This window comes from Kingella oralis, from assembly GCF_014054985.1.
Lineage (GTDB): Bacteria > Pseudomonadota > Gammaproteobacteria > Burkholderiales > Neisseriaceae > Kingella_B > Kingella_B oralis.
In genome coordinates this window covers 1667702-1724174 of sequence record NZ_CP059569.1, presented here as the reverse complement: position 1 = coordinate 1724174, position 56473 = coordinate 1667702, and the positions used below count along the sequence as shown (strand labels likewise).

The 56473-nt window shown below is 55.6% G+C and carries 54 protein-coding genes, 1 tRNA gene and 1 pseudogene (2 of these 56 cut by a window edge); 32 read left to right on the top strand and 24 right to left on the bottom strand.

Features of this window, described 5'->3' with window-relative positions:
• A protein-coding gene (locus H3L93_RS09240; protein WP_003793779.1) for a tyrosine-type recombinase/integrase crosses the window boundary here: on the top strand, positions 1-17 show its final stretch. It extends 868 nt beyond the left edge of the window; only the last 17 of its 885 coding nucleotides appear in the window; the start codon falls outside the window, past its left edge; the stop codon is at positions 15-17.
• Between the two features lie 32 nt (positions 18-49).
• Positions 50-481 carry an SUKH-3 domain-containing protein gene (locus tag H3L93_RS09235; RefSeq protein ID WP_003793782.1) on the top strand — a complete coding sequence of 144 codons (432 nt, stop codon included), beginning with the start codon at positions 50-52 and terminating at the stop codon, positions 479-481.
• A gap of 279 nt (positions 482-760) precedes the next feature.
• On the opposite strand, the gene H3L93_RS13380 is transcribed toward H3L93_RS09235, so the two are convergent.
• From H3L93_RS13380 to H3L93_RS09220, 3 genes are all read right to left on the bottom strand, one after another.
• On the bottom strand, positions 761-3067 hold the full coding sequence (locus tag H3L93_RS13380; protein WP_003793786.1) for a bifunctional acetate--CoA ligase family protein/GNAT family N-acetyltransferase: 2307 nt from the start codon (positions 3065-3067) through the stop codon (positions 761-763).
• Positions 3068-3551: 484 nt separating this feature from the next.
• Positions 3552-4037 (bottom strand): GyrI-like domain-containing protein, encoded by a 486-nt coding sequence (locus H3L93_RS09225; RefSeq protein WP_155802934.1) that lies wholly within the window; start codon positions 4035-4037, stop codon positions 3552-3554.
• Positions 4013-4396 (bottom strand): diacylglycerol kinase, encoded by a 384-nt coding sequence (locus H3L93_RS09220; RefSeq protein WP_003793791.1) that lies wholly within the window; start codon positions 4394-4396, stop codon positions 4013-4015. The genes H3L93_RS09225 and H3L93_RS09220 overlap by 25 nt, the downstream gene beginning before the upstream one ends.
• Positions 4397-4581: 185 nt before the next feature.
• Here H3L93_RS09220 and H3L93_RS09215 point away from each other — a divergent pair, with 185 nt between their 5' ends.
• The 3 genes from H3L93_RS09215 to H3L93_RS09205 all read left to right on the top strand — a co-directional run bounded on the left by H3L93_RS09215 (position 4582) and on the right by H3L93_RS09205 (position 7015).
• The gene (locus H3L93_RS09215; protein WP_155802936.1) at positions 4582-5457 is read left to right on the top strand and encodes an amino acid ABC transporter substrate-binding protein; all 876 of its coding nucleotides are present in this window, start codon (positions 4582-4584) and stop codon (positions 5455-5457) included.
• On the top strand, positions 5447-6163 hold the full coding sequence (locus tag H3L93_RS09210) for an amino acid ABC transporter permease (RefSeq protein WP_040558293.1): 717 nt from the start codon (positions 5447-5449) through the stop codon (positions 6161-6163). Before H3L93_RS09215 ends, H3L93_RS09210 begins: the two co-directional genes overlap by 11 nt.
• 102 nt (positions 6164-6265) lie before the next feature.
• Positions 6266-7015, top strand: a complete 750-nt coding sequence (locus tag H3L93_RS09205; protein ID WP_003793800.1) for an amino acid ABC transporter ATP-binding protein — start codon at positions 6266-6268, stop codon at positions 7013-7015.
• An 84-nt stretch (positions 7016-7099) separates the two neighbouring features.
• Here the strand turns inward: H3L93_RS09205 and rsmI are convergent, their stop codons facing one another.
• A complete protein-coding gene (rsmI, locus tag H3L93_RS09200) occupies positions 7100-7960 on the bottom strand; it encodes a 16S rRNA (cytidine(1402)-2'-O)-methyltransferase (protein ID WP_003793802.1) in 861 nt (286 codons plus the stop codon).
• Positions 7961-8155: 195 nt separating this feature from the next.
• On the opposite strand from rsmI, the gene H3L93_RS09195 reads away from it, so the two are divergent.
• Positions 8156-8377: a DUF1653 domain-containing protein gene (locus tag H3L93_RS09195; RefSeq protein WP_003793803.1), complete on the top strand. Its 222-nt coding sequence runs from the start codon at positions 8156-8158 to the stop codon at positions 8375-8377.
• 156 nt (positions 8378-8533) lie between these two features.
• Here the strand turns inward: H3L93_RS09195 and H3L93_RS09190 are convergent, their stop codons facing one another.
• Together H3L93_RS09190 and cdd are read right to left on the bottom strand one after the other, a co-directional pair.
• Positions 8534-9634: a TerC/Alx family metal homeostasis membrane protein gene (locus tag H3L93_RS09190; RefSeq protein WP_003793805.1), complete on the bottom strand. Its 1101-nt coding sequence runs from the start codon at positions 9632-9634 to the stop codon at positions 8534-8536.
• Positions 9635-10018: 384 nt separating this feature from the next.
• Positions 10019-10816, bottom strand: a complete 798-nt coding sequence (cdd, locus tag H3L93_RS09185) for a cytidine deaminase (protein ID WP_003793807.1) — start codon at positions 10814-10816, stop codon at positions 10019-10021.
• A gap of 99 nt (positions 10817-10915) precedes the next feature.
• Here cdd and H3L93_RS09180 point away from each other — a divergent pair, with 99 nt between their 5' ends.
• A complete protein-coding gene (locus tag H3L93_RS09180) occupies positions 10916-12187 on the top strand; it encodes a NupC/NupG family nucleoside CNT transporter (RefSeq protein WP_003793808.1) in 1272 nt (423 codons plus the stop codon).
• A gap of 77 nt (positions 12188-12264) precedes the next feature.
• On the opposite strand, the gene H3L93_RS09175 is transcribed toward H3L93_RS09180, so the two are convergent.
• A complete protein-coding gene (locus tag H3L93_RS09175; RefSeq protein WP_003793810.1) occupies positions 12265-12435 on the bottom strand; it encodes a hypothetical protein in 171 nt (56 codons plus the stop codon).
• 68 nt (positions 12436-12503) lie between these two features.
• On the opposite strand from H3L93_RS09175, the gene deoC reads away from it, so the two are divergent.
• From deoC to H3L93_RS09140, 7 genes are all read left to right on the top strand, one after another.
• Positions 12504-13223 carry a deoxyribose-phosphate aldolase gene (deoC, locus tag H3L93_RS09170; protein WP_003793813.1) on the top strand — a complete coding sequence of 240 codons (720 nt, stop codon included), beginning with the start codon at positions 12504-12506 and terminating at the stop codon, positions 13221-13223.
• Positions 13217-14524, top strand: a complete 1308-nt coding sequence (deoA, locus tag H3L93_RS09165; RefSeq protein ID WP_003793816.1) for a thymidine phosphorylase — start codon at positions 13217-13219, stop codon at positions 14522-14524. The genes deoC and deoA overlap by 7 nt, the downstream gene beginning before the upstream one ends.
• A gap of 184 nt (positions 14525-14708) precedes the next feature.
• Positions 14709-16574 carry a histidine kinase gene (locus tag H3L93_RS09160; RefSeq protein WP_081446074.1) on the top strand — a complete coding sequence of 622 codons (1866 nt, stop codon included), beginning with the start codon at positions 14709-14711 and terminating at the stop codon, positions 16572-16574.
• Complete coding sequence (locus H3L93_RS09155; RefSeq protein WP_003793822.1) at positions 16571-17245, top strand: response regulator; 675 nt, start codon at positions 16571-16573, stop codon at positions 17243-17245. The genes H3L93_RS09160 and H3L93_RS09155 overlap by 4 nt, the downstream gene beginning before the upstream one ends.
• A 191-nt stretch (positions 17246-17436) precedes the next feature.
• Entirely contained in the window at positions 17437-18891 is a 1455-nt protein-coding gene (locus tag H3L93_RS09150) for an MBOAT family O-acyltransferase (RefSeq protein ID WP_003793826.1), read from the top strand.
• Between the two features lie 9 nt (positions 18892-18900).
• On the top strand, positions 18901-19938 hold the full coding sequence (locus H3L93_RS09145) for an SGNH/GDSL hydrolase family protein (RefSeq protein WP_003793828.1): 1038 nt from the start codon (positions 18901-18903) through the stop codon (positions 19936-19938).
• Positions 19939-19950: 12 nt separating this feature from the next.
• A complete protein-coding gene (locus H3L93_RS09140; RefSeq protein WP_003793829.1) occupies positions 19951-21108 on the top strand; it encodes an SGNH/GDSL hydrolase family protein in 1158 nt (385 codons plus the stop codon).
• A 153-nt stretch (positions 21109-21261) separates the two neighbouring features.
• On the opposite strand, the gene H3L93_RS09135 is transcribed toward H3L93_RS09140, so the two are convergent.
• Together H3L93_RS09135 and H3L93_RS13375 are read right to left on the bottom strand one after the other, a co-directional pair.
• Positions 21262-21984 (bottom strand): endonuclease/exonuclease/phosphatase family protein, encoded by a 723-nt coding sequence (locus H3L93_RS09135; RefSeq protein WP_003793831.1) that lies wholly within the window; start codon positions 21982-21984, stop codon positions 21262-21264.
• A gap of 2 nt (positions 21985-21986) precedes the next feature.
• Positions 21987-22109: a hypothetical protein gene (locus H3L93_RS13375; protein ID WP_281364991.1), complete on the bottom strand. Its 123-nt coding sequence runs from the start codon at positions 22107-22109 to the stop codon at positions 21987-21989.
• 140 nt (positions 22110-22249) lie between these two features.
• Between H3L93_RS13375 and efp the strand changes: the two genes are divergently transcribed.
• Positions 22250-22810 (top strand): elongation factor P, encoded by a 561-nt coding sequence (gene efp, locus H3L93_RS09130; RefSeq protein ID WP_003793834.1) that lies wholly within the window; start codon positions 22250-22252, stop codon positions 22808-22810.
• Positions 22811-23053: 243 nt separating this feature from the next.
• Here the strand turns inward: efp and fur are convergent, their stop codons facing one another.
• Positions 23054-23479 (bottom strand): ferric iron uptake transcriptional regulator, encoded by a 426-nt coding sequence (gene fur, locus H3L93_RS09125; protein WP_003793837.1) that lies wholly within the window; start codon positions 23477-23479, stop codon positions 23054-23056.
• A 157-nt stretch (positions 23480-23636) separates the two neighbouring features.
• Between fur and H3L93_RS09120 the strand changes: the two genes are divergently transcribed.
• From H3L93_RS09120 to pssA, 3 genes are all read left to right on the top strand, one after another.
• The gene (locus tag H3L93_RS09120; protein ID WP_003793842.1) at positions 23637-24020 is read left to right on the top strand and encodes an outer membrane protein assembly factor BamE; all 384 of its coding nucleotides are present in this window, start codon (positions 23637-23639) and stop codon (positions 24018-24020) included.
• 10 nt (positions 24021-24030) lie between these two features.
• Complete coding sequence (gene dapB / locus H3L93_RS09115) at positions 24031-24840, top strand: 4-hydroxy-tetrahydrodipicolinate reductase (RefSeq protein WP_003793843.1); 810 nt, start codon at positions 24031-24033, stop codon at positions 24838-24840.
• A gap of 160 nt (positions 24841-25000) precedes the next feature.
• Positions 25001-25813, top strand: coding sequence for a CDP-diacylglycerol--serine O-phosphatidyltransferase (gene pssA, locus H3L93_RS09110; RefSeq protein WP_003793847.1), 813 nt, complete (start codon positions 25001-25003; stop codon positions 25811-25813).
• A gap of 161 nt (positions 25814-25974) precedes the next feature.
• Here pssA and H3L93_RS09105 read toward each other — a convergent pair whose 3' ends face one another.
• Together H3L93_RS09105 and H3L93_RS09100 are read right to left on the bottom strand one after the other, a co-directional pair.
• Positions 25975-26382: a PIN domain-containing protein gene (locus tag H3L93_RS09105; RefSeq protein WP_003793849.1), complete on the bottom strand. Its 408-nt coding sequence runs from the start codon at positions 26380-26382 to the stop codon at positions 25975-25977.
• Positions 26379-26621: an antitoxin gene (locus tag H3L93_RS09100; protein WP_003793850.1), complete on the bottom strand. Its 243-nt coding sequence runs from the start codon at positions 26619-26621 to the stop codon at positions 26379-26381. The genes H3L93_RS09105 and H3L93_RS09100 overlap by 4 nt, the downstream gene beginning before the upstream one ends.
• Positions 26622-26809: 188 nt before the next feature.
• Between H3L93_RS09100 and H3L93_RS09095 the strand changes: the two genes are divergently transcribed.
• The 6 genes from H3L93_RS09095 to H3L93_RS09070 all read left to right on the top strand — a co-directional run bounded on the left by H3L93_RS09095 (position 26810) and on the right by H3L93_RS09070 (position 31899).
• The gene (locus H3L93_RS09095) at positions 26810-28033 is read left to right on the top strand and encodes an aspartate kinase (RefSeq protein ID WP_003793854.1); all 1224 of its coding nucleotides are present in this window, start codon (positions 26810-26812) and stop codon (positions 28031-28033) included.
• 112 nt (positions 28034-28145) lie between these two features.
• Positions 28146-28898: a prolipoprotein diacylglyceryl transferase family protein gene (locus H3L93_RS09090; RefSeq protein ID WP_003793855.1), complete on the top strand. Its 753-nt coding sequence runs from the start codon at positions 28146-28148 to the stop codon at positions 28896-28898.
• Positions 28899-28966: 68 nt separating this feature from the next.
• Complete coding sequence (locus H3L93_RS09085; protein WP_003793857.1) at positions 28967-29308, top strand: hypothetical protein; 342 nt, start codon at positions 28967-28969, stop codon at positions 29306-29308.
• A 111-nt stretch (positions 29309-29419) separates the two neighbouring features.
• Positions 29420-29755, top strand: coding sequence for a hypothetical protein (locus H3L93_RS09080; RefSeq protein WP_003793861.1), 336 nt, complete (start codon positions 29420-29422; stop codon positions 29753-29755).
• Between the two features lie 106 nt (positions 29756-29861).
• Entirely contained in the window at positions 29862-30164 is a 303-nt protein-coding gene (locus tag H3L93_RS09075) for a hypothetical protein (RefSeq protein ID WP_003793863.1), read from the top strand.
• Between the two features lie 271 nt (positions 30165-30435).
• Positions 30436-31899: a radical SAM protein gene (locus H3L93_RS09070; protein ID WP_050755536.1), complete on the top strand. Its 1464-nt coding sequence runs from the start codon at positions 30436-30438 to the stop codon at positions 31897-31899.
• 101 nt (positions 31900-32000) lie between these two features.
• Here the strand turns inward: H3L93_RS09070 and H3L93_RS09065 are convergent, their stop codons facing one another.
• The 6 genes from H3L93_RS09065 to H3L93_RS09040 form a co-directional block, all read right to left on the bottom strand.
• Complete coding sequence (locus H3L93_RS09065; protein ID WP_003793870.1) at positions 32001-32201, bottom strand: hypothetical protein; 201 nt, start codon at positions 32199-32201, stop codon at positions 32001-32003.
• A gap of 76 nt (positions 32202-32277) precedes the next feature.
• Complete coding sequence (gene parE, locus H3L93_RS09060) at positions 32278-34266, bottom strand: DNA topoisomerase IV subunit B (protein ID WP_003793872.1); 1989 nt, start codon at positions 34264-34266, stop codon at positions 32278-32280.
• A gap of 676 nt (positions 34267-34942) precedes the next feature.
• Complete coding sequence (locus tag H3L93_RS09055) at positions 34943-35731, bottom strand: segregation and condensation protein A (RefSeq protein ID WP_003793876.1); 789 nt, start codon at positions 35729-35731, stop codon at positions 34943-34945.
• Positions 35732-35819: 88 nt separating this feature from the next.
• Positions 35820-39374: an exodeoxyribonuclease V subunit gamma gene (recC, locus tag H3L93_RS09050; protein WP_003793878.1), complete on the bottom strand. Its 3555-nt coding sequence runs from the start codon at positions 39372-39374 to the stop codon at positions 35820-35822.
• A complete protein-coding gene (locus H3L93_RS09045) occupies positions 39343-39516 on the bottom strand; it encodes a hypothetical protein (protein WP_155802938.1) in 174 nt (57 codons plus the stop codon). Before H3L93_RS09045 ends, recC begins: the two co-directional genes overlap by 32 nt.
• 264 nt (positions 39517-39780) lie before the next feature.
• Complete coding sequence (locus H3L93_RS09040; RefSeq protein ID WP_003793882.1) at positions 39781-41304, bottom strand: fumarate hydratase; 1524 nt, start codon at positions 41302-41304, stop codon at positions 39781-39783.
• A gap of 508 nt (positions 41305-41812) precedes the next feature.
• Here H3L93_RS09040 and H3L93_RS09035 point away from each other — a divergent pair.
• From H3L93_RS09035 to H3L93_RS09005, 7 genes and pseudogenes are all read left to right on the top strand, one after another.
• Positions 41813-42439, top strand: coding sequence for a 4Fe-4S dicluster domain-containing protein (locus tag H3L93_RS09035; protein WP_003793885.1), 627 nt, complete (start codon positions 41813-41815; stop codon positions 42437-42439).
• A gap of 16 nt (positions 42440-42455) precedes the next feature.
• Entirely contained in the window at positions 42456-44078 is a 1623-nt protein-coding gene (locus H3L93_RS09030; protein WP_040558101.1) for an FAD-binding protein, read from the top strand.
• A 174-nt stretch (positions 44079-44252) separates the two neighbouring features.
• Positions 44253-45506, top strand: a complete 1254-nt coding sequence (locus H3L93_RS09025) for a complex I 51 kDa subunit family protein (protein WP_003793888.1) — start codon at positions 44253-44255, stop codon at positions 45504-45506.
• Positions 45507-45824: 318 nt separating this feature from the next.
• Complete coding sequence (locus tag H3L93_RS09020) at positions 45825-47303, top strand: DASS family sodium-coupled anion symporter (RefSeq protein ID WP_003793892.1); 1479 nt, start codon at positions 45825-45827, stop codon at positions 47301-47303.
• 175 nt (positions 47304-47478) lie between these two features.
• Positions 47479-47637, top strand: a pseudogene (locus H3L93_RS09015) (IS1595 family transposase); the annotation flags it as partial.
• A 227-nt stretch (positions 47638-47864) separates the two neighbouring features.
• Positions 47865-48941: a UDP-N-acetylmuramate dehydrogenase gene (murB, locus tag H3L93_RS09010; RefSeq protein WP_081446075.1), complete on the top strand. Its 1077-nt coding sequence runs from the start codon at positions 47865-47867 to the stop codon at positions 48939-48941.
• A gap of 157 nt (positions 48942-49098) precedes the next feature.
• Positions 49099-49758, top strand: coding sequence for a TetR/AcrR family transcriptional regulator (locus H3L93_RS09005; protein ID WP_003793902.1), 660 nt, complete (start codon positions 49099-49101; stop codon positions 49756-49758).
• Between the two features lie 297 nt (positions 49759-50055).
• Here the strand turns inward: H3L93_RS09005 and H3L93_RS08995 are convergent, their stop codons facing one another.
• The 6 genes from H3L93_RS08995 to H3L93_RS08970 form a co-directional block, all read right to left on the bottom strand.
• Positions 50056-50574: an SH3 domain-containing protein gene (locus H3L93_RS08995; protein WP_003793905.1), complete on the bottom strand. Its 519-nt coding sequence runs from the start codon at positions 50572-50574 to the stop codon at positions 50056-50058.
• 93 nt (positions 50575-50667) lie between these two features.
• Positions 50668-52596, bottom strand: a complete 1929-nt coding sequence (dxs, locus tag H3L93_RS08990; RefSeq protein ID WP_155802940.1) for a 1-deoxy-D-xylulose-5-phosphate synthase — start codon at positions 52594-52596, stop codon at positions 50668-50670.
• A 12-nt stretch (positions 52597-52608) separates the two neighbouring features.
• On the bottom strand, positions 52609-53073 hold the full coding sequence (locus H3L93_RS08985; RefSeq protein WP_003793908.1) for a DUF4149 domain-containing protein: 465 nt from the start codon (positions 53071-53073) through the stop codon (positions 52609-52611).
• A gap of 120 nt (positions 53074-53193) precedes the next feature.
• On the bottom strand, positions 53194-54393 hold the full coding sequence (gene ccsB / locus H3L93_RS08980) for a c-type cytochrome biogenesis protein CcsB (protein ID WP_003793913.1): 1200 nt from the start codon (positions 54391-54393) through the stop codon (positions 53194-53196).
• A 194-nt stretch (positions 54394-54587) separates the two neighbouring features.
• On the bottom strand, positions 54588-54986 hold the full coding sequence (locus tag H3L93_RS08975; RefSeq protein WP_003793916.1) for a hypothetical protein: 399 nt from the start codon (positions 54984-54986) through the stop codon (positions 54588-54590).
• Positions 54987-55054: 68 nt separating this feature from the next.
• On the bottom strand, positions 55055-56194 hold the full coding sequence (locus H3L93_RS08970; protein WP_003793918.1) for a M14 family metallopeptidase: 1140 nt from the start codon (positions 56192-56194) through the stop codon (positions 55055-55057).
• Between the two features lie 220 nt (positions 56195-56414).
• On the opposite strand from H3L93_RS08970, the gene H3L93_RS08965 reads away from it, so the two are divergent.
• A tRNA-Pro gene (locus H3L93_RS08965) sits at positions 56415-56473 on the top strand; it runs 19 nt beyond the window's last position.

The window sequence follows — 56473 nt, the reverse complement described above, 5'->3', positions numbered from 1 at the left end:
GGCGGGGGAAGAAATAGGCAGCCTGAAAACCGATTAAGCGAAAGAAAATATGTCCAGATTCAACGCCAAAACCCTGCAAGTCTTGCGCCAAGCGGGCTGGCATCCCAACCGCCGCACCGATATTGCCGCCATCGCCGCCCGAGCCGCCGCCTGCGGTTATGAAATCGGCGAAAACGTCCGCGCTTTTGTGCGGGAATTTGACGGCTTATCCGTGGGTTATCCCAATGGGAATTTTTTGTTTGAATTTCGCGCCCGCTCCGAATACTGCTCCCGCGAATGGTTTTTGGAAATCGCCAATATGGTTGGCGAAAACGGGCTGGTGGTCGGCTCCACGCCTGCCGTTTTTTTGATTATTGGCGAGAGCGGGCGGATGTACGGCTATTGCGACGACATCGGCGAAACTTATCTTGTCGGCGCTTGCATGGATGAGGGCGTGGAATTTGTCTGCCGCCGCGGCAATCCGTTCAAGCATCCGTTGTAACCCGTTTTCAGGCTGCCTTGGGGTGGGTTGCCGCCGCCATCGGCAGCCTGAAAACGCTTGGGGGCGATTGCGGCGTGGGTTTGTTTTGCGGGGCGGTTGGCGTTGGTTGCGGTTTGCCGCTGTGCATTGGTTTAACCTGTCTGCGATAAAAGGCAGCCTGAAAACGGTATCTTCGTTTTCAGGCTGTCTTGTTATCTGCGCTTGGCGAAGCGGTTGGGGAAATGGTCGGGCGAAACCTTGTCTGCAATCTTGTTCGCAGTTTGCAGTTCGCAAGATGGTTCACAACAGATGCAGCTTGGCTTCCACCAGCCCGTTGTCGTGCGGATGTTTGTTCAGCGTGAAGCCGAGTTTGAGGGCGAGTTTTTGCATGGGGTGGTTGTCGGCGAGGATTTCGGCGCGCATCAGGGTGTGCCCTTGGGCTTTGGCGTGGGCGATAAGGTGGGTCATCAGTTGGTGGCCGATGCCTTGCCCTTGCAGGCTGTCGTCGATGATGATGCCAAATTCGCAGCTTGTTGGGATGGGGTCGGCGATGTAGTTGGCGTGTGCGAGTGGCTTGGGGTTGGGGCTGTTGGTGTGGAGAATTAGGGCGTGGTCGCGGTGGTAATCGGGGCTGGCGAGTTGGGCGAGCAGGGTGGGGGGTACTTCGCTGGCTTTGCTCATAAAGCGGGTGTAGCGGCTGTGTTCGCTTTGGGCTTGGATAAGCTGTTGGATAAGGGTGGCATCTTCGCTGCGCACGCTGCGTAGGATGGCGGTTTCACCGTTGCGTAGGGTGAGCATTTGTTGGATGGGGGGGATGGGGGCGAGGATGTTGGGGCTGCCTGAAAAGCTGTTGGGGTCTTGTAGGTTGAGTTTGATGCTGTGGTGGTGGCTGGGGCTGGCGAGGTGGAGGGTGAGGTCGTGGATTTCGGGTAGGCGGGCGAGGATTTCGCTGGTGTTGAGTAGCCAGTCTTGCCATTGCTCGGGGGGGAGTTGTAGTTGGTTGAGGGCGGCTTGGAGGGCGGTGGGTTGGATGGGGGGCAGTAGGCTGGTGCTGTGGTGGGCGGTGGTGATGGTGAGGGTTTGCCCGATGGGTTCTTGCCGCGCCCAGGTGAGTTGTAGCACGGGGGTGTCGTGGCTGTGAGTGAGGTTGAGGGCGGCGAGTAGGGCGTTGCTGCCCATGCGGGTGGCGGGTAGGATGGCAACGGGGATGAGGGGGCGGATGTGTTTGTGCAGTTCGTCGGCGGCGTGGGCGGCGTGGGTGTAGTTGTGCGGGGGTTGGATTTGGTGGCGTTGTTGGTTGTGGCGATGATAGAGGTTGAGCTGGGCGAGGGCTTGGATGGCGCTTTCGGGCTGCTTGAAGTGTAGGATTTTGCGTTGGTTGAATAGGGCGCGCACTTGGGGGGTGTCTGCGCTGCCGAGCCATACCAGCAGCAGGGGTTTGCGGCTGTTTTTTTGTAGGGTGGAGACCATTTGGGCAACTTGTTGGCTTTCGGCGGTGTTTTGCCCTGTGTAGATGATGAAGATGGCGTCGATGTGCTCGTCTTGCAGGTATTGGGATGCGGCAGCCTGAAAGGTGGCGGGCAGGGCATCGGTGAGCAGGTATAGGGGGTTGTGGTGGCTGGGTTTATAGGGCAGGTATTTGGTGATGCTGCGGATGGTGTGGGCTTGGGGTTCGGTGAGTTGGAGGTCGGTTTTGCGGCGCAGGGTTTTGAGGGTGAGGGTGCTGATTTGGGGGCTGTTGCTGATGATGGCGATGCGTTTGCCGCGGCTGATGATGCCTGTGTGGATGAGTTTGGCGGCGCTGAAAAATTGTTCTAGGGTGTGGGCGATGAGGATGTGTTGGCGTTCCAGCGCTTGCAGCAGCATGGCTTCGGCTTGGGGATTGGCGTCGTGTAGCGTGATGAGTACGACCACAGGCTTGCGGCGAGCGGCGGCGGTGAGCGCGCTGATGAGTTCGCGCAGGTTGTCGTTGAGCGTGCTGATGTGCACGAGCAAGGCGGTGCTGCTGGTTTCGGCGGCGATGTGGTCGATGATTTGCCCTGTGCTCACGGGGTAGTTTTGCGTGTTGAGGGTAAGCAAGCGGCTGAATGTGATGTCGCGCTCTTGGGCGTAGCGGGCAACGCAGTCGGCGATGCTGGTGGATTGTCCAATGTAGGCGCAGGCTTTGGGGGTATTTTCAGGCTGCTTAAAGAGTTCGGCTAGGCTGTTGCTGGGCAGGGAAATCAGGTTGATGCGGGCTTTGCGGGCGGCTTCGGCGGCGCGGTTGAGTTTATTGCGCCATGCGCTGGGGGCGGAGTCTAGCTCGTTAATTAGGATAAGATGGCGCAGGTGGATTTTGGCGGCTTCGCGGATGATGCTGGCGAGTTTGTCGGCAGATAAAACGATGATGGCTAAATCGATGGTGTGTTCGCTGGCGGCTTCGCTGAGGTTGGCATAGGATTTTTGCCCACCGATGGTTTTGTGGTTGGGGTTGACGGGGATAACGCTTTGGAATTGGGGCAGGGCGGTAAGCTGGGTGTAGACTTTGCGCCCGATGCTGCCGATGCGGTCGGATGCGCCGACAACGGCGATGCGGGCGGGGGCGAAGAGGGGGGATAGGCTTGGCATGGGGTGTCCTTGTCCTTAGGGTTGGGTTTCAGGCTGCCTGATAGGGTGGGGATAAAGGCAGCCTAAAAATGGGTTGGGGTGCGAATGTGGGCGCGGGCGGTTTGGTTTGATTGTGTGTTTTCAGGCTGCCTACTACGCCACGGCTATAAGGCAGCCTGAAAACCTTTGCACAACCCGCAACTAATGAAGCGTCGGCGGCTCGCCGACATCTCGCCAATCAATTAAACCTTGTTAAACACACGATTTGGCGATGCGCCGTTGTTGTTCCATTTTAGTTTTCAGGCTGCCTAATCATGATTAACGGATAGAGACAGCCTGAAACGGATTATGGCTGTGTATCGCTGTAAACGGGTTGATTGGATGTTTTTCTGGCTGCCTACTACGCTGCTGTTGTAAGGCAGCCTTGCCCCTTTGTCCAAATCTTTGATTTGGGTATAAAGGGGTATGCCGCCGCGCAACGCGCAAGCCTGAAAACGGCGGCAGGCTAATCATCCAACCCCTCTTCCGCCATCGTCACTTCCCCCGCCACGCCCACATAAACCTTGCTCGCGCCCCAACTCGGATGGCTTTCAAAATCTACCGCAAACCGCCGCTCGGGCAATGCCGCCAGCCGCTGCCACGCTTCAGCCGCCGCGTGGCACGAAGCCTCGGGCAAGGTCGCCACCCGATACACCTGAGGCGGCACCATCCATTCGCCCGCGCCCGCAGGCAACGGCGCATCGTTGCTCACCAAATGCCCAATCATCAAAGTATAGCCCGCGTCGTGATACGAATGGCGCAGCGCATACACGCTTGGGGCAAACGCAGGCAGCGCATCTTTCAGGCTGCCTGAAAGCCAGCGTTGCCACGCCGCCGCCACATCCTCCGCCTCATGCCGAAAGCGCACGGGCGCGGTCAAGCCCATCACGCGAAACGGCGGCAGCGCGGTCGTTTTCAATGCCGTGTTCACGCGCATAACGCCATCGTCCACAAAATCGCCAGCATCGTTAAAGCCAGCATTTGCGCCGCCGAACCCACGTCTTTCGCGCGTTTTGCCAGCGGGCGGATTTCCAGCGAAATATCGTCCACCACCGCCTCAATGCCCGAATTGAACAATTCCACAATCAGCGAACCAAACGAAGCCGCAACCAAAATCATGCGCACCGCAGGCTCCGCATCCACAAACCACACCGCAACCAGCAACACCGCGTGCAGCCACACCAGCTGCCGAAACGCCGCTTCATGGCGATATGCCGCGATTAAGCCGTCTTTGGAATAGCCCGCAGCGTTGATAATCCGTTGCAAACCGCGCTTGCCTTTTAGCGCATTGGTGGCAGGTTCTTGCATCATCAGTTGTCCCGTAAACAAAAAACGCAATGATAACAAGGTTTCAGGCTGCCTAAAATAGAACCCGCCAAGGCAGCCTGAAAACCCCGACCGCGCGACTATATAAGATATAACCCGCAATTCTTTGGCAAAACCCGTTTTTCCAGTAGAATGCGCTCTTTACTTTAATTAACACAAGGACACCCATCATGACCAAAACCCTCCTTTCCGCCGCCACCATGTTGCTGCTTGCCGCCTGCGGTGGCGAACAAGCCCAAACCGCTGCCCCAAGCAACGCCCCCGCCGCCAGCCAAGCCGCCAGCGCCACGCAAGCCGTATCCGATGCCGCTCCCGCCGCCAATCCGCAAGGCAGCCTGATTGAGCGCATTAACAACAAAGGCACAATTACCGTTGGCACCGAAGGCACATACGCACCCTTCTCCTACCACGATAAAGACGGCAAACTCACAGGCTACGATGTAGAAGTAACCCGTGCCGTGGCAGATAAACTCGGCATCAAAGTAGAATTTAAAGAAACCCAATGGGACAGCATGATGGCAGGCTTAAAAGCAGGACGCTTTGACGTAGTCGCCAACCAAGTGGGCTTAACTTCGCCCGAACGCCAAGCCACGTTTGACAAATCCGAGCCGTATAGTTGGAGCGGCGCGGTGTTGGTGGTGCGCAAAGACGACGACAAAATCAAAAGCCCAGCCGATATTAAAGGCGTGAAAACCGCGCAATCGCTCACCAGCAATTTCGGCGAAAAAGCCAAAGAAGCCGGCGCGGAACTGGTGCCCGTGGACGGTTTGGCGCAATCGCTCACGCTGATTGAACAAAAACGCGCCGATGCCACGCTTAACGATGAGCTTGCCGTGTTGGATTATTTGAAGAAAAACTCCAATGCCAACGTGAAAATCGTATGGCACGCGCCCAAAGAAGAACGCGTTGGCTCAGGTTTGATTACCAACAAAGGCAACGACGAAGCCATCGCCAAATTCAGCGGCGCAATGAAAGAGCTGCAAGCCGATGGCACCTTGAAAAAACTAGGCGAACAATTCTTCGGAAAAGACATCAGTGTTAAATAATTTCCTGCAAAATCTGCCCTTTATGACCCCACAACGCGCCCAGTTGGTTATGGACGCGTTTGTGCCGATGCTTAAAGCGGGCATTACAGTTTCCGTGCCGATGGCTGTGGCATCATTTGTGTGTGGCATGATGATTGCCGTTATCGTGGCATTCGTGCGCGTGATGCCGCAGGGTGGCTGGTTGCACCGCATCTTTTTGGCGGTGTTTAGGGTGTATATTTCCATTATTCGTGGCACGCCAATGTTGGTGCAACTGGCTGTTATATTTTATGGCTTACCCGCCATGAATATATATTTTACCCCTATCCCTGCTGCTATTATCGCTTTCTCGTTGAACGTGGGTGCTTATGGTTCGGAAACGGTGCGTGCTGCCATCCTGTCCGTACCCAAAGGGCAATGGGAAGCAGGTTTCTCCATCGGCATGACTTATATGCAAACGTTTCGCCGCATTATCGTGCCACAAGCCTTGCGCGTTGCCGTGCCACCGTTAAGCAATTCGTTTATCGGCTTGTTTAAAGAGACCTCGCTGGCATCGTTTGTAACCGTAACCGAGCTGTTCCGCACTGCTCAACAATATGGCAACGTAGGCTATGATTTTCTGCCCGTTTACATTGAAGCTGGTTTTATTTACTGGATGTTCTGTTGGGTACTATTCGTTACCCAAGCGCGGCTGGAAAAACATTTTGACCGCCATGTGGCAAGGTAACAGGTTTTCAGGCTGCCTAAGCGCAAACATAGGCAGCCTGAAAACTATTCATTTAACCTTTTCAGGCTGCCTCATTCCCCCCGCAGCTCCGAAAGCAACACCATGATACAAATCCGCAATATCCACAAAACCTTCGGCAGCAACACCATCCTGCGCGGCGTAGATTTAGATGTCGCCAAAGGGCAAGTGGTCGTGATACTCGGGCCATCAGGCTCGGGCAAAACCACCTTTCTGCGCTGCCTCAACGCGCTAGAAGTGCCCGAGCAAGGCAGCATCTGCTTTGAGCGCGAGCCCATCGTCAGCATCAATTTCGCCACGCAACACAGCAAAAAAGACATTCTCGCCCTGCGCCGCAAATCGGGCATGGTGTTCCAGCAATACAACCTGTTCCCACACAAAACCGCGCTGGAAAACATCATGGAAGCGCCCGTGCAAGTGCAAGGCAAGCCCAAAGCGCAAGCGCGCGAAGAAGCCCTTGCCCTGCTCGCCAAAGTAGGCTTGGCAGATAAAGCCGATTTATATCCCTACCAGCTATCGGGCGGGCAGCAACAACGCGTTGGCATCGCCCGCGCCCTTGCCTTGCAGCCTGAATTGATGCTGTTTGACGAGCCCACTTCCGCGCTAGACCCCGAGCTGGTGCAAGACGTGCTCAACACCATGAAAGCCCTTGCCAACGAAGGCTGGACGATGATAGTGGTAACCCACGAAATCAAATTTGCGCTGGACGTTGCCGATGTGGTGGTGGTGATGGACGGCGGCGTGATTGTGGAACAAGGCTCGCCCGAAACCCTGTTCGCTAACCCGCAGCATGAACGCACGAAGAGTTTTTTGAGCAGGTTGAAGGCGGAGTAGGAGGGAATAGAGGCAGCCTGAAAACGCGCAAAGCAAGTTTCAGCGAAGCTTAAACCTGAAAGACAGCGCGGCGCGCTACGCTTTTCATTCCAATGCCAAGTTATACAACGCTTTTTTGTTTTCGCCCGTGATTCGGGCGGCGAGTTCGGCGGCTTGTTTGGTGGGCAGTTCGCTTGCCAAAATCCGCATCACGTTTTGCGCTGCTTCGGGCAGCGCGTCGCGTTTTTGCGGCGGCGCGGGGTGGATAACCAGCACCATTTCGCCGCGCGATTGGTTGCTGTCGGCGGCTAAGGCAGCCTGAATTTCGCTTACGCTGCCAGTTAAAAAGGTTTCAAAGGTTTTGCTGATTTCGCGCGCCAGCATGATATGGCGTTGGGGCAGAACGGCGGCCATGTCGTTTAAGGTGTCGGCGATGCGGTGCGGCGTTTCAAAGGCGATGATGGGGTAATCGGCGGTTTGCCACGCGGCGAACAGTTTGGCGCGCTCGCTGGATTTGGGCGGCAAAAAGCCGTGGAAATAGAAGTTTGGCTCGGCGATGCCCGCCACGCTCAACGCGCCCATCACGGCAGACGCGCCCACCACAGGCACGGTCGGGTAGCCCGCTTCGCGCACCCGCGCCACCAGTTTTGCCCCGGGGTCGCACACGGCGGGCGTGCCGGCGTCGGAAATTTGGGCGACGATTTGCCCGCTGGCGAGCGCGGCGATGATTTTGCCCGCCATTTGCTGCTCGTTGTGTTCGCGCACGGAAACGAGCTTGGCTTGGATGCCGTAGGCAGACAGGAGCTGGGCGGAAACGCGCGTGTCTTCGGCGCAGATGAGGTCTGCTTTTTGCAGCACGGCAAGGGCGCGCAGGGTGATGTCGGCAAGGTTGCCGATGGGGGTGGCAACGATGTAGAGCGTGCCGGAGGCGAGGGTGTCTTGGGCTTTTTGGAGGTGTTTTTGCATGAAAAGGCAGCCTGAAAACGTGTATCTGAACGGTAAACAAAGAAGCGCGGATTTTAACGCGAAACAGGGTTTTCAGGCTGCCTATATGCTACGATAGCCACCCGTTTACGCAAACGCTTACGCCACGCCAAAGGCAGCCTGAAAGGGTTTTCAGGCTGCCGTCGTGTTCCTATCCTCACCAACCGAAAATCCCTTATGACCACTCCACCGCTTGGCATCTACCGCCACTACAAAGGCAATCTCTATCAACTGCTCCACATCGCCCGCCACAGCGAAACCGAAGAGCCGCTCGCCGTGTACCGCGCGCTGTACGGCGATTACGGCGTGTGGGTGCGTCCGCTGGCGATGTTCACCGAAAGCGTGGACACCGCCAACGGCAGCGTGGCGCGGTTTGCACTGGAAAAAGCGTTGGATTAGCGGCGGCGCGGCGCAATGAAAGGCTGCCTGCGCAGCAACGCGAAGTGGCGAAGTTAAAACGGGCGAAATAAGTTTCAGCCGCGCTGACACCATTTCAGATACGTTTTAGCTTCGCCGCTCCGCGTTGCTGCGCAGGCAGCCTGAAAACGGGGCGGACTAATCAGCGTTTGGGTTTCCGCCTTCTTGGGCAGCGGCTTCCGCCTTTTCGGGGAACAGCAGCGAAGCCAACACGCCCGCCGCCAACACCGCCAGCACCACCACCAACGAAGCCGCGGGCGAAATATCCCAGCCGTGGTGGAACATATGATTGGTCGCCGATAACACCAGCTTAAACGCGATAAAAAACAGCAACACAATCACCGCTTTTTCCAAATGCACCAAATAGCCCTTCAACGCTTCCAGCACAAAATACAGCGTTCGCAAGCCCAAAATGGCGAACATCATCGCGCTGTACACAATCAGCGGCTCTTTGGACACCGCAATCACCGCAGGCACGCTGTCAAACGCAAACATCACGTCCGACAACTCAATCACCGCCAAACACAAAAACAGCGGCGTCGCCACCCATTGCCCCTTTTTCATCGCCTGCGGATGGTTGTTTTCAGGATGCTTCGCATCTTCGCCCGCCAATTCCAAATGCGTTTGGGGATGGCTGGCTTGCGCTTTTGCCAATTCTTCCGCGTTCAAAAAGAAATTGTGCCCATAAAGGCGCGGGAACACGGGGAAAAACTTGTGCACCCAGCGGTATGCCAAGTGGTCGGAATAATCCTCGCTTTCCTTTTTTTCTTCTTCGTTTTGCTGTTTCAGCATCATCACGGCGGAATAGCCCACCGCCGCCGCGAAAAGCAGCTCCACCCAAGCGCTTAACGCCAGCAGGCCCGCGCCAATCGCCACAAAAATCATGCGGAAAATAATCGCGCCGATGATGCCCCAATACAACACGCGATGGCGCAGCCCCTCGGGCACTTTAAACCATGCGAACACCGCCATCATCAGGAACAGATTGTCCACGGATAACACTTTTTCCAGCGCATAGCCCGTGAAGAACAGGCTCGCCGCTTCGCCGCCGTGGTGTATCCACAAATAAACGCCAAACAAAACCGACACACATACCCAAAACAAAGACCACATCGCGGCGCTTTTGAGCGACATGGGTTTGTCGTCTCTGTGGGCGAACAGGTCAATCGCAATCGCGCCGACCGATAAAATGATGAAAACGGCAACCGTTTCTATGGGGAAACCGAGATGTCCAGTCATAAGAAATCCTGAATAAAAGAGGGAATAAATTTTCGTGCGCGCGGCGGGGAACGGGCGGGCGCTCAGACAAAAAATAATTCGCCAGATTATAAATGATTTTTATCAATTTCTAATAAGAGATTGAACAAGTTTTTGTAAAGAGAGGGGTGGGATAAGAAGGCAGCCTGAAACCTTAGCGAAGCAGCGTTGCGAAGCTACAAATCCGTAAGGTCGGGCATGGATGCCCGACAAACCATGCCCTATATACAATACGCCACAACGAAAAACGTCGGGCATCCATGCACGACCTGCTGTTTGACCAAGGGTTCAGCCTGAAAAGAGCCATGCCGTCATTCCTGACTGTGCGGGAATGACGGCGTTTGATTTTCAGGCTGCCTATCCGCTTTAATCCAGCCAAACAATTTCCAATTTACACGCGCCGATTTCGTTCCACAACGCGCGGGTCATGGCTTCGTGTCCGCCATGGCGTGTGCAGCAAAGCACGGCGCGGGTTACTTCGCTGGTGTCGTGTCCGCTCATGCGCAGCAGGTTAATGGCAACTTGCAAGGGCGGCAGCGTGGGGTTGTAGGCGGCGTTTTCGGCGTAGCGTCCTGTGTAGATTTCGTTGCCTGCCACAAGGGCGATGCCAGCGTAGGCGCGGGAATAGGGTGCGTGGCAGGTTTGTGCGGCGGCAAAGGCGGCTTGCTGGGCGGCATCTAGGTTTTCAGGCTGCCTGATGGCGTGTTGCACGGGGGTGAGCAGGCGCTCGGGGATGTTCAAATCTTTGGGCGAAAAGCTGTCGGGCAGATAGCTGTTGAGCGTGTTGTCGTGGCTGTGCGGCAGGTGGATTTTCAGGCTGCCTGCATCGGGCAGCTCGTTGAGAAACTGGCGGCAATGTCCGCAAGGGGTGTAGTTCACAACTATATCGGTGATGCGTGTTGCGCCGCGCTGCCATGCGTGCGACACCGCGCTTTGCTCGGCGTGGACGGTTTGCCCCATGCTGGCGGTGGCGCATTCTTGGTTCGCGCCGAAATAGAAATTGCCTTCGCCATCAATGGCAATCGCGCCGACGTGGAACTGCGACACGGGCACAACGGCTAACTTTGCCGCTTCGGGCAGCAAGGATAGGGCAAGCGCAATTTTATCGCCGTTAAAGGCGGCTGCGCGGGTTTGAACTTCATGTTTAGGGATAAAACTCAACATTTTTTTTGCGCTCCATTAAGTAAAATTGTAAAAAATTTGGTTAAGAGTGTTGTATTATAACCGCCTGTGTACAACCACATTTTATTTAAGGGAAGAAAAATGGAAATTTTACATAGCTTGCTGGGCATGGCGGTGCTGATTGCGATTGCCATCGTGTTGTCCAAGCATCGCAGCAAAATCAACAAGCGCACAGTGAGCGTGGCGTTTGCCATTCAGTTTGCACTGGGCGCGTTTGTGCTGTATGTGCCTTGGGGGCGCGCTGCGTTGGAATGGTTTTCCAACGGCGTGCAAAGCGTGTTGAACTTCGGGCAAAAGGGCACAGAATTTGTGTTCGGCGGCTTGGTGGGCGACAAAATGTTTGAAGTGTTTGGCGGCGGCTTTGTTTTCGCGTTCCGCGTGTTGCCGATGATTATTTTCTTTTCATCGCTGATTTCTGTGCTGTATTACTTGGGCGTGATGGGCTTTGTGGTGAAAGTGCTGGGCGGCGCGTTGCAAAAAGCGCTCGGCACTTCGCGCACCGAAAGTTTGTCCGCTGCGGCCAACGTGTTCGTGGGGCAAACCGAAGCGCCGCTGGTGGTGAAACCTTTTATCGCGCGGATGACGCAATCGGAATTGTTTGCCGTGATGACAGGCGGTTTGGCTTCTATCGCAGGCTCGGTGTTGGGTGGCTATGCGTCTATGGGCGTGCCGCTCACTTATCTGATTGCCGCATCGTTTATGGCGGCCCCCGGTGGTTTGCTGTTTGCCAAATTGATGCACCCCGAAACCGAAACGCCCGAAACCGTTACCGACGATAAATTGAGCTTTGTGGGCGAAGGCGAAACGCCGCCCAGCAACGCGATTGACGCAGCCGCAGCGGGCGCATCCACAGGCTTGCAAGTGGCGCTGAACGTGGGCGCGATGTTGATTGCGTTTGTGGCGATTATTGCGCTGCTCAACGGCATCGTGGGCGGCGTGGGCGGTTTGATGGGCATGCCTGATTTGTCGCTGCAAAAAATCTTGGGCTGGCTGTTCTCGCCCTTGGCTTGGTTGATTGGCGCATCGTGGGCAGACGCGCAAACCGCAGGTTCGTTTATCGGGCAAAAATTGGTGATTAACGAATTTGTGGCGTATTCCGAGTTCACCAACTACATTAAAGACGCGGCAAACCCTGTTTTAAACGACAAAACCAAAGCGATTATTTCGTTTGCACTGTGTGGCTTTGCCAATTTGAGCTCTATTGCGATTTTGGTGGGCGGCTTGTCTATTATGGCGCCTAATCGCCGTGGCGATATTGCCAAATTGGGCGTGCGCGCGCTGATTGCGGGCACGTTGTCCAACCTGATGAGTGCCACCATTGCGGGCTTGTTTATTGGGTTGAATTTGCCGTAAAACGGTTTTAGCTACGCTGAACTGCGTTTCAGGCTGCCTTAGGCGAACGCAATAGGCAGCCTGAAAATCCATTCTAGTTAGGCAAGTGCGTTGAGGCAGCCTGAAACCTTTGCAAAACCTGCAACCGATGGAGCGTCGGCGGCTCGCCGACATCTTGGCAACCCAGTCATATTCTGTTTAATCCGCCATTTGGCGGCGAGCCGCCGCCGTTCCATTTTAGATTTCAGGCTGCCATTGGGGTTTTGCATGAAAATCCATTTTAACTAGCCAAGCGCATTGAGGCAGCCTGAAACGCCATTACAAAAAAGGAAACGCCATGAACATCAGCAAAGCCAAAATTCTTTCGCTTTTAGATTTAACCTCGCTCAATGATGACGACACCCCCGCCGTGATTGACGCGCTATGCCGCAACGCCACGCAAGCCATCGGCAAAGTGGCGGCGGTGTGTGTGTATCCGCCGTTTGTGGCGCAAAGCCGCGCAAGGCTGCCCGAGAGCAGCGGCATCAATGTGGCGACTGTGGTCAATTTCCCCACGGGCGATGAGCCGCTGGCAGACGTGCTAGCCCAAACGCAGCAAGCCTTGGCAGACGGCGCAAACGAAATTGACCTCGTGTTCCCCTATAAAGCCTTGCAGCAAGGCAACGCCGCCGCTGGCGAAGCCATGTGCAACCAAATTGCCACGCTGGTGCATCAGCAAGCAGGCAGCCTGAAAGTGATTTTGGAAACAGGCGCGCTCTCGCCCGCAGAAATCGCCCAAGCCGCGCAAATCGCCATCGCCGCAGGCGCAGATTTTTTGAAAACGTCCACAGGCAAAATCGCCCACGGTGCAAGCCTAGAAGCCAGCGCGATTTTGTTAGACCAAATTGCCCAAGCCAAGCAACCTGTGGGGCTGAAAATTTCGGGCGGCGTGCGCGACATTGCCACCGCCGAAGCCTATATTGCCCAAGCCGCCGCCAAAATGGGCGCAGATTGGGTGCAGCCTGAAAACTTCCGCATCGGCGCATCATCATTATTGAAGGAGCTTATCTCATGCTAATCCAAGAAATCATCCGCAAAAAACGCGACAAACAAACCTTATCCCCAGAAGAAATCCAGTTCTATATCAAAGGCGTAACCGACGGCAGCATCAGCGAAGGGCAAATTGCCGCGATGTGCATGGCGATTTATTTCAACGATTTAAATCTAGACGAGCGCACCGCTCTAACCCTTGCCATGCGCGATAGCGGCGACAGCCTGAATTGGGACAAATACCATCTCAACGCCCCCACGCTGGACAAACATTCCACAGGCGGCGTGGGCGATGTGGTGTCGCTGATGCTGGCGCCCATGCTGGCTTCGTGCGGCGGCTTTGTGCCGATGATTGCAGGGCGGGGCTTGGGGCACACGGGCGGCACGCTGGACAAATTGGAAAGCATCAAAGGCTTTGATATTTTCCCCACGCCGCAAAAAATGCAGGAGTTGGTAAAACAAATCGGCTGCGTGATTGTGGGGCAAACGGGCAACCTTGCCCCCGCCGACCGCAAAATCTACGCCACGCGCGATGTGACCGCCACGGTGGAAAACCTGTCGCTGATTACCGCGTCCATCTTGTCTAAAAAGCTCGCCGAAGGCTTAACCAGCTTGGTGATGGATGTGAAAGTGGGCAACGGCGCGTTTATGCCCACTTACGAACTTTCGCGCGAATTGGCGCAAAGCATCGCCCAAGTGGCGACTAACGCAGGCTGCCAAACCACCGCCTTGCTCACCGACATGAACGAAGTGCTGGCTTCCAGCGCGGGCAATGCGGTGGAAGTGCGCGAAGCGGTGCGCTATTTGCGCGGCGAAGGCAGCCGCAACCCCCGTTTGCACGAAATCACGCTCGCGCTGGGCGCGGAAGCCTTGGTAAACGGCAAACTCGCCGCCAGCCGCGAAGACGCGCGCGCCAAATTGCAAGCGGTGTTGGACAACGGCAAAGCGTATGAATTGTTTGAAAAAATGGTGGTGGCGCAAGGCGGCAGCACCGCGTTTGAGCAGCTGCCCAAAGCGGCGGTGGTAAAACCCGTGTTGGCGCAGGCGGCGGGCTACATCCAAAGCATGAACACGCGCGACATCGGCGTTGCCGTCATCAACTTGGGCGGCGGTCGGCGTGTTGCCAGCGATGCGATTGACCACAGTGTGGGCTTTGACGAAATCCTGCCCATCGGCGCGCGCGTGGAAGCCGACACGCCGCTTGCCATGGTGCACGCGAAAGACGAAGCCTCGTGGCAGGCCGCCGCGCAGGCATACCGCAACGCGGTGAGCATCGGACAAACGCAGCCTGAAAGCCGCCCCATGGTTTATGAAACCCTAGCGGGCTAATCTCGCACCGTCATCCGCGCCCTTACCCGCGCGATAACCGTTTTCAGGCTGCCTATTTGTTCAAGCAATAGGCAGCCTGAAAACTCATTGCCGCACGCAATGCGCAGCGGTTGGTTTTCAGGCTGCCCATTACAATGCAGCCTGAAACCTTTGCGCAGCCTGCAAGCAACGGAGCATCGGCATCATGCCGATGTTGCCAACCCGCCAAACCCCGAATGCGCCATCGGGCGGCGGGCCGTTGCCGTTTTATTTCCGATTTCAGGCTGCCTATCCCCGATGCAGCCTGAAACGCCGTTTAGCAAAGCCAGAAACCATGCCCCGCCTTATCCCCAAAAGCCTTGTTTCCCGCCTAACCCTGCTGGTAACCACATGGCTCATCTCCGCCTTTATCGCCATCAGCATCACCATGCTGCTTTCCTTGCGGCTGGAAGGCGGCGCGGCAGCCGTGAACGACACGGGCGGCCTGCGCTACCAAACCTACCGCCTGCGCCTGTATCTGAACGACACCAGCAAAGTGCAAAGCCTGATCCAAACCTTCGACCAAACCCTTGCCCGCCTGCACCACAGCGACCCCACCCGCCCGCTGAACCTACCGCAAGACCGCAGCATCCAGCAGCACCTCAAATTGCTGCAACAATATTGGGAAACCCAAATCAAACCCCAATACCAATCGCCCAACCCCAATCTCGCCCTGTTGGACAACCACCTGATTCCCAACTTCGTCGCCAGTATCGACAGCCTCACCCGCACCATAGAACACAACAACGCCTATTACGTCCAATGGCTGCGCGTGTTCCAAACCGCGCTGATGGTGCTGATTTTCGTGGTGTCGGGCATCACCATCGTCCTGCTCAAAATCTGGATTATCCGCCCGCTCAAAAATTTGGAAACCGGCGTGGCCGCCATCCAAAACAGCCAATTCGGCGAACACATCCCCGAAGACAATTCCACCGAATTCGCCATCGTGGACAACGGCTTCAACCGCATGAGCAGCCATCTCGCCCGTCTCTACGGCAAGCTGGAACAGCAGGTTGCCGAAAAAACCCAAGACCTCGTGCGCAAAAACCACACCCTCAACACCCTATACACCGTCGCCCAAGAGCTCAACCAAACCCAAACCATCCGGCAGGCCGCGCAAACCTTCCTGCCGCACATCCTCGCGCTCACCCCCGCCGAAGCCGCCGATGTGTCCGTCCACAACAACCTTATCGCCCGCCAAAGCAAAAGGCAGCCTGAAACCCCGCCCAGCCTGCCGCCGTTCACACAAAGCTTTAAAATTCGCGCCAATGAAACCACACTGGGCACACTTGTTCTATACTACAACCAAAGGCAGCCTGAAAACCCCGATGGCGGATTGGTGCAAACCCTTGTGCACCAGCTTGCCCTAGCCATCCACAACAACCAGCTTGCCGAAGAAAGCCGCCAATACGCCGTATTGCAAGAGCGCAACACCATCGCCCAAGGCCTGCATGACAGCATCGCCCAATCGCTCAGCTATCTGAGCCTGCAAACCCAAATGCTGGAAAACGCATGGGCAAACCAAGAAACCCAAGCCGCGCAAGAAAACCTGCAATCCATCAAAACCGGCATCCAAGAATGTTACGACGACGTGCGCGAGCTGCTGCAAAATTTCCGCACCAAAATCACGCAGAAAAACATCAACGAAGCCATAGAAACCCTCGCCCAACGCCTTGCCGAGCAAAGCCACATCCGAGTGCACACCGAATGGCACGGCAACGGCGCGCCGCTCACCCCCAGCCAGCAGCTGCAATTCATCTTTATTTTGCAAGAAAGCCTGTCCAACATCCGCAAACACGCCCAAGCGCAAAACGTAACCATCCGCATAGACAACCAACAAGACTACACCCTCACCATCACCGACGACGGCATCGGCTTTAACCCGCACACCGAACGCACCGACGACCACATCGGGCTAAACATCATGCAAGAGCGTGCCCAACGCATCAGAGCCAGGCTCAGCATCCAATCCCAACAAAACCACACCCGAATCCAACTCACACTGCCCAAAAAAGAGAGAAACCAAACATGACCATCAACATAGCCCTTATCGACGACCACACCCTGTTTCGCAGCGGCATCAAAGCCCTATTAAGCCGCCAAACCGAATTCAGCATCGTAGGCGAAGCGTCAGACGGATTCAGCGGCGTGAAACTGGTGGAGCAAACCCGACCCGATGTCGTTTTGCTGGATTTGAACATGCCGCAAATGAACGGGCGCGACGCGCTCGCCCAAATTCTGTCCAGCCGTCCCGAGCAAAAAGTCATCATGCTCACCGTGTCCGAAGACAGCGAAGACTTAACCGAATGCATCCGCTTGGGCGCCAGCGGCTTTTTGCTAAAAAACATCAACGCCAACTATCTGATTGAATCCATCAAAAAAGTGGTAAACGGCGACAACGCCTATTCGCCCGAAATGACCGCGCGGCTGGTGCAATCGCTGATTCGCCCCGCCCAAGCCGAAAGCGCGTTAAGCCAGCTCACCCCGCGCGAATTGGAAACACTGGGGCATCTGGCGGCGGGATACAGCAACAAAGCCATCGCCAAAAACCTGAACCTTGCCGAATCCACCATCAAAGTGCACGTGCAAAACATCCTGCGCAAGCTGAAACTGGACAGCCGCGTTCAGGCTGCCGTGTTTGCCATACAGCACAAAGTGCCGCTGCCCGATTGCGCCAAAGAAGGCAACCACTCCGCAGAGTAGGGCGGATTAAAGCCCTAGCCGCCCGGATTATGAATGAAGGCAGCCTGAAAACGGTTTTCCCCGTTTTCAGGCTGCCTTTGGCGCATCCAATCCCGTTCAATCCCCCGCCATCATCGGCTGTTTTCCGCTATAATTCGGCTCTTTTTTCAAAAAAATCCTGCCATTAAACCCGTCCCGCAAAGCTTCACCCCATGCCCCTTCTTTCCATTGAATTTGCCGTTTTCTTGCTGCTGTTTCTCCCGCTTTATTGGGCGTTTGCCCGCCGCCCCAAATGGCAAAACGCGCTGTTGCTCGCCGCCGGCGCAGGCTGGCTGTATCACGCCAACCCCGCCTTTCTTGCCGCCGTTGCCGTGCTGTCCGTTTGGGTGCACCTTATCGCCTGCCAACTGGTGCGCCCGCAGCAAAAACACGGCAAGAGCTGGCTCGCGCTCGGCGTTTCAGGCTGCCTCTTGTTTCTCGGCGTGTTCAAATACTACGACTTCTTCCGCCCCTATCTGCAAAACTACCTCGGGCAAAGCGAAATCGTGGACATCCTGATGCCCATCGGCGTGTCGTATTACACCTTCCAATCCATCGCCTATCTGGTGGAAACCCACCGCGCCCCGCTGGTCAAGCCGTTCACATGGGCAAACCTGCTGCTGCACCTGAGCTTTTTCCCCACCATCACATCGGGCCCTATCATCCGCGCCGTGCCGTATCAAAATAAAGTGGTCGGCATCGCCCAAGGCGCGCAAGCCCAAATCCAAACCACTGCCCCGCGCAGCATCCTGCGCCCTGCGCTGGCGGTGTGCCTGATATTGGCGGGCATCGCGCAAAAATGGTGGTTTGCGGGCAGCTTGGACGAAGGCTGGGTGTCGCCCGTGTTTGAAAACCCCGCGCAGTTTGACGGGTTCAGCATCCTCGCCGCCATCTATGGCTACACCTTCCAGCTTTTTTTTGACTTCGCAGGATACAGCGACCTTGTAATCGGCATCGCCATGCTGCTCGGTTTCAGTCTGCCTGAAAACTTCGCCGCGCCGCTGCGCGCGTTCAATCTGGTGGATTTTTGGAATCGCTGGCACATCAGCCTGTCCACATGGATACGCGATTATGTTTACATTCCGCTGGGCGGCAGCCGCCAAAATTTCACCCGCACCCAAATCAACCTGCTGCTTGCCATGATGTTTTCAGGAATCTGGCATGGATATGGCTGGAATTTCCTGATTTGGGGCACGCTGCACGGCATCGCCCTCGTGTGGCTCAATATTGGCAAAAAGCTGTTTAAAAATAGAAAACTCAGCAACCTCAAAATCGGCAAAATCCCCATCGGCAAAGCGCTCGCCATTTTGATTACGTTTCACTTTGTGTGCTTCACGTTTGTGGTTTTCAACGCCCGCGATTTAGACAGCGCGCGCCTGATGTTCCAAGCCCTGCTGTATAACGGCAAAGGCTGGGCGATTTCCGATTGGTACAACATCGGCTTAATCGCTGCATTTGCCCTGATGCTTGCCGCCTACCCGCTGCTAAGCAAGCTGTTCCAATACGCCGTATCCGCCTTAGAAAAACTCCCGCTTTGGCTTTGGTTTATCCCCATCACCCTAGCCCTGATGATTATCATCACCTTCGCCCCATCAGGGTTGCCCAACTTTATTTACGCCAATTTCTAAGGCAGTAGCATGAAAACCCAGCTCTCACTCATTTTTTCGTTCACGCTAGCCGCCGCCTGTGTAACGTGGTTTAGCCAAGATTCCATCAACGCCTATTGGCAACAAACCTACCACCAAACCAGCCCGCTGGAAGCCCTTGCCCCCCACGCCCAATGGACAACAGGCGCAAAATGGCAACACGCCGCCAGCGAGCAATTAGGCAGCCTGAAAAACTGGATTGCCGCCCAAAACGAGCAACTGCCCGTCAATATTGCCGCCGCGCAAGAAGCCGCTCGCCTAGAAGCCGAAGCCCAAGCCGCCGCGCAACGCGAAGCCGCCCGTTTAGCCGCCCAACGTCAAGCCGAGCAAGCCCGCGCTGCCGCAGCCCAAGCCAAGCAGAGGCAGCCTGAAAAGCCCATCGCGCCACAAAAAGCTGTTTTACGACAAGGAGATGTGGTATTCTTTACAGGCGATTCGTTGATGCAAGGCGTTGCCCCCTTTGTGCAACAAAGCCTCAAACAACAATACGGCATCGCCTCCATCAACCTCAGCAAACAAAGCACAGGCTTGTCTTACCCCAACTTTTTTGACTGGCCGCTCACCATTGAGCAAACCTTCAAAGAAAACCCCAATATACGGCTGATGGTGATGTTTCTCGGCGCGAACGACCCGTGGGATTTCCCCAACCCCAAAGGCGGCGCGTATTTAAAATTCCAAACGCCCGAATGGGAAGCCGAATACCTAAACCGCGTCAATCGCATTTTGGACACCGCCAAGCAACACAACGCCCAAGTCATTTGGCTTGGCGTGCCCTATATGAAAAAGAAAAAACTGGATGACCAAATGCGTTATCTAGACAAACTGTTCGCTGCGCATCTCAAAGACAAAGTATTTTGGATACCAACCGCCAACCTACTAAGCAACGGCGGCAACGAATACAGCGACTCGGTAGAAATTGGCGGCAAAATCGTCCGCTATCGCAGCAAAGACGGCATCCACTTTTCCGTTGAAGGACAAAAACTACTCGCGCAAGCCATCATGCAAAAAATTGAGTTTGCGCAACCATAAGGATTGAACAACATGGACATAGCAAAAGTAATTCTCGTGTTTGGCGGATTAAGCCTCAACAGCGCCATCCCCCAAGCCGCCCAAGCCGACAACATCACCGCCGTAAGCAGCGCAGGCTTGCTGCAAAACTACGGCAACGCCAAACCGCAATGGGTAAAAAAATTGCGCAGCATTTCAGGCGCAAAAGACAACCGCAAATTCCGCATCGTGCAAATCGGCGATTCCCACACCGCGGGCGATTATTTCACCGACCAACTGCGCCAACGCCTGCAAAGCCGCTGGGGCAACGGCGGCATCGGCTGGATTTACCCCAGCGCAGTCAAAGGGCAACGCCAAGCGCTGCCGCGCTACAACAGCAACGGCTGGGCAACGCTCACCAGCCGCGGCTCGCAAGCCGACTTCCCGCTCGGCGGCGTGATTGCCCAATCCACCACAGGCGGCGACCTCACCATCAACTCCACCGCGCAAGGCAGCGAAGGCACGCAAGACGTTGCCCTGTTTATTAAACCCGCCGCCAACAACCAAACACTCAGCATCAACGGGCAACACATCCCGATTGAAAACGCAGGCTGGCAAGTGCTCTACACCCAAGCCACGCTGCCGCTATCCATCAGCAACGACGCAATGCCGTGGACTGTCGGCTTGGTGAACATTGAAAACCAACGCGCAGGCGTTACCCTATCCGCGATGGGCATCAACGGCGCGCAAATGAGCCAATGGTCAAAATGGCGGCAAAACTGGCTGGGCGATTTAGCGCAAACCCAAGCCGATTTGGTTATCCTTGCCTATGGCACCAACGAAGCCTTCAACGAAAAACTGGACGTGCAGCAAACCGAGCAAACATGGCGCAACTACATCCAGCTCATCAAACAAACGCTGCCCAACGCAGGCATTTTGGTCATCGGCGCACCCGAATCGCTGAAAACCAAAGTAGGCGACTGCGGCACCCGCCCCGAGTATCTGGATGCCGTGCAATCCATGCAGATGCGCGTTGCCCAAGAAGAGCAAACGCTGTATTGGTCGTGGCAAGACGCAATGGGCGGCGCGTGCAGCATGAAAGCGTGGTCGGAACAAGGCTTGGCGGCTAAGGATGGCGTGCATTTTTCCAAACTGGGCTATCAACAAGCCGCCGATGTGTTGGCGAATGATTTGATTGCGTTGGTGAAATAAGCTGTTTGATGCGTTTCAGGCTGCCTCTGTTGTTGTGAACAAAGGCAGCCTGAAAACAGAGTAACGTTGTAATCGAGCTAATTACCCCATGCCAAAGGCAGCCTGAAAACCCTACCCCCGTTTTCAGGCTGCCTTTAATCATCCCATCCCCGCCTACCCATCCACCTCCAACACCACAGGCAAATGGTCGGATGCCGCAAACTGGCTCACATGGCAAGCCCCTTTCAGGCTGCCTTTCACAAAAATATGATCCAGCGACTGCTTCGGCTTCCAGCTTGGGTAGGTGGGCGAATCCAGCGTTAGCCGCGCATAATCGTGGTCGGTCAGCAAACAAAGCTGCTCCGCATCGGGCGGGCAATTAAAATCCCCCATCAAACACACATTCTCAAACGCCGCCAACTTCTGCCGCACAAAGCGAATCTGGCGAAACTGGTCCACCGCCCCCAAGCTCAAATGCACATTCGCCACCACCAGCCGCCCCCGCGCCGTTTCCACCTCCGCCGCCAGCATCCCGCGCCCCTTAATCTTGCTCGGCAACGGCTCGTTCACCACCTCGCGCATCGGCGATTTGCTCAAAATCAAATTGCCATGCCGCGACAGCTTGCCCACCACGCGATTCACCTGCCACACCGAATGCGAAAACGGCGTTTGCGCCAACAACTGCTGCGCTTGGCTCAAAAAACCATTGCGCAGCCCGCCAAAATCAATCTCCTGCAAGCACACCACATCAAAATCGCTGATAAAGCGCGCAATATCCGCCAACACCTGCCGCTTCGCGGGGCTGGGCAACACCTGCCGATGCAGCCGCAGCGCATAGCTCAAATAGCTGGTGGACGCAATCGCCGCCTGAATGTTGTAACTCAAAATCCGCATCATGCTCACCAGCTAAACGAACGCCCCACCATCCCCGCCGCACCATGCTCATTACCATAACCCCGCGCATAAGTGCCCGCGCAGCCCGACAGCGCAGCCAACAACAAAACCAATCCAAACAATCTCATCACAGCCATTCCCAAACAACAATGCACAAGCCCCGATTTTAACACCGCAGCAGCCTGAAAACAGGCAATCCCCTTTATTAAACAGCAAAAACAAGCTAAAATCGCGCCCTTTGTTTACCACCCGATTAGGAAAAAATCCAATGAAAACAGCACAAGAACTCCGCGCAGGCAACGTATTTATGATTGGCAACGACCCCATGGTCGTGCAAAAAACCGAATACATCAAAGGCGGACGCTCATCCGCCAAAGTATCCATGAAGCTGAAAAACCTGCTCACAGGCGCAAACAGCGAAACCATCGTGAAAGCAGACGACAAATTTGACGTGGTGGTATTAAGCCGCAAAAACTGCAAATACAGCTACTTCGCCGACCCCATGTATGTGTTTATGGACGACGAATTCAACCAATACGAAATCGAAGCCGACAACATCGGTGACGCGCTCAAATTTATCGTGGATGGCATGGAAGACGACTGCGAAGTAACGTTCTACGAAGGCAACCCGATTTCCGTAGAGCTGCCCACCATCATCGTGCGCGAAGTGGAATACACCGAGCCCGCTGTTAAAGGCGACACATCAGGCAAAGTGATGAAAACCGCACGCTTGGTTGGCGGCACAGAAATCCAAGTGATGTCCTACATTGAAAACGGCGACAAAGTGGAAATTGACACCCGCACAGGCGAATTCCGCAAACGCGCGTAATCCCCCATCGCCACAGCCAAAGGCAGCCTGAAAACATTTTATGCCGTTTTAGCTCCGCTGAAACGCGCCGCGCCCGTTTTCAGGCTGCCTTTGCGTTGGCGGAATGGGCGCAATCGCCTGCCGCGCACGGAGCGGATTGAATGCAATCATCCGCCCGCCCATCCTGCGCAGGCGCATCACGCAAAACAAAAAAGGCAGCCTGAAAACCGTTTCCCGTTTTCAGGCTGCCTCAATCGTTCAAAATTACCGCTTCTCTTTTTTCTGGCACTTGCCGCACACGCCATACATATACAAAGCGTGGTCCACAATGCGGTAGCCGTTGTCCTGCGCGATTTTATCCTGCAAGCGTTCAATCTCTTCGTTATGAAACTCGGTAACATCGCCGCATTTCACGCACACCAAATGGTCGTGGTGCTCGCCCTTGTTCAGCTCGTAAACCGCTTTGCCCGTTTCAAAATGATGGCGCAGCAAAATGCCCGCCTGTTCAAACTGCGTGAGCACGCGGTAAATCGTCGCCACGCCCACTTCAATGCCGTCATCCAACAAAATGCGGTACACATCTTCCGCGCTCAAATGCTCGTCCGCGTGCGATTCAAACAAATCCAAAATTTTCAAACGCGGCCCGGTAACCTTCAAACCATTTCCCTTTAACTGCGCGATGTTATCCATGCAAATTCCTTATAATGCGATAAAAACAGATGCCGTATAATAGCATTTTTCGCCCACAAGCCCCAGCCTAAATAATAAAAGTTTTCAATAAACTTTTTCGCATGGGGCGGCTGTGGTATCTTTCCCATTTTCATTTTGTTTACGAAAGGCAAAGCCCTTGAAAACCCATCTTCTCGCCATCGCCGCCATCGCCGCCATCGCCGCGCTCAGCGCGTGCACGCCCAAACTGGTTGAAAAACTGCCTTATTACAAACTTTCCGTGGTGCAAGGCATCCCGCTGGATGCCAACGCCGTGCTCGCCCTGCGCGCGGGCATGACGCGCCAGCAAGTCGCCATGGAAATCGGCACGCCCCTGCTTAACAACGCTTTTCGCACCGACCGCTGGGATTATGTTTACGAAGTGGTGCGCGGCAACAAAGTTAAAGAACACCGCAATTTAAGCGTTTATTTTGATGCCAACGGCGCAGTCAGTCGCATTGAAGGCAACGCTTTGGACTACGCGCGTGAGCAAATCGCCGCGTCTCAACAAACTGCAAAATAAGGAGTACATCATGGCACAACTGAAAATCGCCATTGCGGGCGCAAACGGGCGCATGGGCAGAACACTGGTGCAAGCCGTTGAAGCCAATCCCAACACCGTTTTGACGGGCGCGCTGGACCGCGCAGGCTCGGGCGTATTGGGCTTGGATGCGGGCTTTGCGCTGGGCATCAAAACCGGCGTGAAAGTAACCGACAATGCAGACATCGCCTTGGACGACGCGGATGTGTTGATTGATTTCACCCGCCCCAGCGCGTCTTTGCCGCTGATTGAAAAATGCGCCGCCAGAGGTATCAAAATGGTGATTGGCACAACGGGTTTTGACGATGCGGGCAAAGCCGCCATTGCCAACGCCGCGCAGAAAAACGCCATTGTGTTCGCCGCCAATTTTAGCGTAGGCGTAAACTTGACTTTTCATATTTTAGACACCGTGTCGCGCGTGTTAAACGATGGCTACGACATTGAAATCATTGAAGCGCACCATCATCACAAAGTGGATGCGCCCAGCGGCACGGCGTTGCGCATGGGCGAAGTGATTGCCAACGCGGTGGGGCGCGATTTGAAAGAATGCGCGGTGTATGGGCGCGAAGGGCACACGGGCGCGCGCGACCCCAAAACCATCGGTTTTTCCACCATCCGCGCGGGCGACATTGTGGGCGAACACACCGCGCTGTTTGCCACCGATGGCGAGCGCGTGGAAATCACCCACAAAGCCAGCAGCCGTATGACGTTTGCCGCCGGCGCAGTGCGCGCCGCCGTGTGGCTGCAAAACCATCCGACCGGCTTGTTTGACATGCAGGATGTGTTGGGCTTGAAAAACTGATTGCCATGCCATAAGGCAGCCTGAACAGCATGTTGAACCGTTTTCAGGCTGCCTTTACCATATCGGGTGCAATCGGGCATACATTCGCCCCCCCATCGCCAAATAGGCAGCCTGAAAATCAAAACGCGCCTGCCGTTACAACAAAAAAGGAAACCCCGTCATGAATCATCCCGAAACCGAAACTCCGCAACAAACACAGCCTGAAAACCACGCGCACAGCGCCAAGCACAAAAAAACTAGCAAGCGCGAACTCATCCGCCAACGCAGCATCTACGCCCTGCCCAATTCGTTCACCCTTGCCGCGCTGTTCGCCGCCTTTTTCGCCATCACCCAATCCATGCACGGGCGATACGAAAGCGCGGCAATCAGCGTGTTTATCGCTATGCTGCTGGACGGCATGGACGGGCGCATCGCCCGCTTCACCAACAGCCAAAGCGCGTTTGGCGAACAGCTGGACAGCCTTGCCGACATGGTGAGCTTTGGCGTTGCCCCCGCGCTGATTGTGTATAACTGGCAGCTTTACGAATTTGGCAAGCTGGGCTATTGCGTAGCGTTTATCTATTGCGCCTGCGCCGCGCTGCGCCTTGCCCTGTTTAACACGCTGATTGGCAAAGTGAGCAAAAAATGGTTTATCGGCATCCCCAGCCCCACCGCCGCCGCGCTGATGGTGGGCATGATATGGCTGGACCGCAGCTACGACGGCATCTTTGACCAATCCAGCATTTGGGTGCTGCTGCTCACCCTGTTTGCCGGTTTGTCTATGGTGGTGCAAATTCCGTTTTGGAGCTTCAAAGAAATCAAACTGCGCCACCGCATTTCGTTCCCCCGCATGATTGGCATGCTGATGCTGATTGTGCTGCTGGTGTTACAGCCCGCGCTGATTCTGTTCCTCGCCTTTTTTGCATACAGCCTGTCGGGCTATGTGATGTGGGCATGGCAAAAATGGCAGGGCGGCAAAACGCGCTTGGATTGAATTTCAGGCTGCCTTTGGGTTTTGCAAAGGTTTCAGCCTGAAAAAGCAAACCGCCCGTCAGCTTATGTGGCTGATTTGGAAAGGCAAAGGCAGCCTGAAAACGCCCCAACCCGTTTTCAGGCTGCCTATCAACCGCCCATTCCACACGGCGAAAACATCCGCTATTGCGCCGTCCAATCCTCCCATTTCAAATCGCCAATCTGCGCAAATTCTTTCGTATTGTGCGTTACCAAAACCGCATCCGCCGCCAAGGCGTGCGCCGCAATCCACAAATCATTGCCGCCAATCATCGCCCCTTGCCGTTTCAGCGCATCGCGCCAGCGCGCATAGTGTTCGCAAATCGGCGTTTCAGGCAGCAAAACGGACACAATCTGCACCAAGCGGGCGATGTTTTCGCGCGCTTTTTCAGGGTTTCGGCTGCCTTGCGCGCCGCTTAACAATTCGGCATAGCTCACAAAACTCATGCACAGCTTGGCATGGCTCGGCAGGCGGTTGATTTTCTCGCGCACCGCAGGCGGGTTGTTTTTCTGAATATAAATCAAGATATTGGTGTCTAGCATATACATCATAGCGCATCACGCTCCTGCGGCGGCTCGTTATCGCGCGCTGCCACGCCGGCGATAAAGTCGTCATCAAACTGCGCCAGCACCGCAAACAGTGCGTCGCCACGCTGGCTGCTTTGCGGCGCGCGCAACACCACATCGCCGTTTTCGGCGCGGAAAATTTCCACCGTGTCGCCATTAAAACGAAAGTCTTTCGGAATGCGAACCGCTTGGCTGCCGCCGCTTTGGAAGATTTTGGTTAGCATCGCTGCTCCTTGTATATATGAAAAATGTTTCGTATATATTAAGCAAAAACAGCCCCGCCATCAAGCCAAGGCAGCCTGAAAATGCCCCAACCCGTTTTCAGGCTGCCGACTAAATTCCGGTTTACAAACCTTTACAGCATCCCCACAAAGTTTATAATCCCACCCTTTACCCCATAGGAACACACCCAATGGCACTTATCGTACAAAAATACGGCGGCACCTCAGTCGGCTCGCCCGAGCGCATCAAAAACGTTGCCAAGCGCGTTGCCGCCGCGCGCCAAGAAGGGCATGACGTGGTGGTGGTGGTGTCCGCCATGAGCGGCGAAACCAACCGCCTTGTCGCCCTTGCCCACGAAATGCAGGAATTTCCCGACCCGCGTGAATTAGACGTGGTGTTGGCAACGGGCGAGCAAGTTACCATCGGCTTATTGGCGATGGCGTTGAAAAACATCGGCGTGGAAGCCAAAAGCTACACGGGCTGGCAGGTTGCCGTGAAAACCGACACCGCCCACACCAAAGCCCGCATTGAAGACATTGACAGTGACAAAATGCGCGCCGATTTGGTGCAAGGCACGGTGGTGATTGTGGCGGGCTTTCAGGGCATCAGCAGCGCGGGCGATATTTCCACGCTGGGGCGCGGCGGCTCGGACACATCGGCGGTGGCGCTTGCCGCTGCGCTCAAAGCCGATGAATGCCAAATCTACACCGATGTAGACGGCGTTTACACCACCGACCCGCGCGTTGTGCCCGAAGCGCGGCGTATGGACACCATCACATTTGAAGAAATGCTGGAACTGGCGAGCTTGGGCAGCAAAGTATTGCAAATCCGCTCCGTTGAATTTGCAGGCAAATACCAAGTGCGCCTGCGCGTGTTAAGCAGCCTCACCGAAGGCGGCAATGGCACTTTGATTACTTTTGAGGAAGATGAAAACATGGAAAAAGCAGTCGTTTCAGGCATCGCCTTCGACAAAAACCAAGCCCGCATCAACGTGCGCGGCGTTCCCGACAAACCCGGCATCGCCTACCAAATCTTGGGCGCGGTTGCCGATGCCAATGTGGACGTGGACATGATTATCCAAAACATGGGCAACGAGGGTACGACCGATTTCTCGTTCACTGTGCCGCGCGGCGACTACAAGCCCACTTTGGAACTGCTCGGCAGCCTGAAAGACAGCATCGGCGCGGCGGAAGTGAGCGGCGATGATGCGGTGTGCAAAGTCTCCATCGTGGGCTTGGGCATGCGTTCGCACGTGGGCATCGCGGCGCGAATGTTCCATGCGCTGGCATCGGAAAACATCAACATCCAGATGATTTCCACTTCTGAAATCAAAGTTTCGGTGCTGATTGACGAGAAATATTTGGAGCTGGCAACGCGCGTGCTGCACAAAGAGTTTGGCTTGGATAAAGCGTAATCATGATTTTCAGGCTGCCTATGGGTAACGTAGGCAGCCTGAAATCTATATAACGCATCGCCGACGGGCGAAGCCATCGGCAGCCTGAAAACCCTTTTCCCCGCTTATCTCTATGCTTGAATCCCTTATCCTCCATAACCAACAAACCGCGCTGCTGTTCCACGCCACCACCGAATGGCTGGCGTTAAGCGGCGGCTTTATGCTGTATAACCACATCCGCAAACGCCGCGGGCATCCCTCCGCGCTCGCCAGCAAAGGCGGCATTTGGGTGCTGGCGTTTTGCTTGCTGGGCGCGGGCATCGGCAACAAGCTGGTGTCTATTTTGCAGTTCCCCGAATACTGGGCGCTGGCGCACAGCAACCCCAAGCAATTTTGGCTGGTGGTGGTGTCGGGGCAAAGCGTGGTGGGTGGCTTGTTGGGCGGCTGGCTGGGCGTGGAAATCGGCAAAAAAATTGGCGGCATCACCTCGCGCACGGGCGACGATTTTGTTGCGCCGATTTTGCTTGGGCTGGTGATTGGGCGCACAGGCTGCTTTGTGGCGGGGCTGTATGACGGCACTTACGGCGTGCACACCACGCTGCCTTGGGGCGTGGATTTTGGCGACGGCGCGCGCCACCCCACCCAGCTCTACGAATGGCTCGCCGCGCTGATTGCGCTTATCACGCTGCCCAAATGGCGGCAGTATTTTGCCCACGAGCAAGGCTTGTCGTTTCGCGTGTTGATGTTTGGCTACTTGCTTTGGCGGTTAATCATCGACAGCATCAAACCCGTGCCCGCGGGCTGGTGGCTGGGGATGAGCGGCATCCAATGGGTGTGCCTGTTTGCGCTGCTGGTGATGGCGGCAACCTATCGGCGCGTGAGATAGTTTCAGGCTGCCTCTGCGCGGGCACAATAGGCAGCCTGAAAACAAGAAAACCATAACAAGGAACAATCATGGGAACATTCTTCCGCGCCATCATCGCTTTTTTGAAAGCCGTTGTTTTGGGCTTGGCTGCGCTGTTTATGGTGTCGTTGGGGCTATGCGCGGTTCTTGTGGTGGGGGCGGGTGCCGCCAATGCGATGGGGACGGGGGCTGGTCTGGTGGGCGGATTTTTCGCATTGTTGTTTATGATTTTGGTATTTATCAACGGGTTCAAAGCATCCAAACGCACTTCGCGCGCATCCCAACGCGCTTTGCGCCCATCCGATAAAAAGCCCGTGCCACCGCATTACTACCGCGACCGTGCCCAGCGGCGTAAACAACGTGAACAAGAAAACAACGACAACGCAAATTGATTTTAGCTTCGCTTCGCCACGCCACGACGCTTCGCAGGCTGCCTTTGCGCGAATACAATAGGCAGCCTGAAAACAAGAAACCAAATATAAACGGCATAACAAGGAACAACTATGGGAACATTCTTTCGCGCCATCATTGCTTTGATAGCGGCTATTTTTCTCGGCTTGGGCGCGCTGCTGCTGGTGGGGTTTGGCGTATGCGCATTGGCGGCGACCACGGGCAGCATGGGTGTGTTTGAAGCGGGCGTGGTGGTGGGTATTATTGCCACGCTGGCATTTAGCATTCGGGTGTTTATCAGCGTGTTCAAAGCATCCAAACGCACTTCACACTCATCCCAACGCGCTTTGCGCTCATCCGATAAAAAGCCCGTGCCACCGCATTACTACCGCGACCGCGCCCAGCGGCGTAAACAACGTGAACAAGAAAACAACGACAACGCAGATTGATTTTAGCTTCGCAACGCCACGACGCTCCGCAGGCTGCCCTTGCGCGAATACAATAGGCAGCCTGAAAACAAGAAACCAAATATAAACGGCATAACAAGGAACAATCATGAGAACATTTATCAGCGCCATCATCGCCTTGCTGGTGGCTATTTCTCTTGGCTCGGGCGTGCTGTTGGTAGCGGCGGTCGGTGTATGTGTTGGGGGCGGTGGCTCAGATATTAAAAAAGGCGTGGTTGTGGGTATTATCGGCGCATTGGTGTTTAGCGGCTGGGTGTTTGTGAGCGTATTCAAATCATTAGATAAATCCTCGCACTCAAACGGCGAGCAGGGCAAGCCACCCGTGCCACCGCATTACTACCGCAACCGCGCCCAACAACGTAAATCCAACAACAACGAAAACCAAGAGTAACAACCTGTATTCATTTTAGCTTCGCCACGCCACTACGCTGGGCAGGCTGCCTTTTACGCCTTAACCCGAGGCAGCCTGAAAGCTAAAATGGTTTATTCAACAGAGCTATATTGGTTAGCAAAATGTCGGCGAGCCGCCGACGCGCCACAGATTGCAGGTTTTGCAAAGGTTGCAGCCTGAAACCCCAAACAGTCCACTCGCCCGCAGAGGCAGCCTGAAAACCATATCGCAGTACAAAAAACAAACCCAACCCTACCAAAAGGAACACCCCATGTCGCGCAAAAACCGCCCCTACCATTTCTACAACACCACTGCCTCCGTGTGCAGCACCTGCTTCAAGCAAATAGAAGCAAAAATCGTGTTTAAAAACAACCACGTTTATATGGACAAATGGTGTCCCAACCACGGCATGCAGCGCGTGCTCATCAGCGACGATGCCGAATACTATCGCCTCGGGCGCGAAGTGTTTGTGAAAAAACCCGAAATGCCGCAACGCTTCAACAGCGAAATGCACTACGGCTGCCCCTACGACTGCGGGCTTTGCCCCGACCACATGCAGCATTCCTGCCTGTCTATCGTAGAAATCAACCGCGCCTGCAACCTTAACTGCCCCGTGTGCTTTGCCGACAGCGGCACGCACCGCAGCGAACACTATCCGCTGGCAACCGTGGAAACCATGCTGGATGCCATCGTTGCCAACGAAGGCGAGCCCGATGTGGTGCAAATTTCAGGCGGCGAGCCCACCATCCACCCGCAATTTTTTGACATTCTTGCCGCCGCCCGCCGCCGCCCCATCAAGCACCTGATGATAAACACCAACGGCATCCGCCTTGCGCAAGACCCCGAATTTGCCCAGCAACTCGCCGCCACAGGCAAACACGGCTTAGAAATCTACTTGCAATTTGATTCGCTGGATAACGCCGTAACCCAAACCCTGCGCGGTGCCGATTTAAGCCGCATTCGCCAGCAAGCCCTTGCCAACCTCAACCGCGCAGGCTTATCTACCACGCTGGTGGTAACCGTTGCCAAAGGCGTGAACGACCACGAAATCGGCGACATCATCCGCTTTGCCGCCAGCCAACCCTGCGTGCGCGGCGTAACCTTGCAGCCCGTGCAGTTTGCCGGGCGCACCGACAACGTGGACGGCAAAAACCGCCTCACCGTGAGCGAAATCCGCCGCAAAATCGTGGAACAAAGCGGCTTGTTTAGCGAAGCCGACATCATGCCAGTGCCCTGCAATCCCGACACGCTGGCGATGGGCTACGCCTTTAAAGACGGCGCAAGTATCACCCCGCTCACCCGCTATTTAGACCCGCAAACCTTGGTGGAAAGCGCGGGCAACACCATTGTGTTTGAACACGATGCCAGCCTGAAAGAACACGTGTTTAAGCTGTTTTCCACCAACCACAGCCCCGAATCGCAAGCCAACTGTTTGAGCGAACTGATGTGCTGCCTGCCCGAAATTTCCGCGCCCGCCAACTTGGGCTATGAAAACGTGTTCCGCATTTTGGTGGTGCAATTTATGGATGCCGAAAATTTGGATTTACGCAGCCTGAAAAAATCTTGCATCCACTTTGCCACGCCCGATGGCAGGCTTATCCCGTTTGAAAGCTACAATTTGTTTTACCGCCCCGAGATGGCGGCGAAATTGGCGCAGATTCGCCACAGGATTGATGCGGGCAACGCGATGTGGGCGGAAGGGAAAGGGAAAGTGTTTGCGATTGCGGAGGAGTGAAGTAGGGTGTGTGAATGTGTTCGCGCACCGTGTGGCGAAGGTTTAATCGCGCATATAAAGTTTTCAGGCTGCCTCTGGGTATTGAGGCAGCCTGAAAACGTTTATTGCGTGGCTTGGTTGATTTTGTCGGCTTCTTGGTTAAGCTGCTTTTGGATGTCTTGGGCGGCTTGTTTGCTTTTGTTGTTCATGTCTAACACTTGGCTGGCGGCTTGGCTGCTGGCTTGGTCGGCGGTTTTGGATGCGCTGTCGCAGGCGGTTAGGGTGGCGAGCATTAGGGCGAGGGGGAGGAGTTTGTGGTGCATGGGGGTTTCCTTGTAGGGGGTGGGTAAATGGTGAATGGAGGCAGCCTGAAAATGGGCGTAGACTGTTTCAGGTTGCCTAAATATCCAGTTCTGCCTGATCGCCCTCGCGTTCCATCCATGCGCGGCGGCTGGCGGCTTCGCCTTTGCCCATCAGTTTGATAAAGATGTTTTCGGTGTCGTGGCGTTCTAAATCGGGGATGGTTACTTGCAGCAGGCGGCGGGTGTCGGGGTGCAGCGTGGTGTCTTTGAGTTGGTCGGGGTTCATTTCGCCCAAGCCTTTGAAGCGGCTGATGGAATAGGCGCTGGGTTTGATGTTTTCTTTGTGCAGCCGCTCCAAAATGCTGTCCAGCTCGGCTTGGTCCAGCGCGTAGAGTTTGCGTGCGGGCTTGTTTTTGCCTTGCGCGTTGATGTCCACGCGAAACAGCGGCGGCTGGGCAACGTAGATGTGTCCGTGTTCTATGAGCTTGGGGAAGTGTTTGTAGAACAGGGTGAGCAGCAGCACTTGGATGTGCGAGCCGTCCACGTCGGCATCGGATAGGATGGCGATTTTGCCGTAGCGCAGGGTGCTTAAATCGGGCTGGTCGCTGGCGCCGTGGGGGTCTATGCCGATGGCGACAGAGATGTCGTGGATTTCGGCGTTGCCAAACAGTTGGTCGCGGTGGATTTCAAAGCTGTTGAGCACTTTGCCGCGCAGGGGCAAGATGGCTTGGGTGTTTTTATCGCGGGCGAGCTTGGCTGAACCGCCTGCACTGTCGCCTTCCACCAGAAACAGCTCGTTTTCGCGGATGTCTTCGCTTTCGCAGTCGGTGAGTTTGCCCGGTAACACGGCAACGCCGCTGCCTTTTTTCTTTTCTATTTTTTTGGTGCTGCGCAGGCGGGCTTGGGCTTGTTTGATGGCGAGTTCGGCGATTTTTTTGCCGTGTTCAATGTTTTGATTGAGCCAGAGTTCCAGCGGGTCGCTGCATACGCTGGATACCAGTTTAAGCGCGTCGCGGTTGGTGAGCTTGTCTTTGGTTTGCCCTTGGAATTGGGGGTCTAGGATGCGGGCGGACAGCACGAAAGCGGCGCGGCTGAATACGTCGTCGCTGTTGAGTTTGACCCCGCGCGGCAGTAGGTTGTGGTGGTTGATAAAGTTGTTTACCGCGTTAAACATGGCTTGTTTCAGCCCTGCTTCGTGCGTGCCGCCGAGCGGAGTGGGGATGAGGTTGACATAGCTTTCGTTGGCGCAAGTGCCTTCTTCCAGCCATGTGAGGGCAAACGCTGCGCCTTCGCCTGCGTGGAAGTCGTCGTTGCTTTGGGCTAGATAGTTTTCGCTGGCGAAAATGGGCACGGCTTCTTGGGCGTTGGCAAGCAGGTCTTCCAAATAGCTGGGCAAGCCTTGCGGGTAGTGCCATGTTTGGGTGGTGGTGGCGTTTTCAGGCTGCCCTTTGCTGGGGCGGGTGAGGCTGACTTCTACGCCTTGGAGCAATACGGCTTTGGCGCGCAGCAGGCGTTCTAGCTCGGCAAGGTTGTAGCTGGGCTGTTCAAAATAGTGGGTATCGGGGTACACGCGCACTTCGGTGCCGGTGTCTTTTTGCGCGCAGGTGCCGATTGGGTGCAGGGGTTCAACCACGTCGCCGCCTGCAAAGGCGATGTGTTGGATTTTGCCGTCGCGTTTAACGGTTACGTCTAGCCGTTTGGACAGGGCGTTGGTTACGGATACGCCCACGCCGTGCAAGCCGCCTGAGAAGGCGTAGGCGCCGCTGCCTTCGGTTTTGTTGAATTTGCCGCCTGCGTGTAGCTGCGTGAACACGAGTTCTACCACGGGCAGATGTTCGGTGGGGTGGTTGCCTGTGGGGATGCCGCGCCCGTTGTCGCGCACGGTGATGGATTGGTCGCTGTGGATTTCTACGCTGATGCGGGTGGCGTAGCCGCCGAGGGCTTCGTCGGCGGCGTTGTCTATGACTTCTTGGATGATGTGGGTGGGGCTGTCGGTGCGGGTGTACATCCCTGGGCGTTCTTTGACGGGTTCTAGGCCTTTGAGAACTTTGATGCTGGATTCGGTGTAGTGGGGTTGTTGGGACATGGTTGGGGGATGGGGGTGAACAAAGGGGGGCATTTTACTAAAAAATGAGGTGGACTGCTTTGGGGCAGCCTGAAAGTCAATCTATCCAGTAAAACGAAATGGTTTGGCGGAATAGCAGATGGGTTTGGTTTTTAGGCTGCCTTTGAGGGCATTAAGGCAGCCTGAAAATGGTTTGTGCTTTGTGGTTAGCATTCGTTTAGCTTTAACCATGCGTCTCGTGCCGACGGGGCACTTCCTTTTCTTTGCTTCGCCAAAGAAAAGTAAGCAAAAGAAAGGCGACCCCGACGTGCAGGTTTGGCTGTGCCAAACTTCCCTCACTGCGCATCCTTTTTTCGGCGCGTGCGAACTAGCCGTGCTGCGCACGTCGTCGGACAAGCGCACGCTTTTTCCCGAAAAAAGGATGCTCCGTTCGGCTGGACGTAGGGGAGAGCGGCAGTAGTAAACTGTTGTGAAGCGTTAGGCAGCCTGCGGAGCGCAGCGGAGTTGCGAAGCTAAATTCAATTTATTCGGTAAAAAATCGCTTGGCAGAATATCAAGCGATTTTGTTTTTCAGGCTGCTTTTGGTTTGGCTGGATTATTGTTCCGATTATGTTGAACTGCGTTTCAGGCTGCCTTTGGGTACACGCCCCCCAAAGGCAGCTTGCATGGCGCAGCGGAGTTGCGAAGCTAAAATGCTTTACGCAACAGCTTGGCGGTTATTTTGCGCGAGCACGATGGCGATTTCGCCAAACTGGTTTTCTTGTTGCACGCGCACCAAGCCTTCTTTGACCAGCTCCAACAGGGCGATGAAATTGACGACAACATGCGCTGCACCCAGCTCGGGCTGGAACAGCTGGGAGAAGGCGCAGCTTGCTTGGGCGTTGAGTTTGCGCAGGATGGCGCTCATGCGTTCGCGCACGGAGACGGCTTCGTGTTCTATCTGGTGGTTTTGGTTGTGTTTGACGCGGGAGAGGATGCCGAGCCACGCTTGGGTGAGGTCGGCGAGTTGCACTTCGGGCAGGCGTTGGGCTTGGGCGATTTCCAGCGGTAGGTATGCCCAGCCGAAGTCGCGTCCTGCGCGGGGGAGCGCGTCTAAGCCTTGGGCGGCGAGTTTCATTTGTTCGTAGGCGAGCAGGCGTTGGACGAGCTCGGCGCGGGGGTCGGCTTCGGGTTCTTCGTTTTCAGGCTGCGTTTGCGGCAGCAGCAGGCGGGATTTGATTTCTATGAGCACGGCGGCCATCAGCAGGTATTCGGCGGCAAGGTCAAATTGGCGGGCTTCCATTTGGTTGATGTAGCCGAGGTATTGCTCGGTGATTTGCAGCATGGGGATGTCCAGCACGTCTAGGTTTTGCTTGCGGATGAGATACAGCAGTAAATCCAGCGGGCCTTCAAAGCTGCTGAGGACGACTTGTAGAGCTTGGGGGGGGATGAAGAGGTCTTTGGGGAGGTCGGTTACGGGTTGTCCGAAGAGGTAGGCGATGGTCATGGTGTGAATGTGGAGGGATGGGTTTCAGGCTGCCTTGGGCGGATGGCGGGCGGGGTAGCGACGAGCCGTCGCTGCTCCATTTTTGGCGTTAATCGGGGTCTAGCGCGGCGAGGCAGTCGGCCAGGGGGGCGAATAGGTTTTCGGTGAGGTGGCGGAAGGTGGGGCTGTTGATGGGGGTGTCGTCGTCTCGTCCGTAGATGAGTTTGGTTTCGGGGTAGTCGGCTTGGGCGAAGCCTGTGTAGCCTTTGTGGTAAACGGCGTGGGCTGCTTTTTGCGCTTTATCCCAATCGGGGGTTTTGCCGGTGTAGTAGGCGCGGGCGACGGCGAGGGTTACGCGGGGGAAGAAGGGGATGGGGTGCTGTTGCCCTTGTTGGTAGGCGGCGAGCCATTGGGCGAGGGTGGCTTGGGCGGTTTCTTGGGCGATGGGGGGGAGGGTGATACTTTGGTGTAGGGAGAGGTAGTGAGTGGGCTGGGGGGTGGGCTGGGGGGCGGCTGCGCTGTATATGAGGTGGCGCAGCAGCAGTTCTATGCTGTCGCTGGCTTGCAGGGTGGCTTGGGTGTTGTGGTTGGGGAGGAATTGGTGGGCGTAGAGGATTTGTCCGTGTTGGTGGTTGTGGCTGAGGGTGTAGTTAAGCGTGCCTGTGGGGAGTTTCAGGCTGCCTGTTTGGTCGGGGTGGCGCGGGCTTTGGATGAGTTCGCTGTTTAGCCCTGCGGCGGCGATGGCTTGTTCTTGGGCGATAAGGGTGTTGAATTCGCCTGTGGGCAGTTGGCTTTGGGCGGTTAGGGTGGTTGCTAGCTCGGCGAAGTCTTGGTTGTGCTGGCGCGCTTGGGTGTAGGCGGTGTCTAGTTGGCGTGGGTTGTCGATAGTAAATGGCTCGCTGCTGGGGTGGGCGGCTTGGGTGTGGGGGGCTTGCCAGCCGAGGGTGTGTTTGAGCCATTGGCGGTTGGGGTTGCGCCAGTATTGTAGGAAGGTGGCTTGGGGGATTTCAGGCTGCTCTTGTGTTTCGTGGGCTGGGGTGTAGTTTTGCAGAAAGGGGGCGGCGGGGGGCTGCGGGGTGTTGAGGGCTTGGGCGTAGTCTTGGCGGGTGCTGATGAGTTTGGCTGCGCTGGAATGGTTTTTCAGGCTGCCTGTGTAGTATTTGGGGGAGAAGGGTTGCAGGGGGTGCTGGGTTATCCAATGTTGGTTAAGCTGGTTGGCGGGGATTTGGGTGAGCGCGGCGATGGTGTCAATGAGTTCGCCGATGAGCGTGCTGGGGGCGCGTTCTTCGTCGGTGCGGATGTCTTTGCCGATGTAGGAGAGATAGAGGACTTCGCGGGCGGATAGGATGGCTTCTAGGAACAGATAGCGGTCGTCGTCGCGGCGGGCGCGGTCGCCTTTTTGCGGGTGTTGGGCGATAAGGTCGTAGGGGGCGGCTTTGGTGTTGCGGGGGTAGTCGCCGTCGTTGAGCCCGAGTAGGCAGAGGACTTTAAATGGCAGGCTGCGCATGGGCACCATGCTGCAAATAGTGATGCCGCCGCGCAAAAAGCCTGCGTCGTTTTGGCTGGCGAGGTATTGGTTGAGGTGTTGGATGGCGATGGTTTGGTTGATGGTTTGGGTGTAGTGGGCGGTTTGGGCTTCGTTTTGCCATTGGGCGAGGGCAGCTTCCAGCTGCTGGTGGGCTTGGTGGTCGTCGTCGCTTTGTGGGGTGATGAGGTCGTTCATCAGGTTGTGGATGCGCTCGTTCCATTGGGGGACGGTGGCGGGGGTTTGCCATTGGTTTTGGTGGCGGATAAGGGTGGCGACGAGGGCGGCGAAGCGGCTGAGGGGGGCTTGGTGGCTGGGGTTGCTGCTGTGGGGGGCGATGTTGTGCCAGAGGGGGTTGGCGGGGTTTTCAGGCAGCATAAAGCCGAGCACGAGGCGTTCTAGCCCTTGTTGCCATGTGTATTGGGCGTTGGGCTGGCTGCTGTGTTGGCTGCGTTGTGCGGCATCGCTGCCCCAGCGGATGTTGAGTTGGGCGATGGTGTCGTGGATGAGGGGCAGGTCGTCGCGGGTGAGCCGATGGGTGGCGAGGATGAGTTCGTTATCCAACAGGGCGATGAGTTTATCGGCTTCAAAGCGGCTGTCCATCAGGGCGAGGGTTTGCGCGAGGGCATCCAGCAGGGGCTGGCGGTGGGCGATTTGGGTGTCGGACAGGGAATAGGGCAGGGGGTAGGGGCTGTGTTTGCCGAAGATGGCTTCTATGTAGGGGGTGTAGGGTTCTATATGGGGGGTGAGGATGGCGATGTCGTGCGGTTGCCAATCAGGGTGTTGGGCAAGCAGCACGAGCAGCTGGTCTTTGAGGATTTGCAGTTCGCGCAGGGGGCTGTGCGCGCTGTGGATTTGGATGCTGGGGTCGGCATTGAGCTGGGCGAGGGCGAGGTTTTGCTGGTGGGTGAGTTGGATTTGTCGGATGGCGTTTTGCTCGGGCGTGAGGCAGCCTGAAAACAGGTCGGGGGTTTCGTTGGTGTTTGGGGTGTTTGGGGTTTTGGCTTCGCCGAAACTTACTGCGTTCGTTTTCAGGCTGCCTTGATAGGGGGCGAGGGCGGTTTGGTATTGTTGGTTAAGCTGCTGTTGGGCAGCCTGAAAACGCGGTTGGCTGTGCACATAATCTTGATGCGCGGCAAGCCAGCCGTTGGCGTGGGCGGTTTCGGGCAGGGTTTGGCTTTGGATGTGGTATTGGATGCTGTGCAACAGGCTGGGGGATTGGGGCTCGCTGGTGTAGGAATCTAGGTCTAATTGGGCTTCTACTTCGGCAAGCTCGTTGAAAAAATCGCGCCCTTGTTTGCCCAGCGAGGCAAGCAGGGGATGCCCTTGGTAGCTTAAATCGGCGGTTTGGGTTTGGTTCAGGATTTGCGCGGGCTCGATGATGTTGCCCCAGTAGGCTTGGCTGGGGTTGAGGGCGAAGATGTGCACTTGGCTGTGTTGCGCAAGCTGGGCGAGCAGTTGCAGATACATGGGGGCGAGGGTGGCGATGCCGAACACGAAATAGCGTTGCGGCAGGCGAGGATTGGGGCGGGCGAGCGATTGCATCAGCGTGCGCCACAGTTGCACACGGTGCGGCGCGCCTTGTTTACCGTCGTCCAGATGCTGCCAAAGCTGGGCTTGCCAGATTTGGGTGTCCGCGCTGCGGCTGTGCGCCAGCTCGGGGACGAGTTTGCCTGCCGCCCATGTTTCTATCCAGTCGGGGCGGTACACAAGATATTGGTCAAACACATCGGCAAGCTGCCCCGCGAGCTGATAGGCGGCGTAATCGCCGTTGTGCAAATACGGCGCAAGGGCTTGGCGTGCGGCGGCAAAATCGGGCGATTGGGCGAACTCATCGGATTGGAACAGCGCCAGCAGCCGCCAGCGCATCACTTCGGATGAAAACGGGCTGAGCGCGGGGATATCGGGCATGGCTTCGCGCATCAGCCGCCACGCCAAACCTGCGGGCAGGCTGAAACGGAGGTTGGCGGCGATGCCCGTTTCGCGGGCGAGGTATTGGCTGATGTAGCGGCGCATGCCTTGGCTTTGGATGACGATTTCTTCGGCGGCAAAGGGGTTTTCCAACGGCGCGACTTGTTGGATGCGGGCGAGCATTTGCGCGATGTCTTCAAGGCGGTTGGATTGGTAGAGATGGAGCATGGCGGCGCGAGGGGCAGGGGTTGCGATGGGGGTGGATTATAGATGAGGCAGCCTGAAAGCGGGGGAAATGGTTGGGGTGGGTTTCAGGCTGCCTATTGTTTGCCCGTGCAGGCGTTTCGCCGCCTACCACGAGCAGGGGCAAGCCCCTGCACCCCGTGTAGCATTCGCCATTTGTTGCATGGTTTCAGGCTGCCTTTGAAGCAGTCAGCGCGTAAACATCCCTCCCAAAACCTGAAAACCAAACCATCAGGCAGCTTGAAAACACCATCCATGCGTTTTCAGGCTGCCTTATCTTCAAAAAAAATCAAAAAACACGATCGGGCATTTGTATCCCAAATCGTGTTTTGTATTTTCAGGCTGCCTTGAACAACAAACGCCGCAAGGCAGCCTGAAACGCATCAGGCCATCAGCTTTCCACAGGAATAATCCCAATCTTCGCTTGCCATTGTTTCGGCGCAATCGCGTGCACCGACTGCCCCTTGCTGTCCACGGCAACGGTAACGGGCATGTCTTTCACTTCAAACTCGTAAACCGCTTCCATGCCCAATTCGGGGAACGCCAGCACTTTGGAAGACTGAATCGCCTTCGCCACCAAATATGCCGCGCCGCCCGTTGCCATCAGGTAAACCGCTTGGTTGTCGGCGATGGCTTTGCAGGTGTCCGCACCGCGTTCCGATTTGCCAATCATGCCGAGCAAGCCTGTTTGCTCCAACATTTGGCGGGTGAATTTATCCATGCGGGTGGAGGTTGTCGGACCAGCAGGGCCCACCACTTCATCGCGCACAGGGTCCACAGGCCCCACATAGTAAATAATGCGGTTTTTGAAATCCACAGGCAGCGGCTCGCCTTTATTCAACATATCAATCAAGCGTTTGTGCGCGGCATCGCGTCCGGTCAGGATTTTGCCGTTGAGCAGCAGCACATCGCCTGTTTTCCAAGTGGCGACTTCTTCTTTGGTGAGCGTGTCCACGTTTACGCGCTTGCCGTTGTCGGGGCTGTATGTGATGTCGGGCCAATCTTCCAAGCTCGGCGCTTGCAAGTGGGCAGGGCCGCTGCCGTCCAGTTCAAATTCCACATGGCGGGTTGCCGCGCAGTTGGGAATCATGGCAACCGGTTTGCCCGCCGCGTGGGTGGGGTAATCCAAGATTTTCACGTCCAACACCGTGGTCAAGCCGCCCAAGCCTTGCGCGCCGATGCCCAGCGCGTTCACTTTTTCGTAGATTTCCAAACGCAGCTGCTCCACCGCGCTCAATTCCGCGCCCGATTTGGCTTTGTCTTGCAATTTGTGGATGTCAATATGCCCCATCAGGCTTTCTTTTGCCATCAGCATCGCTTTTTCGGGCGTGCCGCCGATGCCGATGCCCAAAATACCAGGCGGACACCAGCCCGCGCCCATGGTCGGCACGGTTTTCAACACCCAATCCACAATGCTGTCGGATGGGTTAAGCATCGCCAGCTTGGATTTATTTTCCGAGCCGCCGCCTTTCGCCGCGCAAATCACTTCCACCTTATCGCCCGCCACGATTTCGGTGTGCACCACCGCAGGCGTGTTGTCTTTGGTATTGATGCGCTTGCCCGCAGGGTCTGCCAACACCGATGCGCGCAACACGTTATCGGGGTGGGTATAAGCGCGGCGCACGCCTTCGTTCACCATCTCTTGCACGCTCATGCTGGCATCCCATTGCACATTCATGCCAATTTTTAAAAACACGGTGGCGATGCCCGTGTCTTGGCAAATCGGGCGATGTCCTTCGGCGCACATACGGCTGTTCACCAAAATTTGCGTTATTGCATCTTTGGCGGCGGGGTTTTGCTCTTTTTGCAAGGCTTCGTTGAGCGCATCGATGAAGTCTTTGGGGTGGTAATAGCTAATGAATTGAAACGCATCGGCTATGCTTTGGATAAAGTCTTCTTGTTTGATTGTGGTCATGGTTGGTGTCCTTATAAGGCGATGAGAAAACGGAGACAGCCTGAAAATGTAATTGATTACACGGCGGCTGAAATTTAATTAAATCTTATGTTGCCGAAAATTACAGTTTTTTGCGGGATTTGTCATAGGCAAAACGGGGGGGGTTGACTATTGTCAAAAATGCTTCATTTCTTAAAAATCTAACAAAATTAAACAAATAGCAGCCTGAAAAAATTTTCTCTTTTAAAAATATTAAGATAAGTTAAGCCAGTAGTTAAGAATGTTTACTATTCTTAATATAAAGTCGGAGACTTGGGGTTGGTTTGCGGTTTTGTTGAGAGTTTGTCTCTATTAAATCATTTTTTAATCAATATAGTAAACAAAAATTTTCATAAATAAACAAAATAAAACATGAGTAAATTTATCAGGAAATATTTGTATTTTTACTACATGGGTGGATTACAACTTTGCTGGTAGAATTTCATGCACATATTTAAAACAAACCTTTTGATAACACAGGAACCCAACCATGAGCGAAGAACTCTACACACTGGTGATTGACGGCAAAGAAATCCAAGCGCCCGCCAATTCGTCCATTATCCAAGCGCTTGCCCGCGCAGGCAAAGCGATTACCGCCAACGTGGGCTGCATGGGGCAGGGCGTGTGCGGCTCTTGCCGTTGCTTGGTGCGCAAAGAAGGCGAGCGCAAGGCGGAAACCAAATTGGGCTGCGAAACCAAAATTGAGCCGGGCATGCAAGTGAGCTTTATTGATTACTTCTTGCCGGCTCGTATTCATTATTACGACATGAACAAAGTGGGTGATGGCTGGAACTGGCTGGACGAAGTGGATGAAACCTTCCCCGAAGCCAAAAACTGCCGCCATTGCGGCGGTTGCGACGCGGCCTGCCCCAAGGGCTTGGAAGTGCAAAACGGCGTGGCGCAAGTGGTGTCGGGCGATTTTTCCACCGCGTCCAACACGTTTGACGAATGCGTGATGTGCAACCTGTGCACGCTGGCCTGCCCCGAGCATATCCGCCCCAACCATTTGGGCCTGTTCGCCCGCCGCATGAAAGCCGCGCGCACCTTGCGCCCCGTTGATTTGATGCGCCGTTTGCAAGAAATCGACAACGGCAAGATTAAAGTAGAAATTGATTAAGAAAGGCAGCCTGAAAATGACCCACACCGTAAAAGGCATTGATTACGAAACCGCGTTGGCCAATTTGCGCCGCGCCGAGCCGCAGCTCAACGGCACGCTGCCCGAAAAAGAAGTCCTGCTCAAAACCTTCCACCCCGACTACGCCCCCAGCGCGCACACCACATTGAGCGTGGGCGTGAACGCAGGCGATTCCTGCCATCCCGATTTGGCTAAATTACTGACTGCCCACGCCTTGATTGAAGACTACGATTTGGCAGGCGCGGAAAGTATGCGCACCGATGTGTTGGTCATCGGCGGCGGGGGCGCGGGTGCAGCGGCAGCATTAACCGCAGCGGCAGAAGGTGCCAGCGTGATTATGGCGAACAAGCTGCGCATCGGCGACAGCAATACCGTGATGGCGGAGGGCGGCATTCAGGCTGCCGTAGGCGAGGACGACAGCTTGCAACGCCATTATGACGACACCATCAAAGGCGGGCACATGGCGGGCAAAAAAGAATTGGTTGCCCAAATGGTGAGCGATGCGCCATCGGCAATTCGCTGGTTAATTGGCTTGGGCATGGATTTTGACACCCAAGGCGGCGACCGCAATGGCAAACTGGTGCGCAAAAAAGCAGGTGGCACCACCGCGCAGCGCATCTTGTGCCACCGCGACTTCACAGGCTTGGAGATGATGAAAGTGCTGCGCGAAGCGGTGGAAATTGAACCGCGCATCACCCAGCTAAACCGCCATCCCGCCGTGGAATTGTTGTCCGACAACGAGGGCAACTGCGTGGGCGCGGTGTTGTATGACTTGGAAAAACGCCAACTGGTAACCGTGCACGCCAACGCGGTGATTTTGGCAACAGGCGGCTCGGGGCGTTTGCATTTGCAAGGCTTCGCCACATCCAACCACTACGGCGCAACGGCAGATGGCTTGGTGTTGGCGTATCGCATCGGCGCGAAACTGCGCGACATGGACAGCTTCCAATACCACCCTACAGGCGTTGCCCATCCGCCGCACATGGCAGGCGCGTTGATTTCCGAAGCCACGCGCTCGGCAGGCACCAAACTGGTAAACGGCTTGGGCGAGCGGTTTGTGGATGAATTGCAACCGCGCGATGTGGTGGCGGCGGCGATTTTGCGCGAAGTGCAAGAGGGGCGTGGCGTGGTGCGCGATGGGCAAGTGGGCGTGTTTTTGGATACGCCGCGCATCATCGCCGAGCAGCCCGATATTATGAAACGCTTGGTAACGCTGGGGCACGTTGCCCACAAATGCGGCGTTCACCCCGAAAGCGAGCCGTTAATCATTCACCCCACCTTGCACTACCAAAACGGCGGCATTGAAATCAACGGCGATTGTGAAACCACCGTGAAAGGCTTGTATGCCGCAGGCGAAGTATCGGGCGGCATCCACGGGCGCAACCGCTTAATGGGCAACGCGCTGCTAGACATCATCAGCTTTGGTCGCCGTGCAGGGCGCGCCGCCGCCAAAGCCCCACGCCGCAACAACGTGCGCGGCGGTTTGAAACACGTCCACAATTTCCAACGCGCCTTACAAAAAGCGGGCGTGAAAAGCGAGGTAAAAGCCCCCGTGTTGTATCCCGATTACGGCACATTTGATTGGAAAGAACACGCAGGATTGATTTGCGCGATTGATTGAGAACGCGATAACCCGTTTTCAGGCTGCCTTAATCGCATCGGCAAAGGCAGCCTGAAAACGGAAAACCAAACCGCGCCATCATCCACCGCAAAGGCAGCCTGAAAACCATCGGGCACGCGCCAACACACTTTCAGGCTGCCTCAACCACCCAATTCCCCATACGGAATCAAAATCATGAAAAACGAACTGAACCAAGTATTACTCCACCCCAGCCGCCTCGTCGGCTCCGATTTAAACGCATGGCTCGCTGTAGGCGGCGGCGAAGGTTTGCTCAACGCCCTCACCGCGCCCGATAACATCGCCAAAGTGTTGGAAGACGCAGGGCTATGCGGCATGGGCGGCGCAGGCTTCCCCACCCACCGCAAATGGACAGCCATGGCGGAATCGCCCAGCGAAACAGGCGACCGCTATGTGGTCTGCAACGCCAACGAAGACGAACCGGGCACATTCAAAGACCGCTTCTTGCTGGAACACGCGCCGCATCAAGTGATTGAAGGCGCGCTGATTGCCGCCGTGTACACCCGCGCCAACAACATCATTCTCTACATCAACCCGCATCTCACCGAATCGCTCGCCGCCACGCGCGAAGCCATCGCCCAATGGCAAAAACACGCGCTGTTTCAACGCATTGAAGCGCATCTGGGCAAACCGCTCACCATCAAAGTAACCGAATCATCAGGACGCTACATCGGCGGCGAAGAAACCGCCGTGATTTCATGGCTCAACGGCGGCTTCCCGTTCCCGCAATACAAGCCCCCGTTCCCATTCCAAAAAGGCGTGGCAGGCGAGCCGACCTTGCTCAATAACACCGAAACCTTGGCGCACGTTTCGCACATTCTTCGCAACGGCGCAGAGTGGTATCGCGGCTTAGGGCGCGCCAACGGCGTAGGCACCAAACTGTATTCGCTTTCGGGCGACGTGTTAAATGAAGGCTTATTTGAACTGCCGATGGGCATCACCCTGCGCGAGCTGATTGACAACTACGGCGGCGGCATGCTGGAAGGGCGCACCTTCAAAGCCGTGTTTATGGGCGGGCCATCCAACAACATCCTCACCGCCAAAGATTTGGACGTGCCGTTGGACTTCGTTTCCGCCAAAGAACGCAATTCAGGCTTGGGCACAGGCGCGATGATTGTGGTTTCCGAGGGTACCAGCATCGTGCGCAAAACCGCCGACTACATCCAATTTTTCGCCAACAATTCTTGCGGACAATGCCCGCCCTGCAAAGGCGGTACCTACCAGCTTGCCCGCTTGGTGGAGCGCGTGGACAACGGCACCAGCACCGAAGACGATTTGCACGCGCTGCAAAATCTGGTGAACATCATGCCGGGAGCGGGGCGCTGCGGCTTGATTACCGGCGCGGCAACCGTGGTCGCTAGCTCCATGCGCACTTTCCCGATTGAATACGGCTTACCCGAAAGCAAATAAGCGGCGCAAAGGCAGCCTGAAAACGGATGAATGCCGTTCAGGCTGCCCGAGCCGCTTCCCGCGCCCTATCCATAACGGATGGCACACCGCCCGACACACTTTTCAGGCTGCCCGCAACCAGTCGGGCAGCCTGAAAAACGGTTGCACTGTTAATTTAAGTTATATCAAGGCAAAACGTGTTATTTAAGAGTTAAATCATGTTTGCTAAAATGGCGTTTCAGGCTGCCTAAATCGCCCCGGCAGGCGCAAATCGCGCAGCGGCAGCCTGAAACCGATTAAACCTTTTCTTTCTTAACTCAACTTTCACGAGGTGAAATCATGGGCTTTAAACCAATCCCAGCCGCCATAGCATTAGCCCTAACGCTAATTCTCTGGTTCATCCCCGCGCCCGAAGGCGTCGCGCCCAACGCGTGGCATCTGCTTGCGCTGTTTATCGGCATCATCGCGGGCATCATCGGCAAAGCCATGCCCATCGGCGCGATGGCGATGCTTGCCATGACCATTGTGGCGTTGCTGCAAGTAACCGTGCCCGAGCTGGGCGCAGACGGCAATCCCATCAAAAACCCCGCTGCCCAAGCCGCCAAAGACGCGTTAAGCAGCCTGAACAGCCCGCTGATTTGGATGATTGGTATCGCCATCATGATTTCGCGCAGCCTGCTCAAAACAGGGCTGGGCACGCGCATCGGCTATTTGTTCCTGTCGCTGTTTGGCAAAAGCACCGTGGGCGTGGCATACAGCCTTGCCTTGTGCGACTTGCTGATTGCGCCCGTTACCCCGTCCAACACCGCGCGCGGCGGCGCGATTGTGCACCCCATCATGAAAGCCATCGCCACCAGCTTTGATTCCGACCCTGAAAAAGGCACGCAAAACAAAATCGGGCGCTATCTGGCGTTGGTGAACTACCACGCCAATATTATTTCCTGCTTGATTTTCCTCACCGCCACCGCGCCCAACCCCTTGGTGGTGGACTTGGTTGCCAAAGCCACCGACAGCAAAATCCACCTGTCGTGGGGCACATGGTTTGTCGCCATGGTTGTGCCGGGGATGGTGGCGATGGTGCTGATGCCGATTATTTTGTATTTCCTGTATAAACCCGAAATCACCAGCACGCCCAATGCGCCCGAAATGGCACGCGCCAAGCTAAAAGAAATGGGGCCGATGAGCAGAAACGAAAAAATCACGCTGGGCGTGTTTGCTGTGTTGCTCGTGTTGTGGGCAGGCCTGCTTGCACCGCTTGGCATCAAAGTGGATGCCACCACCACCACCTTCCTCGGCATCTCCCTGCTGTTGCTCACCGGCGTTTTGACATGGGACGACGTGCTGAAAGAAAAAGGCGCGTGGGACACCATCGTGTGGTTCGCCGCCTTGGTGATGATGGCAACTTTCCTCAACAAATTGGGCTTGATTAAATGGTTCTCCGACCTGATGGGGCAACAAATTCAAGGCATGGGTTTAAGCTGGGTAGTCGGCTGCGCCTTGCTGGCTTTGGTGTACATCTATTCGCACTATATGTTTGCCAGCGGCACGGCACACGTTACCGCCATGCTCGGCGCGTTCTACGCCGTGGGCTTGCATCTGGGCGCGCCGCCGATGCTGTTTGCGTTGGTGCTCGCCGCCAGCACCGGCATTATGATGTCGCTCACCCACTACGCATCAGGCTCGTCGCCCGTTATCTACAACTCGGGCTACACCACCATGGGCGAATGGTGGATTGCGGGCTTTGTGATGAGCGCGGTGGAAATCCTGATTTTCTGCACTATCGGCATCACATGGTGGAAAATGTTGGGCTACTGGTGATGATGCGTTTTAGCTAAGCTGAACTTCGTTTCAGGCTGCTTTGGGGATGAGGCAGCCTGAAACCTTTGCAAAACCGTAGGTCGTCGGGCATTTCTGCCCGACGTTTTCATTTGTGGCGGATTTAAGACAGGGGCTTAGGAAGCAAGAACACTAAAATTGGTGGCAATCTTCTGAAATGAAATCAAAAAAATATCAAAAGTTCAGCAAAATTTCCGAGCCGCAATTCCGCCAAAGCCCACGGCTGTTTGCTTTGGATTTGACCGCCTCCGATACCGCCGGATTAACCGGCATCAGCCTCAGAAGTACCAACACCCTATATCTGAAATTACGGCAGCCTGAAAATCCATTTGAATCCCCACCGCAGCAAGCAAGCCTGTTTTAACGCTTGGCTTCGCCCGCAGCGTGCCAATGCTTTTAGTTTTTCAGCCCGTTTGGCTGCCCAAACAGCTCCAATCCGCTTGTTTAACCGCCGGGTTTTGCCCGCAAAAGGCAGCCTGAAATCCCACGCTTGGCATAACCCGCTATAATGCGCCCTTTTCCCATTCAGGCAGCCTGAAAACCATGTTTACCCTCCAACACAACCACCCGCTGATTAACCGCACCACCTTCGCCCTGCCCGCCACCGCCGCGCATTACGTTGAGCTTACCGACAGCGCCGATTTGCCCGCCCTGTGCCAACTGCCCGAATACGACCGCCAAACCGTTTGCTGGCTCGGCGGCGGCAGCAACACCCTGTTCACGCGTGATTATCCCGCGCTGGTGGTACACATCGCCACGCGCGGCATCCGCGAAACCCATCGCGCGGGCGGCATCGTGCACATGGAAGCGCAAGCGGGCGAAATCCTGCACGACTTCATCCAGCACACGCTCGCGCTCGGGCTGAGCGGGCTGGAAAATTTAAGCCTCATCCCCGGCACAGTGGGCGCGTGTCCCGTACAAAACGTGGGCGCGTATGGTGCGGAAGTGAAAGACCGCATCGTTTCCGTGCAATGCTTTGATTTGGAAACGCAAAACTTCATCACGCTATCCAACGCCCAATGCCAATTTGGCTACCGCGAAAGCCTGTTCAAACAACAAGGCAAACGCCGCTACGTCATCACCGCCGTAACCTTCGCGCTAGACGAAACGTTCACGCCCAAAATCGGCTACGGCGAGCTTGCCGCCACGCTTGCCGAACAATACGGCAGCCAAGCCCCCACCGCGCAGCAAGTCGCCCAAGCCATCATTCGAATCCGCCGCAGTAAGCTGCCCGACCCCGCCGAAGCGGGCAACGCTGGCAGTTTCTACAAAAACCCCGTTATCACCGCCGAACACGCCGCGCGCATCCAGCAGCAATACCCCGCCATGCCCAGCTATCCGCAAGCAGACGGCAGCCTGAAACTCGCCGCAGGCTGGCTGATTGACCAATGCGGCTTAAAAGGCAAACAAATCGGCGGCGCAGCCGTGCACGACAAGCAAGCCCTTGTGTTGGTGAACAAAAACCACGCCAGCGCGCAGGACGTGCAGGATTTGTCGGATTATGTGCGCCAAGCCGTGTGGGAAAAATTCCACATCCACCTGGAACCCGAGCCCAACCTTGAACCGCATTGGGATGAACAGCCTGTTCAACATCCCTGCGCGGGAGATTCCAACAGCTAAGGCAGCCTGAAAACAGGGCAGGGCGGGCAAGGCAGATGCCCGCCGGCAAAGGCAGCCTGAAACGCCATTGTCCATTTTGTCTTTGCATTTTCAGGCTGCCCAAAATCTTATACAATCTCGCTTTTCCTTTTATGAACAAACGATTAACGAATGCAACATGAGTAAAGAACCCCGCACCAGCACCTACACCAAAATCATTGATGCCAGCCTGATGCTGTTCAACGAACACGGCGAGCGCAACATCAGCACCAACCATATTTCCAGCCACCTCAACATTAGCCCAGGCAATCTCTATTATCACTTTGCCAACAAAGACGAAATCATCGTGCAAATTTTCAAACGCTATCGCCAAGAGCTGCTGGACTATCTGGGCAAAACCGAGCTGCCCGATGGCATTGAAGGCACGGTGGTGTATATGAAAGGGCTGTATAACATCTTGTGGGATTACCGCTTTTTGTTTAGCGATGTGAACGCGCTCTTGAACCGCAGCAAAACGCTGCTGGGCGAGCATAACCAGTTCACGCAAAACCAATTTGCCCCGCTGGCAACCAAGCTGTTTGGCATGCTGCGCGACAAAGGGCTGATTCACATCGACGACCGTGGCGTGAAAGATTTAACCGTGAATATGTGGCTGGTGGGCAAATATTGGTTTGACTTCGACGGCTCAATCAACGGACGCGATTCGCTGCGTGCCGAAGAAGTGAAAGCGCGCGGCGTGTATCGCACATTGAGCCTGCTGCGCCCGCATATTGAGCCGAATCTGGTTGCTGAGTTTGATGCGCTGATGGATAGATTGGTGGGCGATGAAGCGGCGTGATGTGGTATTGCTGAGCGCAGAGTGAAATAAAGGCAGCCTGAAAAGCGTGGTTTGGCTTTTCAGGCTGCCTTTGTGTGTGGAGATTGCGTATTTATGCTCGATTTTTGTGAATGGGGCTTGGGTGAACATGGGCAGGTGTTCGACCAGCCAGATTTCGTCTTCGGTGTCGGGCGTGCGCGCGGCGTTGAAGGTTTTCATGGCTTCAAAGGTGGGGGCGTAGTCGGCTCTGCCTAGTTTTTTGATGTTCATGGGGTTTCCTTTGGAGGAGTGCAGGCTGCTTTTTGCGTTTCAGGCTGCCTAATCGGCACGGCGCAGCTGGCTTTTGTGGATATAGCCGGAAATAAGTTTGTTGTTGCCGTATTCGTTTTTTTCGGTATAGGCACCCTGATTGGTGTAATACAGCCAGTCGCCCCTGTTCAATTTCGGAATAATCTGCGCGCGCGTGCCGTTGGGCAGAGTGGTGAGGATTTCGGACTGCCCTGTAATCGGCTGACCTTGATCCATTTCGTTGTGGCGGACATTGGCCGAGCCGTCGGGGCTGGCAACGATGTAGTTCTGCACGATATAGCCCTGACTTTGGTGGACGTAGCCCGTGCGGCCGCCGTTTAGTTGGATACGCAACCATTTGCCCTGCCTGCCGAGGATTTTGTGCTGCGTGCTACGGTAATCCAGCTCGGTGAGGATTTTGCTGTGCGTGTCGGGTGCGGCACGGACGTTGGCGCTGCCGTCGCATTCGATATCTGGTAGGAAATAGTCGGCAGCTTGGGCGGGCAGCATGGCGGCGGCAAGCATGAGGGGGAAGAGGAGTTTTTTCATGGTGGGGTTTCCTTTGGGGATGGATTAGGTTTCAGCCTGAAAACCCTATCCCCGTTTTCAGGCTGCCTTTCGCTTTGGCGTGTATTTCTATTTTCAGGCTGCCTTAGACTGCGCCGCCACCCAATCTTCAATGCGTTTTAACAACGCCTGTTCCGACAGCCCCATTTTATCCATCAGCAACGCCGTGTCGCCGTGTTCGGTAACGATGTCGGGGATGCCGCACAGCAGCGTGGGTTTGAGGCAGCCTGAAAACGCCAAACTTTCCAGCACCGCGCTGCCCGCGCCGCCTTGCGTGGTGTTTTCTTCCAAGCAAACCAGATAATCATGCGTTTGCGCCAATTCTTGCAGCAAATCGCCGTCTATCGGTTTCACAAAGCGCATATCGGCAACGGTGGCGTTTAATTGCTCGGCGATGCCCAGCGCGGGTTGCACCATGCTGCCAAAGGCAATCAACGCGATGCGTTGCCCTTGGCGGCGCAAAATGCCTTTGCCCACGGGCACGGTCGCCAAATCGCGCACCACGTTCACGCCGATGCCTGTGCCGCGTGGATAGCGCACGGCGGCGGGCTGGTTGAGTGCGTAGCAGGTGGAGAGCAGCAGGCGGCATTCTTGCTCGTCGCTGGGGGCGGCAATCACCATATTGGGCACGCAGCGCAGATAGCTTAAATCGTACACGCCTGCGTGGGTGGGACCGTCTGCGCCTACGATGCCCGCGCGGTCAATGGCGAACAGCACGGGCAGGTTTTGCAGCGCCACGTCGTGCAGCAATTGGTCGTAGGCGCGTTGCAAAAAGGTGGAATAAATCGCCACCACGGGTTTGGCTTCGGCGCACGCTAAGCCTGCGGCAAAGGTTACGGCGTGCTGCTCGGCGATGCCGACATCAAAGCAGCGGTTGGGGAATTGCTGGGCAAAGGCCACCAAGCCGCTGCCTTCTATCATGGCGGGGGTGATGGCAATCAGCCGTTCATCGGCTTGGGCTTGGTCGGCAAGCCAATCGGCAAAGACTTCGGTGTAGGTGGGCGCGGGGGCGGCTTGGGCTGCGCTGGCTTCGGTTTTCAGGCTGCCTGAATCGGGATTGGCGGCAGCGGGGGCTTTGCCCACGGCGTGGTATTTCACGGGGTTGTTTTCGGCGAGCTTGTAGCCATTGCCTTTTTTGGTGATGACGTGCAATAGCTGCGGGCCTTTTTTGCCGCGCAATTCGCGCAACACTTGCACTAATTGGGCGATGTTGTGCCCATCCACCGCGCCTGTGTATTCAAAGCCAAAGTTTTCAAACAAGCCGAGACTTTGTTGCACGTGTTCGCTTTCGCTGGCGAAGGTTTTGATGGTTTGTTCGGCTTTTTCGGCGATTTCTTTCACGGCGGGCAGCTTGTCTAACACTTTTGCCGATTGGGTTTTGATTTCGTGCAACACGCCGCGCATATCGCGCATCACATGGCGGGCAAGATGCTTGGGCAACGCGCCCACGTTGGGCGAGATGGACATTTCGTTGTCGTTCAAAATCACCAGCAGGTTGACATCGCTCATGTCGCCCGCGTTGTTCAAGGCTTCAAACGCTTGCCCTGCGGTCATCGCGCCATCGCCAATAATGGCGACGCTGCGGGCATCGCTGCCGTGCAGTTTGTCGGCAACCGCCATGCCCAACGCCGCGCCGATGGAGGTGGACGAATGCCCCACGCCGAACACGTCGTATTCGCTTTCGCAGCGTTTGGGAAAGCCTGCCAAGCCTTGGTATTGGCGCATGGTGTCCATGCGGTCTTTACGCCCCGTGAGGATTTTGTGGGGATAGGTTTGATGCCCCACGTCCCACACCAAGTGGTCGTGCGGGGCGTTGTAAACATAATGCAGGGCGAGGGTAAGCTCCACCGCGCCGAGGTTGCTGGCGAAATGCCCGCCTGTTTTTTGGATGCTGTCTAGCAGCAGTTCGCGGATTTCTTGGGCGACTTGGGGCAGTTGGTTTTCGCTCAGTTGTTTGAGGTCGTTGGGGTTTTGGATGGAGGAGAGAAGTGGGGTGTTCATGATGGATGGACGGGGTTAGTGTTGTGGGTTGGCGAGGCGCAGCAGCTGGATGGCGAGTGCCAAGCCAATCAGGCTGCATAACAGGTAAACAAGATAGGAGATGCCGTTCCATGTGCCGACGTGTCCGCCGATGATGTTGTGCAGCCAGTTGGTTTGATTGGCGCGCAGGGCGGCGACCACGGGGGTGATGAGCCATTCGTTGATGGCGGTGAACACAAGCAGCGTGCCTGCCCAAAAGGGCGTGCGGGATTTGTGATACGCCATGCGGTTGTCGCTGCGGGCGGTGAAGTAAACGATGAGCCAAACGGCAAGGGTGAATAGGTTGGCGATGTGAAAGAGGCTGCCTGAAAGTGTGTCGGCTAGGGCTTTGCCGCTGTCTGAGGTGTTGAGGTGGTTGGAAACAAGGGGGGCAACCACGCAACCGACGCTAAGGTGAAATCCGAGCCAAAGGCTGATGAGTAGGGCTGTGATGCGGCGCATAGGCTTGTCCTTTGCTGGTTGGGAAAGGGCATATCATAGCGGAATTTGTCGGGATAGGCGGGTAAATTTTGAATACAGATTCTAAGGCAGCCTGAAAAAGGGGTGGGATTTCAGGCTGCCTCACAACCCGCCATACGAATGCAGCCCCGACAAGAACATATTCACGCCCACAAAAGCAAACGCAGTAATAAACAGCCCAATAATCGCCCACCAAGCCAGCACTTTGCCGCGCCAGCCCGCTACCAGCCGCATATGCAGCCAAATGGCATAGTTCAGCCATACGATAAACGCCCATGTTTCTTTCGGATCCCAGCTCCAATAACGCCCCCAAGCGTCGGCTGCCCACAGCGCGCCAAGAATGGTGGCGATGGTGAAAAACAGAAAGCCCACGGCAATGGCTTTATACATGGCTTCTTCAATTTGCGCCGCATCGGGCAAAAATTTGCTGCCGCGCAGGGCGATGAGTTCCGCCGCGCCAAACGCCGCCGCCATGCAAAATGCGCCGTAGCCGATAAAGTTGGCGGGAACGTGGATTTTCATCCACCAAGATTGCAGCGCGGGAATCAGCGGTTGGATTTCGTGCGCGCCGCGCGATAGGCTGTACCACAGCGTGAAGCCCACCAAGCCGCAGAGCAGGGCGTAGATAAACACGCCCAGTTTTTGCATGGCGAATTTGCGCTCGTAATACAGATACATCAAGCCTGTAATCACCATAAACAGGATGAACACTTCGTAGAGATTGGACACGGGGATATGCCCTGCGTCGGGGCGCAGCAAATAGCTTTCGTGCCAGCGCACCAGCAGCCCCACAAAGCCCATAAAGGCGGCTGCCCATGCCAAATCGCTGGCGATTTTGAGCAACACATTGCTGCTGATGGGCGTTTCAGGCTGCCTTTTTTGTTGCCGCCATGCGGTGAGCGTGCCGACAAGGTAGGCGGCAAAGGCGAACGCGGTTAGGGCGCATTGCCACATAATCGCGGATTGGCTGCTTAACAGATAGCGCAGGAAAAATTTGCCGCTTTGCTCGTGTCCATTGGCGATGTTGCCGTTATACAGCCCCACGGCGGCGTAGCCTGCCAACACGCTGCCGATGATGAACCAGCGCATCGGTTTGAAAAACCAGCCCAAGCTCGTGGCAATCAGCGCGCTTGCCCACAGGATAACGGTTTCGTAAAGGTCCATGTGGTGCGGCAGTTTGATTTGGATAAGCGCGCCAATGGCGATGATGCACGCGGCAAACAGCCAGTCGGCTAGGTTGAGGGTTTTGAGCAGCGATTTTTCGCGCAGCAGTTCGTGTTGGGGGATGGGTTGAGTGGTCATGGTTTGTGTGGTTTTGGGGTTAAACGGAGGGCAGCCTGAAAATGGGTTGGAGGGGGTTTTGCCGAAACGTATTTTTTGTTTTCAGGCTGCCTATGGGTTTGTTAAACGGTGTTTTCGGCGCGGTTTTTGTTTGTGTGTTCTAGGGGGCGCATTGGTTAAACAAGCCGCTTAAAGGCAGCCTGAAAACGGATGGATTACCGCGCACGCAGCATTCGGATGCCCACATACAATATGGCAGTAGATAGAGTCATAAACACCAACGATGATGTAGGGGGTTGTTGCCAAATGCGGAACAAGCCGCCAAGAATAAATACGCTGCCAATCAAAATTGCCAACACGGCAACTACAATGCGCCAGATTCTGCCGAACCACGATAACCGATGCAGCGGCGTAAATTGCGGTGGCAACGCCCAATCCACATATAACAAGGACAAAAATCCCGACGCACCCATAAGCAAAATTCGTAGAATGTTTATTTTGTTTACGTTTGCGTTGGTTTGCGCGTCAAACCATACTCTTACTGCCATCCAAAGCATGAAGCTCAAATAGATAACGGCGATAACAATGGCATCTTTGGTGGGTTTGCGTGGCATAGCTGTTTTTCCTTCTATCAGAGGCAGCCTGAAAACGAGATTTGCCGTTTCAGGCTGCCTTTCGCGCGTTATTCACTCTCGTGATGCAATTCTTCCGCCACCGCCAGCACCGCGCTCAATATGCTTTCGCCCAAGCGCAGCGAGCGTTGCCCATTCCAGCCAAAATCATCATCGGGCAGGTTGTCGTTGTCTTTAAACGGCATTTCCAGCGTGTACGCCAAGCAGCCGAAGGTGTTGCCCACATAGTTGGTGGCAAGGGTTAAATTGGCTTCGCCGAAATGGTCTTTCTCGTAGCCGTGCACGGTTTGGAAATCGGGTGAGGCAGCCTGAAAAGCCGTTTTAAACAACGTTTCCAGCGCGGCGATGCGGCTGGTGTAGTTCGGCACGCCTTCCGTTCCCGCCACAAAAATATAAGGGATGCTTTCATCGCCGTGAATATCCAAAAACACATCCACGCCCGTTTCGTGCATTTTCTCGCGCACAAAAAACACTTCGGGGCTGCGCGCCACGCTGGGGTTTTGCCATTCGCGGTTCAGGTTCGCGCCCGCTGCGTTGGTGCGCAAATTGCCTAACGCCGCGCCATCGGGGTTCATATTTGGCACAATATAGAACGTGGCTTTGTCTAACAATTTGCGCGCCGTTGGGTCTTGGTGGTCCAGCAGGCGCGACAAAAAGCCTTCCATAAACCATTCTGCCATCGTTTCGCCGGGGTGCTGCCGCGCGATTACCCAAATTTTCAAATCGCTGTCCACTTGGTTGCCAATGGTTAAAAGATTGAGGTCGCGCCCTTGCACCGTGCTGCCCAAGTCTTCAATTTGGCATAAGCCGCTGCCTTGCGCTTCGCCCAGCAGGTTCAGATGCTGCTCGCTGGAATAAGGTTCAAAGTAGGCGTAATAAATGCTGTTGGCAAGCGGGGTGTGGTTGATGATGAGTTCGCCGTTTTCGTATTGCGTGGGCACGCGGAACCAGTTTTGGCGGTCATACGAGGCAACGGCTTGGTAGCCGTCCCAGCCTTCGGGGTAGGCGGCATCGGCGGCGTTTTCAAAGTGCATCACGCAGTGGGTGTACGCCGCGCCTTGCAGGCGGAAATAAAACCATTGTTTGAAGTCGGCGGCGGTGTCGGGGCGCAAAGCCAAGCGGATGTGCGACGGGTCGGACAGGTCGGTTACGATGATGCTGCCTGCGTCAAAATGGGCGGAGATTTTCATGGCGTTCACTCGTGGGCGGTTGTTTGAAACAAAAATGAAAATGGAAACGGGCGCGATTATACGATTATTTGGACGGCATACGGGAAATGATGGGCGGATTTGTTGAGGCAAATAAACGGCGTTGAAAAATATTTTGAATAAAAACAAGGCGGGTTGGATGGATTATGGTTTTGCTGCTTGACTGTGTGTGTGCCTGTTTCTATAATGCGCATCTTTCAGTCGGGGCGTAGCGCAGCCCGGTTAGCGCATCTGCTTTGGGAGCAGAGGGTCGTGAGTTCG

What these genes read in the sequence shown, in the direction of transcription:
- H3L93_RS09235 (WP_003793782.1), top strand. Translation starts at nt 50, where the DNA reads ATGTCCAGATTCAACGCCAAAACCCTGCAAGTCTTGCGCCAAGCGGGC.
- H3L93_RS13380 (WP_003793786.1), bottom strand. Translation starts at nt 3,067, where the DNA reads ATGCCAAGCCTATCCCCCCTCTTCGCCCCCGCCCGCATCGCCGTTGTC.
- H3L93_RS09220 (WP_003793791.1), bottom strand. Translation starts at nt 4,396, where the DNA reads ATGATGCAAGAACCTGCCACCAATGCGCTAAAAGGCAAGCGCGGTTTG.
- H3L93_RS09215 (WP_155802936.1), top strand. Translation starts at nt 4,582, where the DNA reads ATGACCAAAACCCTCCTTTCCGCCGCCACCATGTTGCTGCTTGCCGCC.
- H3L93_RS09205 (WP_003793800.1), top strand. Translation starts at nt 6,266, where the DNA reads ATGATACAAATCCGCAATATCCACAAAACCTTCGGCAGCAACACCATC.
- rsmI (WP_003793802.1), bottom strand. Translation starts at nt 7,960, where the DNA reads ATGCAAAAACACCTCCAAAAAGCCCAAGACACCCTCGCCTCCGGCACG.
- H3L93_RS09195 (WP_003793803.1), top strand. Translation starts at nt 8,156, where the DNA reads ATGACCACTCCACCGCTTGGCATCTACCGCCACTACAAAGGCAATCTC.
- H3L93_RS09190 (WP_003793805.1), bottom strand. Translation starts at nt 9,634, where the DNA reads ATGACTGGACATCTCGGTTTCCCCATAGAAACGGTTGCCGTTTTCATC.
- cdd (WP_003793807.1), bottom strand. Translation starts at nt 10,816, where the DNA reads ATGTTGAGTTTTATCCCTAAACATGAAGTTCAAACCCGCGCAGCCGCC.
- H3L93_RS09180 (WP_003793808.1), top strand. Translation starts at nt 10,916, where the DNA reads ATGGAAATTTTACATAGCTTGCTGGGCATGGCGGTGCTGATTGCGATT.
- H3L93_RS09175 (WP_003793810.1), bottom strand. Translation starts at nt 12,435, where the DNA reads ATGCAAAACCCCAATGGCAGCCTGAAATCTAAAATGGAACGGCGGCGG.
- deoC (WP_003793813.1), top strand. Translation starts at nt 12,504, where the DNA reads ATGAACATCAGCAAAGCCAAAATTCTTTCGCTTTTAGATTTAACCTCG.
- deoA (WP_003793816.1), top strand. Translation starts at nt 13,217, where the DNA reads ATGCTAATCCAAGAAATCATCCGCAAAAAACGCGACAAACAAACCTTA.
- H3L93_RS09160 (WP_081446074.1), top strand. Translation starts at nt 14,709, where the DNA reads ATGCCGATGTTGCCAACCCGCCAAACCCCGAATGCGCCATCGGGCGGC.
- H3L93_RS09155 (WP_003793822.1), top strand. Translation starts at nt 16,571, where the DNA reads ATGACCATCAACATAGCCCTTATCGACGACCACACCCTGTTTCGCAGC.
- H3L93_RS09150 (WP_003793826.1), top strand. Translation starts at nt 17,437, where the DNA reads ATGCCCCTTCTTTCCATTGAATTTGCCGTTTTCTTGCTGCTGTTTCTC.
- H3L93_RS09145 (WP_003793828.1), top strand. Translation starts at nt 18,901, where the DNA reads ATGAAAACCCAGCTCTCACTCATTTTTTCGTTCACGCTAGCCGCCGCC.
- H3L93_RS09140 (WP_003793829.1), top strand. Translation starts at nt 19,951, where the DNA reads ATGGACATAGCAAAAGTAATTCTCGTGTTTGGCGGATTAAGCCTCAAC.
- H3L93_RS09135 (WP_003793831.1), bottom strand. Translation starts at nt 21,984, where the DNA reads ATGATGCGGATTTTGAGTTACAACATTCAGGCGGCGATTGCGTCCACC.
- H3L93_RS13375 (WP_281364991.1), bottom strand. Translation starts at nt 22,109, where the DNA reads ATGAGATTGTTTGGATTGGTTTTGTTGTTGGCTGCGCTGTCGGGCTGC.
- efp (WP_003793834.1), top strand. Translation starts at nt 22,250, where the DNA reads ATGAAAACAGCACAAGAACTCCGCGCAGGCAACGTATTTATGATTGGC.
- fur (WP_003793837.1), bottom strand. Translation starts at nt 23,479, where the DNA reads ATGGATAACATCGCGCAGTTAAAGGGAAATGGTTTGAAGGTTACCGGG.
- dapB (WP_003793843.1), top strand. Translation starts at nt 24,031, where the DNA reads ATGGCACAACTGAAAATCGCCATTGCGGGCGCAAACGGGCGCATGGGC.
- pssA (WP_003793847.1), top strand. Translation starts at nt 25,001, where the DNA reads ATGAATCATCCCGAAACCGAAACTCCGCAACAAACACAGCCTGAAAAC.
- H3L93_RS09105 (WP_003793849.1), bottom strand. Translation starts at nt 26,382, where the DNA reads ATGATGTATATGCTAGACACCAATATCTTGATTTATATTCAGAAAAAC.
- H3L93_RS09100 (WP_003793850.1), bottom strand. Translation starts at nt 26,621, where the DNA reads ATGCTAACCAAAATCTTCCAAAGCGGCGGCAGCCAAGCGGTTCGCATT.
- H3L93_RS09095 (WP_003793854.1), top strand. Translation starts at nt 26,810, where the DNA reads ATGGCACTTATCGTACAAAAATACGGCGGCACCTCAGTCGGCTCGCCC.
- H3L93_RS09090 (WP_003793855.1), top strand. Translation starts at nt 28,146, where the DNA reads ATGCTTGAATCCCTTATCCTCCATAACCAACAAACCGCGCTGCTGTTC.
- H3L93_RS09085 (WP_003793857.1), top strand. Translation starts at nt 28,967, where the DNA reads ATGGGAACATTCTTCCGCGCCATCATCGCTTTTTTGAAAGCCGTTGTT.
- H3L93_RS09080 (WP_003793861.1), top strand. Translation starts at nt 29,420, where the DNA reads ATGGGAACATTCTTTCGCGCCATCATTGCTTTGATAGCGGCTATTTTT.
- H3L93_RS09075 (WP_003793863.1), top strand. Translation starts at nt 29,862, where the DNA reads ATGAGAACATTTATCAGCGCCATCATCGCCTTGCTGGTGGCTATTTCT.
- H3L93_RS09070 (WP_050755536.1), top strand. Translation starts at nt 30,436, where the DNA reads ATGTCGCGCAAAAACCGCCCCTACCATTTCTACAACACCACTGCCTCC.
- H3L93_RS09065 (WP_003793870.1), bottom strand. Translation starts at nt 32,201, where the DNA reads ATGCACCACAAACTCCTCCCCCTCGCCCTAATGCTCGCCACCCTAACC.
- parE (WP_003793872.1), bottom strand. Translation starts at nt 34,266, where the DNA reads ATGTCCCAACAACCCCACTACACCGAATCCAGCATCAAAGTTCTCAAA.
- H3L93_RS09055 (WP_003793876.1), bottom strand. Translation starts at nt 35,731, where the DNA reads ATGACCATCGCCTACCTCTTCGGACAACCCGTAACCGACCTCCCCAAA.
- recC (WP_003793878.1), bottom strand. Translation starts at nt 39,374, where the DNA reads ATGCTCCATCTCTACCAATCCAACCGCCTTGAAGACATCGCGCAAATG.
- H3L93_RS09040 (WP_003793882.1), bottom strand. Translation starts at nt 41,304, where the DNA reads ATGACCACAATCAAACAAGAAGACTTTATCCAAAGCATAGCCGATGCG.
- H3L93_RS09035 (WP_003793885.1), top strand. Translation starts at nt 41,813, where the DNA reads ATGAGCGAAGAACTCTACACACTGGTGATTGACGGCAAAGAAATCCAA.
- H3L93_RS09030 (WP_040558101.1), top strand. Translation starts at nt 42,456, where the DNA reads ATGACCCACACCGTAAAAGGCATTGATTACGAAACCGCGTTGGCCAAT.
- H3L93_RS09025 (WP_003793888.1), top strand. Translation starts at nt 44,253, where the DNA reads ATGAAAAACGAACTGAACCAAGTATTACTCCACCCCAGCCGCCTCGTC.
- H3L93_RS09020 (WP_003793892.1), top strand. Translation starts at nt 45,825, where the DNA reads ATGGGCTTTAAACCAATCCCAGCCGCCATAGCATTAGCCCTAACGCTA.
- murB (WP_081446075.1), top strand. Translation starts at nt 47,865, where the DNA reads ATGTTTACCCTCCAACACAACCACCCGCTGATTAACCGCACCACCTTC.
- H3L93_RS09005 (WP_003793902.1), top strand. Translation starts at nt 49,099, where the DNA reads ATGAGTAAAGAACCCCGCACCAGCACCTACACCAAAATCATTGATGCC.
- H3L93_RS08995 (WP_003793905.1), bottom strand. Translation starts at nt 50,574, where the DNA reads ATGAAAAAACTCCTCTTCCCCCTCATGCTTGCCGCCGCCATGCTGCCC.
- H3L93_RS08985 (WP_003793908.1), bottom strand. Translation starts at nt 53,073, where the DNA reads ATGCGCCGCATCACAGCCCTACTCATCAGCCTTTGGCTCGGATTTCAC.
- ccsB (WP_003793913.1), bottom strand. Translation starts at nt 54,393, where the DNA reads ATGACCACTCAACCCATCCCCCAACACGAACTGCTGCGCGAAAAATCG.
- H3L93_RS08975 (WP_003793916.1), bottom strand. Translation starts at nt 54,986, where the DNA reads ATGCCACGCAAACCCACCAAAGATGCCATTGTTATCGCCGTTATCTAT.
- H3L93_RS08970 (WP_003793918.1), bottom strand. Translation starts at nt 56,194, where the DNA reads ATGAAAATCTCCGCCCATTTTGACGCAGGCAGCATCATCGTAACCGAC.